Origin of the sequence: Pseudomonas umsongensis (assembly GCF_002236105.1) — a bacterium.
Taxonomy (GTDB): domain Bacteria; phylum Pseudomonadota; class Gammaproteobacteria; order Pseudomonadales; family Pseudomonadaceae; genus Aquipseudomonas; species Aquipseudomonas umsongensis.
In genome coordinates this window covers 512141-569811 of sequence record NZ_NIWU01000003.1, presented here as the reverse complement: position 1 = coordinate 569811, position 57671 = coordinate 512141, and the positions used below count along the sequence as shown (strand labels likewise).

The 57671-nt window shown below is 59.7% G+C and carries 51 protein-coding genes (2 of these 51 running past the window's edge); 26 read left to right on the top strand and 25 right to left on the bottom strand.

Annotation, left to right across the window (positions count from 1 at the left end):
* The 3 genes from PSUM_RS19275 to PSUM_RS19265 form a co-directional block, all read right to left on the bottom strand.
* Nucleotides 1–80, bottom strand: the start of a protein-coding gene (locus tag PSUM_RS19275) for a sarcosine oxidase subunit beta (RefSeq protein WP_007980419.1). The gene continues 1171 nt to the left of window position 1, outside the view; the window shows 80 of its 1251 coding nt (coding positions 1–80); the start codon lies at nucleotides 78–80; the stop codon falls past the left edge of the window.
* A 23-nt stretch (nucleotides 81–103) separates the two neighbouring features.
* A complete protein-coding gene (glyA, locus tag PSUM_RS19270) occupies nucleotides 104–1357 on the bottom strand; it encodes a serine hydroxymethyltransferase (protein ID WP_020796061.1) in 1254 nt (417 codons plus the stop codon).
* Between the two features lie 293 nt (nucleotides 1358–1650).
* A complete protein-coding gene (locus PSUM_RS19265; RefSeq protein WP_083349839.1) occupies nucleotides 1651–2379 on the bottom strand; it encodes a TraX family protein in 729 nt (242 codons plus the stop codon).
* Nucleotides 2380–2510: 131 nt separating this feature from the next.
* On the opposite strand from PSUM_RS19265, the gene PSUM_RS19260 reads away from it, so the two are divergent.
* Both PSUM_RS19260 and PSUM_RS19255 read left to right on the top strand, forming a co-directional pair.
* Nucleotides 2511–3551 carry a threonine aldolase family protein gene (locus PSUM_RS19260; RefSeq protein WP_020796064.1) on the top strand — a complete coding sequence of 347 codons (1041 nt, stop codon included), beginning with the start codon at nucleotides 2511–2513 and terminating at the stop codon, nucleotides 3549–3551.
* Nucleotides 3552–3739: 188 nt separating this feature from the next.
* Nucleotides 3740–3931 (top strand): hypothetical protein, encoded by a 192-nt coding sequence (locus PSUM_RS19255; RefSeq protein ID WP_033042007.1) that lies wholly within the window; start codon nucleotides 3740–3742, stop codon nucleotides 3929–3931.
* A gap of 350 nt (nucleotides 3932–4281) precedes the next feature.
* Here the strand turns inward: PSUM_RS19255 and gbcB are convergent, their stop codons facing one another.
* Nucleotides 4282–5382, bottom strand: coding sequence for a glycine-betaine demethylase subunit GbcB (gene gbcB, locus PSUM_RS19245; RefSeq protein ID WP_020796065.1), 1101 nt, complete (start codon nucleotides 5380–5382; stop codon nucleotides 4282–4284).
* Nucleotides 5383–5676: 294 nt separating this feature from the next.
* Here gbcB and gbcA point away from each other — a divergent pair, with 294 nt between their 5' ends.
* The gene (gbcA, locus tag PSUM_RS19235; protein ID WP_020796067.1) at nucleotides 5677–6972 is read left to right on the top strand and encodes a glycine-betaine demethylase subunit GbcA; all 1296 of its coding nucleotides are present in this window, start codon (nucleotides 5677–5679) and stop codon (nucleotides 6970–6972) included.
* Between the two features lie 852 nt (nucleotides 6973–7824).
* Here the strand turns inward: gbcA and PSUM_RS19230 are convergent.
* From PSUM_RS19230 to PSUM_RS19200, 7 genes are all read right to left on the bottom strand, one after another.
* Nucleotides 7825–8391, bottom strand: a complete 567-nt coding sequence (locus PSUM_RS19230) for a GNAT family N-acetyltransferase (protein ID WP_020796068.1) — start codon at nucleotides 8389–8391, stop codon at nucleotides 7825–7827.
* Between the two features lie 22 nt (nucleotides 8392–8413).
* Nucleotides 8414–9184 (bottom strand): electron transfer flavoprotein subunit beta, encoded by a 771-nt coding sequence (etfB, locus tag PSUM_RS19225; RefSeq protein WP_020796069.1) that lies wholly within the window; start codon nucleotides 9182–9184, stop codon nucleotides 8414–8416.
* A gap of 15 nt (nucleotides 9185–9199) precedes the next feature.
* On the bottom strand, nucleotides 9200–10420 hold the full coding sequence (gene etfA / locus PSUM_RS19220) for an electron transfer flavoprotein subunit alpha (protein ID WP_033041262.1): 1221 nt from the start codon (nucleotides 10418–10420) through the stop codon (nucleotides 9200–9202).
* Nucleotides 10420–12366, bottom strand: coding sequence for a dimethylglycine demethylation protein DgcB (gene dgcB / locus PSUM_RS19215; RefSeq protein ID WP_083349840.1), 1947 nt, complete (start codon nucleotides 12364–12366; stop codon nucleotides 10420–10422). The genes etfA and dgcB overlap by 1 nt, the downstream gene beginning before the upstream one ends.
* 134 nt (nucleotides 12367–12500) lie before the next feature.
* Entirely contained in the window at nucleotides 12501–14561 is a 2061-nt protein-coding gene (gene dgcA, locus PSUM_RS19210) for a dimethylglycine demethylation protein DgcA (RefSeq protein ID WP_083349841.1), read from the bottom strand.
* A gap of 15 nt (nucleotides 14562–14576) precedes the next feature.
* On the bottom strand, nucleotides 14577–15107 hold the full coding sequence (locus tag PSUM_RS19205) for a DUF5943 domain-containing protein (RefSeq protein WP_020796073.1): 531 nt from the start codon (nucleotides 15105–15107) through the stop codon (nucleotides 14577–14579).
* A 78-nt stretch (nucleotides 15108–15185) separates the two neighbouring features.
* Complete coding sequence (locus tag PSUM_RS19200; RefSeq protein ID WP_008019494.1) at nucleotides 15186–16163, bottom strand: dipeptidase; 978 nt, start codon at nucleotides 16161–16163, stop codon at nucleotides 15186–15188.
* Between the two features lie 235 nt (nucleotides 16164–16398).
* Between PSUM_RS19200 and PSUM_RS19195 the strand changes: the two genes are divergently transcribed.
* Together PSUM_RS19195 and PSUM_RS19190 are read left to right on the top strand one after the other, a co-directional pair.
* Nucleotides 16399–16800 (top strand): lysozyme inhibitor LprI family protein, encoded by a 402-nt coding sequence (locus PSUM_RS19195; protein ID WP_083350196.1) that lies wholly within the window; start codon nucleotides 16399–16401, stop codon nucleotides 16798–16800.
* 59 nt (nucleotides 16801–16859) lie between these two features.
* Nucleotides 16860–17276: a DUF3010 family protein gene (locus PSUM_RS19190; protein WP_020796076.1), complete on the top strand. Its 417-nt coding sequence runs from the start codon at nucleotides 16860–16862 to the stop codon at nucleotides 17274–17276.
* 113 nt (nucleotides 17277–17389) lie between these two features.
* Here PSUM_RS19190 and PSUM_RS19180 read toward each other — a convergent pair whose 3' ends face one another.
* Entirely contained in the window at nucleotides 17390–18334 is a 945-nt protein-coding gene (locus PSUM_RS19180) for a GlxA family transcriptional regulator (RefSeq protein ID WP_020796077.1), read from the bottom strand.
* A 194-nt stretch (nucleotides 18335–18528) separates the two neighbouring features.
* On the opposite strand from PSUM_RS19180, the gene PSUM_RS19175 reads away from it, so the two are divergent.
* From PSUM_RS19175 to PSUM_RS19150, 6 genes are all read left to right on the top strand, one after another.
* Nucleotides 18529–19473 carry a choline ABC transporter substrate-binding protein gene (locus PSUM_RS19175; RefSeq protein ID WP_020796078.1) on the top strand — a complete coding sequence of 315 codons (945 nt, stop codon included), beginning with the start codon at nucleotides 18529–18531 and terminating at the stop codon, nucleotides 19471–19473.
* A 74-nt stretch (nucleotides 19474–19547) separates the two neighbouring features.
* Entirely contained in the window at nucleotides 19548–20435 is an 888-nt protein-coding gene (cdhC, locus tag PSUM_RS19170) for a 3-dehydrocarnitine:acetyl-CoA trimethylamine transferase CdhC (protein WP_020796079.1), read from the top strand.
* A 90-nt stretch (nucleotides 20436–20525) separates the two neighbouring features.
* Nucleotides 20526–21491, top strand: coding sequence for an L-carnitine dehydrogenase (locus tag PSUM_RS19165; protein WP_020796081.1), 966 nt, complete (start codon nucleotides 20526–20528; stop codon nucleotides 21489–21491).
* Between the two features lie 137 nt (nucleotides 21492–21628).
* Nucleotides 21629–22105: a thioesterase family protein gene (locus tag PSUM_RS19160; protein ID WP_020796082.1), complete on the top strand. Its 477-nt coding sequence runs from the start codon at nucleotides 21629–21631 to the stop codon at nucleotides 22103–22105.
* A 12-nt stretch (nucleotides 22106–22117) separates the two neighbouring features.
* Nucleotides 22118–23281, top strand: coding sequence for a gamma-butyrobetaine dioxygenase (locus PSUM_RS19155; RefSeq protein ID WP_020796083.1), 1164 nt, complete (start codon nucleotides 22118–22120; stop codon nucleotides 23279–23281).
* Nucleotides 23282–23652: 371 nt separating this feature from the next.
* On the top strand, nucleotides 23653–23919 hold the full coding sequence (locus PSUM_RS19150; RefSeq protein ID WP_020796085.1) for a hypothetical protein: 267 nt from the start codon (nucleotides 23653–23655) through the stop codon (nucleotides 23917–23919).
* A gap of 102 nt (nucleotides 23920–24021) precedes the next feature.
* Here the strand turns inward: PSUM_RS19150 and gbdR are convergent, their stop codons facing one another.
* Both gbdR and PSUM_RS19140 read right to left on the bottom strand, forming a co-directional pair.
* Nucleotides 24022–25125 (bottom strand): choline metabolism transcriptional regulator GbdR, encoded by a 1104-nt coding sequence (gbdR, locus tag PSUM_RS19145; protein ID WP_007975492.1) that lies wholly within the window; start codon nucleotides 25123–25125, stop codon nucleotides 24022–24024.
* 513 nt (nucleotides 25126–25638) lie between these two features.
* Nucleotides 25639–27015, bottom strand: a complete 1377-nt coding sequence (locus tag PSUM_RS19140; RefSeq protein WP_020796087.1) for an L-serine ammonia-lyase — start codon at nucleotides 27013–27015, stop codon at nucleotides 25639–25641.
* A 438-nt stretch (nucleotides 27016–27453) separates the two neighbouring features.
* Here PSUM_RS19140 and PSUM_RS19135 point away from each other — a divergent pair, with 438 nt between their 5' ends.
* From PSUM_RS19135 to choV, 3 genes are all read left to right on the top strand, one after another.
* Nucleotides 27454–28401 carry a choline ABC transporter substrate-binding protein gene (locus tag PSUM_RS19135; RefSeq protein WP_020796088.1) on the top strand — a complete coding sequence of 316 codons (948 nt, stop codon included), beginning with the start codon at nucleotides 27454–27456 and terminating at the stop codon, nucleotides 28399–28401.
* 77 nt (nucleotides 28402–28478) lie between these two features.
* A complete protein-coding gene (gene choW, locus PSUM_RS19130) occupies nucleotides 28479–29324 on the top strand; it encodes a choline ABC transporter permease subunit (RefSeq protein WP_020796089.1) in 846 nt (281 codons plus the stop codon).
* Entirely contained in the window at nucleotides 29321–30499 is a 1179-nt protein-coding gene (gene choV, locus PSUM_RS19125) for a choline ABC transporter ATP-binding protein (RefSeq protein WP_020796090.1), read from the top strand. Before choW ends, choV begins: the two co-directional genes overlap by 4 nt.
* Nucleotides 30500–30771: 272 nt before the next feature.
* Here choV and PSUM_RS19120 read toward each other — a convergent pair whose 3' ends face one another.
* Nucleotides 30772–32712 carry a BCCT family transporter gene (locus tag PSUM_RS19120; RefSeq protein ID WP_225441959.1) on the bottom strand — a complete coding sequence of 647 codons (1941 nt, stop codon included), beginning with the start codon at nucleotides 32710–32712 and terminating at the stop codon, nucleotides 30772–30774.
* A 381-nt stretch (nucleotides 32713–33093) separates the two neighbouring features.
* Between PSUM_RS19120 and betI the strand changes: the two genes are divergently transcribed.
* The 9 genes from betI to yccS all read left to right on the top strand — a co-directional run bounded on the left by betI (nucleotide 33094) and on the right by yccS (nucleotide 46860).
* On the top strand, nucleotides 33094–33687 hold the full coding sequence (gene betI, locus PSUM_RS19115; protein WP_020796092.1) for a transcriptional regulator BetI: 594 nt from the start codon (nucleotides 33094–33096) through the stop codon (nucleotides 33685–33687).
* A 62-nt stretch (nucleotides 33688–33749) separates the two neighbouring features.
* On the top strand, nucleotides 33750–35222 hold the full coding sequence (gene betB, locus PSUM_RS19110; protein WP_020796093.1) for a betaine-aldehyde dehydrogenase: 1473 nt from the start codon (nucleotides 33750–33752) through the stop codon (nucleotides 35220–35222).
* Between the two features lie 218 nt (nucleotides 35223–35440).
* The gene (gene betA / locus PSUM_RS19105) at nucleotides 35441–37144 is read left to right on the top strand and encodes a choline dehydrogenase (protein ID WP_020796094.1); all 1704 of its coding nucleotides are present in this window, start codon (nucleotides 35441–35443) and stop codon (nucleotides 37142–37144) included.
* 160 nt (nucleotides 37145–37304) lie between these two features.
* Nucleotides 37305–38747 (top strand): TldD/PmbA family protein, encoded by a 1443-nt coding sequence (locus PSUM_RS19100; RefSeq protein WP_020796095.1) that lies wholly within the window; start codon nucleotides 37305–37307, stop codon nucleotides 38745–38747.
* On the top strand, nucleotides 38747–40084 hold the full coding sequence (locus PSUM_RS19095) for a TldD/PmbA family protein (protein WP_033042931.1): 1338 nt from the start codon (nucleotides 38747–38749) through the stop codon (nucleotides 40082–40084). Before PSUM_RS19100 ends, PSUM_RS19095 begins: the two co-directional genes overlap by 1 nt.
* Before the next feature lie 172 nt (nucleotides 40085–40256).
* Nucleotides 40257–41684 (top strand): multidrug transporter subunit MdtD, encoded by a 1428-nt coding sequence (gene mdtD / locus PSUM_RS19090; protein ID WP_083349842.1) that lies wholly within the window; start codon nucleotides 40257–40259, stop codon nucleotides 41682–41684.
* A gap of 105 nt (nucleotides 41685–41789) precedes the next feature.
* Complete coding sequence (gene dbpA, locus PSUM_RS19085; RefSeq protein ID WP_231989930.1) at nucleotides 41790–43127, top strand: ATP-dependent RNA helicase DbpA; 1338 nt, start codon at nucleotides 41790–41792, stop codon at nucleotides 43125–43127.
* A 144-nt stretch (nucleotides 43128–43271) separates the two neighbouring features.
* Nucleotides 43272–44450 carry a BaiN/RdsA family NAD(P)/FAD-dependent oxidoreductase gene (locus tag PSUM_RS19080; protein WP_020800868.1) on the top strand — a complete coding sequence of 393 codons (1179 nt, stop codon included), beginning with the start codon at nucleotides 43272–43274 and terminating at the stop codon, nucleotides 44448–44450.
* Between the two features lie 226 nt (nucleotides 44451–44676).
* Nucleotides 44677–46860, top strand: coding sequence for a YccS family putative transporter (gene yccS / locus PSUM_RS19075; protein WP_083349843.1), 2184 nt, complete (start codon nucleotides 44677–44679; stop codon nucleotides 46858–46860).
* Between the two features lie 31 nt (nucleotides 46861–46891).
* Here yccS and PSUM_RS19070 read toward each other — a convergent pair whose 3' ends face one another.
* Nucleotides 46892–47629: a substrate-binding periplasmic protein gene (locus PSUM_RS19070; protein WP_083349844.1), complete on the bottom strand. Its 738-nt coding sequence runs from the start codon at nucleotides 47627–47629 to the stop codon at nucleotides 46892–46894.
* Nucleotides 47630–47883: 254 nt separating this feature from the next.
* Here PSUM_RS19070 and PSUM_RS19065 point away from each other — a divergent pair, with 254 nt between their 5' ends.
* The gene (locus PSUM_RS19065) at nucleotides 47884–48336 is read left to right on the top strand and encodes a GNAT family N-acetyltransferase (protein WP_020800872.1); all 453 of its coding nucleotides are present in this window, start codon (nucleotides 47884–47886) and stop codon (nucleotides 48334–48336) included.
* 101 nt (nucleotides 48337–48437) lie between these two features.
* On the opposite strand, the gene PSUM_RS19060 is transcribed toward PSUM_RS19065, so the two are convergent.
* Genes PSUM_RS19060 through PSUM_RS19050 form a run of 3 tightly spaced genes read right to left on the bottom strand, consistent with a single transcriptional unit; the run spans nucleotide 48438 to nucleotide 51471 of the window.
* Nucleotides 48438–48737, bottom strand: coding sequence for a winged helix-turn-helix domain-containing protein (locus PSUM_RS19060; protein WP_020800873.1), 300 nt, complete (start codon nucleotides 48735–48737; stop codon nucleotides 48438–48440).
* Nucleotides 48738–48795: 58 nt separating this feature from the next.
* Nucleotides 48796–49302: a M48 metallopeptidase family protein gene (locus PSUM_RS19055; protein WP_020800874.1), complete on the bottom strand. Its 507-nt coding sequence runs from the start codon at nucleotides 49300–49302 to the stop codon at nucleotides 48796–48798.
* 45 nt (nucleotides 49303–49347) lie between these two features.
* Nucleotides 49348–51471 carry a putative bifunctional diguanylate cyclase/phosphodiesterase gene (locus tag PSUM_RS19050; RefSeq protein ID WP_083349845.1) on the bottom strand — a complete coding sequence of 708 codons (2124 nt, stop codon included), beginning with the start codon at nucleotides 51469–51471 and terminating at the stop codon, nucleotides 49348–49350.
* 322 nt (nucleotides 51472–51793) lie between these two features.
* Between PSUM_RS19050 and PSUM_RS19045 the strand changes: the two genes are divergently transcribed.
* Together PSUM_RS19045 and PSUM_RS19040 are read left to right on the top strand one after the other, a co-directional pair.
* On the top strand, nucleotides 51794–52462 hold the full coding sequence (locus PSUM_RS19045) for a polysaccharide lyase family 7 protein (RefSeq protein ID WP_083349846.1): 669 nt from the start codon (nucleotides 51794–51796) through the stop codon (nucleotides 52460–52462).
* Between the two features lie 483 nt (nucleotides 52463–52945).
* On the top strand, nucleotides 52946–53326 hold the full coding sequence (locus PSUM_RS19040; RefSeq protein WP_083349847.1) for a hypothetical protein: 381 nt from the start codon (nucleotides 52946–52948) through the stop codon (nucleotides 53324–53326).
* A 245-nt stretch (nucleotides 53327–53571) separates the two neighbouring features.
* On the opposite strand, the gene PSUM_RS19035 is transcribed toward PSUM_RS19040, so the two are convergent.
* The 6 genes from PSUM_RS19035 to epd form a co-directional block, all read right to left on the bottom strand.
* Nucleotides 53572–54027 (bottom strand): DUF3757 domain-containing protein, encoded by a 456-nt coding sequence (locus PSUM_RS19035; RefSeq protein WP_116287605.1) that lies wholly within the window; start codon nucleotides 54025–54027, stop codon nucleotides 53572–53574.
* Between the two features lie 267 nt (nucleotides 54028–54294).
* Nucleotides 54295–55359, bottom strand: a complete 1065-nt coding sequence (fba, locus tag PSUM_RS19030; protein WP_007975467.1) for a class II fructose-bisphosphate aldolase — start codon at nucleotides 55357–55359, stop codon at nucleotides 54295–54297.
* 252 nt (nucleotides 55360–55611) lie between these two features.
* On the bottom strand, nucleotides 55612–55944 hold the full coding sequence (locus PSUM_RS19025) for an MliC family protein (protein ID WP_020800879.1): 333 nt from the start codon (nucleotides 55942–55944) through the stop codon (nucleotides 55612–55614).
* Nucleotides 55945–56000: 56 nt separating this feature from the next.
* On the bottom strand, nucleotides 56001–56222 hold the full coding sequence (locus PSUM_RS19020) for a putative periplasmic lipoprotein (RefSeq protein ID WP_020800880.1): 222 nt from the start codon (nucleotides 56220–56222) through the stop codon (nucleotides 56001–56003).
* A gap of 35 nt (nucleotides 56223–56257) precedes the next feature.
* The gene (locus tag PSUM_RS19015) at nucleotides 56258–57421 is read right to left on the bottom strand and encodes a phosphoglycerate kinase (protein WP_020800881.1); all 1164 of its coding nucleotides are present in this window, start codon (nucleotides 57419–57421) and stop codon (nucleotides 56258–56260) included.
* A gap of 26 nt (nucleotides 57422–57447) precedes the next feature.
* Nucleotides 57448–57671: the 3' end of an erythrose-4-phosphate dehydrogenase gene (gene epd, locus PSUM_RS19010; RefSeq protein ID WP_083349848.1), read on the bottom strand. 832 nt of this gene lie beyond the right edge of the window; 224 of the gene's 1056 nt are visible here — the last part of the coding sequence; the start codon falls outside the window, past its right edge; its stop codon occupies nucleotides 57448–57450.

The window sequence follows — 57671 nt, the reverse complement described above, 5'->3', positions numbered from 1 at the left end:
GGCGTGCGCCACATGCGCTGCCAGTTTTCATGGTGACTGAGAGAGTGTTTGAAGAGGCCGAAGCCCGAATAGCGTTGCATAGTCATTTACTCCAAAACCGCACTCAGCGATAAACCGGGAAGTCCGCGCACAGAGCCGACACTTGCTGCGCAACATTGGCCTCGACGTCGGCATCGCCGAGGTTGTCGAGGATGTCGCAGATCCAGCCGGCCAGCGTCACGCACTGGGTCACCTTGAAGCCGCGAGTGGTCACCGCCGGGGTGCCGATACGCAGGCCGGAGGTCACGAACGGCGACTGTGGATCGTTCGGGACAGCGTTCTTGTTCACGGTGATGTGGGCGCGACCGAGGGCTGCATCCGCCTCTTTGCCGGTGAGGCCCTGACGGATCAGGCTGACCAGGAACAGGTGGTTGTCGGTGCCGCCGGACACTACATCGTAGCCGCGTTTGATAAATACGCCGGCCATGGCCTGGGCGTTGTCGATCACTTGCTGCTGGTAGGCCTTGAAGCCTGGCTCCAGCGCTTCCTTGAAGCACACCGCCTTACCGGCGATCACGTGCATCAGCGGGCCGCCCTGGGCACCGGGGAACACTGCAGCGTTGAGTTTCTTCTCGATTTCTTCGTTGGACTTGGCCAGGATCAGCCCGCCACGTGGACCGCGCAGGGTCTTGTGGGTGGTGGTGGTGACCACGTCGGCGTAAGGCAGCGGGTTCGGGTACAGGCCGGCGGCGACCAGGCCGGCAACGTGGGCCATGTCGACGAACAGCAGCGCACCGACTTTGTCAGCGATCTGACGGAAACGTGGGAAGTCGAGGGTCTTGGAGTAGGCCGAGAAGCCGGCGACGATCATCTTCGGCTTGCACTCGACGGCCAGGCGCTCGACTTCGTCGTAGTCGATCAGGCCGGTCTTGGTGTCGATGCCGTACTGCACGGCGTTGTACAGCTTGCCCGAGGACGACACTTTCGCACCGTGGGTCAGGTGACCACCGTGGGCCAGGCTCATGCCGAGGATGGTGTCGCCGGCTTGCAGCAGCGCCAGGTACACGGCGCTGTTGGCCGAGGAACCGGAGTGCGGCTGGACGTTGGCGTAGTCGGCGCCGAACAGTTGCTTGGCGCGTTCGATGGCCAGGGCTTCAACCTTGTCCACGTGCTCGCAGCCACCGTAGTAGCGCTTGCCCGGATAGCCTTCGGCGTATTTGTTGGTCAGGCCGCTGCCTTGCGCTTCCATCACACGTTTGCTGGTGTAGTTCTCTGACGCGATCAGCTCGATGTGATCTTCCTGGCGTTGCTCCTCGGCATTCATCGCCGCCAGCAGTGCATCGTCGTAACCCTGGATCTGGTCTTGCTTGCTGAACATCGCGTCTCTCCCAGCGGCGGCACTGCGCCATTCGTCTCGGTGAGGCACTGGCTTTTCGGCAGTGCCCTTTGATAGCGATGGTATGACCGGCTTCGAGTCGTCAAATGCCTACGCGCGCCACGTAAAGGTGCGTTTACGACATGGCGGGAAATGGCAGGTCGGACACGACCCGCGAACCAACTGCAATCCCCTGTGGGAGCGAGCCTGCTCGCGAAGGCGATGAGTCAGAAACATTGATGTCGCCTGAGACTCCCTCTTCGCGAGCAGGCTCGCTCCCACAAGCTTTCCCGGGGTTATGCGAGGGCTTGGCGCAGTGCTAGCAACACCAAGAAATGCACGGGATACAGCGCATACGCCCAGCGCCGCATCGGCGGTGGTTTTACGTCACTGGCATGTCGCAATAGGAACAGCCCCAGCCATGGCGCAATCAGACAAGTGGCGATGGCCGCCATCGCCACCTCATTACCCTGTCGAACGGAGTAATAAAGCACCTGCCATTGATTGGCCGCCAGACAAACCACCCCCGGTAACAGCGCGAAATACCAGGGACGCCGGATCACCAGCAGCATCGCCAGCGGCAACATCACGCCGAAAAATCCGAACATCAGTTGTCGCGCAAACAGTGCCGCCAGCACGACGGCGCCGGCCGCGACCAGACGCGCCTGCAGGGTCCGGTCCTGCCAGCCGAGCACCACCAGCAGACCGAGTGCCAGCGTGGGCATCACATTCAACGTGTCGGGGCTGGGAATGAACATTCGGTAGGGAATTTCACTCACCGCGCTAAACATCAGTAACCAACCCAGATAGCGCCACTGCCTACTGGTCGCCACCGCTGGCTTGCGCGCCAGATTGATCGCCATCGCCAGGCAAAACCACGGGAACGCCAAGCGCCCCGGCACATACAGCCAATCGGCGGAGTAACCGACATATCGCAGGTGATCGAGCACCATGCTCAAAAGCGCCAGCCACTTGAGCAAATCCAGTGCACGGTCGCGCTGCTTTAAGTGTGTAGCCGTGTGCATAATTGCCCGACATCCTTGTAATGTTCTGACAGTGACATCCCGTGCGCTCCCCGGATGATCTTCGGTACAGTGCGCACCATCATTGACCACGAGACGCTTCACCATAAGCGTCCCGACCACGGAAGCAGGCCATGACCGATAAGAGCCAACAATTCGCCAGCGACAACTACTCCGGCATTTGCCCTGAAGCCTGGGCTGCCATGGAGCAGGCCAACCATGGCCACCAGCGCGCTTACGGCGACGACGAATGGACCGCCCGCGCGTCCGACGATTTCCGCAAATTGTTCGAAACCGACTGCGAAGTGTTCTTCGCCTTCAACGGCACTGCCGCCAACTCGCTGGCCTTGTCGTCGTTGTGCCAGAGTTACCACAGTGTGATCTGCTCGGAAACCGCCCACGTCGAAACCGACGAATGCGGCGCCCCGGAATTCTTCTCCAACGGCTCCAAGCTGCTGATCGCCCGTACCGAAAACGGCAAACTGACGCCGGAATCGATCCGCGAAGTGGCCCTCAAGCGCCAAGACATTCACTACCCCAAACCCCGCGTCGTGACCCTCACCCAGGCCACCGAAGTCGGCAGTGTCTACACCCCGGACGAAATCCGCGCCATCAGTGCCACCTGCAAGGAGCTGGGCTTGAACCTGCACATGGACGGCGCGCGGTTCTCCAACGCCTGTGCGTTCCTCGGGTGTACGCCAGCAGATCTGACCTGGAAGGCCGGTGTTGATGTGCTGTGTTTCGGCGGTACTAAAAACGGCATGGCCGTGGGCGAAGCGATTCTGTTCTTCAACCATAAGCTGGCTGAAGACTTTGATTACCGCTGCAAACAGGCTGGGCAACTGGCGTCGAAAATGCGCTTCCTCTCGGCGCCGTGGGTCGGCATCCTGGAAAACGATGCCTGGCTCAAATACGCGCGCCACGCCAACAGCTGCGCGCAATTGCTGGCTGAACTGGTGAGCGACATTCCAGGTGTGGAACTGATGTTCCCGGTGCAGGCCAATGGCGTATTCCTGCAACTGTCGGAACCGGCCATCGCTGCACTGACCGCCAAGGGCTGGCGTTTCTACACCTTCATCGGCAACGGCGGCGCACGCTTCATGTGTTCGTGGGATACCGAAGAAGAGCGTGTGCGGGAATTGGCGCGGGATATTCGCGAAGTGATGTCGCACTGATAACTGACGAGGCCGGGCGCGCTGGAATGCGCGCCTGACCGCTCGTCTGTACTGATATTTCTGACAGTACCGCCACCTGACTGTGCAAGGTTACTTTCTGACGACCTGAAAAGAGGTCTATGCAGTCTTTCGGGCCAACTTCCTGCCGACGTCTCGGCTGGAGAATAATCCAACAGGAGATTGCAGAAATGGAAACCAAAAGCGACTCAACCAGAAACATTGATCGAGACGAATTCTTCAAACTTGTACAAGTGGGCGACCACGACGTCACAGAACATTTTGGCGATCGTATCATTACGAAAAAGGCCTACGTGACGCTCCCCGACAAGTCGATTCAGATCCAGATCTGGTCTACCCCCGCCCCTACCTCCGCCCAATAATCATTCGCTCTGCGTACGGAGGCTAATGACTGTGCGCGGAACATCAATATCTCGACGTGAAACTATTGCTAAAGGGGATATCCCAGATATGGAAACCAAACATTCCAACGAAATATCTGACATTCAAAAATTCTATGAACTCGTTCAGGTGGGGGATCACTTCAAATAGAAAGGCAAGACGCACCGCATCGTCAAAAAGACCTTTGATATCCTTCCGGGTGGACACAGTTCGGAATTGAAATTGAATGGGAAGACATCCCTGCCGCCAAGTAACCCGCGCAACTTCCGCACACAGGCTGTTAACCCGTGTGCGGAATTTCATGCCTTACACGCCAATATTGGCGGCGCGATCAAAACTCAATCCGCACATCCCCCTTCGGCACGCTGCAGCACGACAGGATGTACCCTTCGGCTTCGTCTTCCTCGGTGATCCCGCCGTTGTGCTCCATCTCCACTTCACCTCCCAGCTTCAGCACCTTGCATGTGCCACAGATGCCCATGCCGCAGGCTTTGGGAATCAGCAAACCGACCTTGGCCGCTGCCGCATGCACGGTTTCGCCAGGCGCCACGCGAATGCTCTTGCCGGACGAGATGAACTCCACCTGATGCAGATCCGCCACGTCGACTTCCGGTGCTTCGGCCGCTTGTTCGGCGTGTTCCACAGCGTCGGCACGCGCCTCTGGCGGCGTCGCGCCGAAGGATTCCTCGTGATAACGCTTCATGTCGAATCCGGCGGCTTCCAGCAGGCGCTTCACCGCATTCATATACGGTGTCGGGCCGCAGCAAAACACTTCCCGTTCCAGGAAGTCCGGCGCCATCAATTCAAGCATTCTATGGTTGAGGTAACCGCGATAGCCGGCCCAAGGCTCACCCATACCGTGCTTCTCGCAGATCAGGTGCAGGCTGAAGTTGTCGATCCGCGACGCCATGTGTTCCAGCTCGCGGTGGTAAATGATGTCCTTGGGCGAACGGGCGCTGTGGATAAACACCATGTCGACATTGCCGTTGGTGTCGTAGAACCAGCGCGCCATGGACATGACTGGCGTGATACCAACGCCGCCGCTGAGGTAAAGCACCTTTGGCGCAGTGAAATCCATGGCGTTGAACAGCCCGACCGGCCCGTGTACCGCCAGCTCCTGGCCTTCGTGCAAGGTGTCGTGCAGCCAGTTGGAAACCTTGCCGCCCGGCACTCGCTTGATGGTCACCGAAAAGCTGTACGGCACCGACGGCGAGCTGGAAATGGTGTACGAACGCATGATCTGCTGGCCTTCGATTTCCAGCTCCAGGGTGACAAACTGCCCCGGCTTGAAGAAGAACATGATCGGCTGGTCGGCCATAAAGCAGAAGGTGCGCACATCCCAGGTTTCCTGGATGACTTTGACACAACGGACGATGTGCCGACCATTGGCCCAGGTCTGGGTGGTTACCGGGTTCAGGAAGCTGTTGGACATGCTGATCTCCACGGCCGACTGTCGGCCTTCATGTTGGCGATTCTGCGTATAGCGCGAAACAGCCATTTACCTATCTGCGACATTCACATGCTTATCGCGACCAGCCCCCAACGACCGGGGCTTGCGCGTCGGGAACAGATTGCACCATGTCGCCCATGGATAAGGTTCTGGCCAGCGCCGGCCCCACACTCGCCCCATACCAAGACACAATCTTTACACCTTGCGTAGCACCCTTAGCAGTACACCTGATTAGCCACTTTCGCCGGCCACGCAGATGGCCTTGAGGATTAAACGATGGACGTCACTACTACCCTGAGCCTGGGCGATCCGCTGGAACCCGCACGCAAGGCCACCGCGCAGATGCTGCAAGAGCGCGAACGCACGTTCTCGCTGCCGCAGCCTTTCTACTCTGACGAGCGCCTGTTTGATATCGACATGCAGGAAATCTTTCAGAAAGAGTGGTTGATCGCCGGCATGACCTGCGAAATCCCAGCCAAGGGCAACTACCTGACCCTGCAAGTGGGCAAGAACCCGATCATCGTGATTCGTGGTGCCGAAGGCGTGGTGCATGCCTTCCATAACGTCTGCCGCCACCGTGGTTCGCGCCTGTGCACCAGCGAAAAAGGCAAGGTCGCCAAACTGGTCTGCCACTACCACCAGTGGACGTATGAACTGGACGGTCGCCTGCTGTTTGCCGGCACCGAAATGGGCGCCGACTTCGACATGAAGCAGTACGGCCTCAAGCCGGTGAACGTAAAGACCGCCGGTGGCTACATCTTCATCAGCCTGTCGGAGAATCCGCCAGCCATTGATGACTTCCTGTCGACGCTCAGCCATTACATGGAACCGTACGACATGGAAAACACCAAGGTGGCAATCACCACCACCTTGATGGAGAAAGCCAACTGGAAGCTGGTGCTGGAAAACAACCGCGAGTGCTACCACTGCAATGCGTCGCACCCGGAACTGCTGAAAACCCTGCTGGAATGGGACGACGTCACCGACCCGCGCGCCGACCAGGCGTTCAAGGACCACGTGGCCGCCTCTGCCGCTGCCTGGGAAGCCGAAAAGATCCCTTACGCCCACGCCAGCTTCGGCCTGCGTAACCGCATCGTGCGCATGCCTTTGCTCAAGGGCACCGTGTCGATGACCCTGGACGGCAAACAAGGCTGTGCCAAACTCATGGGCCGCATCAAGAACCCGGATCTGGGCTCGATGCGCATCCTGCACCTGCCACACTCGTGGAACCACTGCATGGGCGACCACATCATCGTGTTCACCGTGTGGCCGATCAGCGCGCAGGAAACCATGGTCACCACCAAGTGGATCGTGCACAAGGACGCCGTTGAAGGTGTGGATTACGACGTTGACCGCATGCGCCAGGTCTGGGACGCCACCAACGACCAGGACCGTCGCCTGGCCGAAGAGAACCAGCGTGGCATCAACTCCACGGCATACCAGCCAGGTCCGTACTCCAAGACTTACGAATTCGGCGTGGTGAACTTCGTGGATTGGTACAGCGAGCGCCTGCTGAGCAACCTGGGCGCCGAGCCTGCGCCGTACCTCAAAGGCGTCCCTGTCCAGGGCTAACGCCCACGCCCCCCTGTAGGAGCGAGCATGCTCGCTCCTACAGGGACGGGTTCTCTTCCGAATTCATATCTCATATCACCTCTTTAGCACTGTACGAAATATGATCTATTGCGTTCAGAGCTATACCCTGTGTGCCTCCCAGCCTTCCGCAAACAAGTTATCCACATATCCACCCACAGCAAATGGGGACAACTGTGGAAATGCCGATAACTTTCTCCACAGAACTCAAAGAAAATCCGTGACTTATCCAGAATCAAGGTTTTTCACAGAGCCTGATCATTTATTGATCAAACCTCTATAAAGCACGAAATACGTGGCCTGCAGAGGATGGCGAACACCTTATCCACAGAAGCGCCAACAGACTTTGGGGGCAACTATTGTTCATCTGTGGAAAAGCGCTGAAAGCCGCGATTTTTGAGGGTTTACGCAGGGGATAACCGTTAAAAAGCCATCTTTGATCAATTTTTAACCAGAATCCTGAAAGCCGCTGTTTATAAGGCCCTCAGCGGTAAGCGAACATCTTATCCACAGAAGCGCCAACAGACTTTGGGGGCAACTAGGGGCCTGCTTTGGATAAAAAAGTGTGAAAAAACCGTATCTTATGCTGGTTATAATTTGACCTAAGGCTTGCAGCCCACGGTTTTAAAGAGGTATAGCGAGGGGCGAACATGTTATCCACAGAAGAGCTAACAGGGATTGTGGGTAAACCAGGCAAAATCTTGTTAAAACGACTCACTGTGTTTTAACGGCACTGCCGAAGATGGTGGGTACAAACTGTTAACTACCCTAACAAAGCGCCACTAAAGCCAACACTATCAGATCTGATAGGGCCGCCCGCCACCGGGCAGCCCGTTAAGGCCGATACATCAAATAGGCTTCTCCCGTGACTCGAATCATCGGATGCGGCGCAATCTGGCAGGTATCGACAACACGGAAACCATGGCGCTCATAGAACCGCCGGGCACCGGTGTTTGCGGCGTAGTCGATCAGGCTCAAGCCATTGAGCCCAAGCCGGTTGGCGCGGTCGTAGGCGTAGGCAAGGAACTGCTTGCCCAGCCCCTGGTTGCGCCAGCCTTCGTGCAGCGCCAGGCTGGAAATATAAAGGGTGTCGGGGATTTCCATCTTGGCGTACGGCGCCAGCACCGGGTCGGTCACCGGTGCCGCGAACGGATCGTGACGCATCACGTAGCTGTGCAGCATGCCAATGACCTTACCTTCAGCTTCGGCGATCAGGCAGTTCTGCCAGGAAAAATCCACATCGTCGCGGGCGTAACGCAGGGCTCCGACGTCCAACAGATCCTGCCCCGGTTCTGCTATCTGGCTCCAGATGTAATCCGCAGCGCCCTCCGATGAAATCTGGAACAAACGCGCAATCTCACGCGCATCCGCGCGAACTGCCGGACGAAATTCGACTGCCATTGACCTGCCCCCAAACGGTCCGCTAGCGGACCACACCTTCTTCGATCAGTAACTTGAGAATCGCTTCAGCCCCAGCTTGCGCCGTAACGCCCTTGAGCACTTGTCCTCCACCGCCACTGGCTTTTGCCGTTGCGGCTTTCATGCGGTCAGCGCCGCTTTTGGCCTTGATCACCTTCAAGCGTTTAGGCCGTGGCTTGGCCGGTTGCAGGGTGGCGACCGCGAGCAATTCATCGTCGACGATTTCCACCTCATTGGCCTGCAAAACTCCGCGCCGGGCCGGGCCGTAGGCGCTTTGCCGAGGCTTTGGCGCAGCGTTATCCACAGTGGCGAGAAACGGCAAGCGAACCTTCAAGCGACGCCGCTGACCGCGCGGCAGAGCCTGCAGTACCAGCGCCGAACCCCCATCAATCGACTCGACCTGCGCCAATCCCACCACCAGCGGCCAGCCAAGGCCTTCGGCCAGCAGGAACGGCAGCATGCCCGAGCCCTCGCCGGTTTCCGCCTGGCTACCGGTCAGGACCACCTGTGCCCCGGCATCGCGCAAATAAGCGGTCAACGCCGGAAGCGCATCGGCGCCCTGCGGTTGTTCAAGCACATGCAATTGTTCCAGCCCCATGCCCAGATAAGCGCGCAAGGCCGGTTCGCCAACGTCGCCGGCGTGCAGCACCTGCAAGTTATCCCCAGCCAGCTGCAAGCCCAACTCCACCGCCCGTGCATCCTGTTCCGCGCGACGTGGTCGACCGGAAGTCGGGTGGGCGCCGATGGACACCAGGCTGATGATTTTCGTGCTCATAACCCTTTCCTTCCCTTAAGCCGCATCGCGCTTGGCGTCGTTGCGGTAGGCTTCTACCGCCGCGATCAAGGCCCGAAGAATCTCCGCACTTTCGCCGATTACCGACAGGTCGGCCCGTTTGATCATGTCGCAACCCGGGTCGAGGTTGATCGCCACCACCTTGTCGCAGGCACCGATGCCCTGCAGGTGCTGGATTGCCCCGGAAATCCCCACCGCCACATAGACCCTCGCGGTGACCCAGGTGCCGGACGCGCCGACCTGACGGTCGCGCGCCATGAAACCATCGTCCACCGCCACCCGCGACGCGCCTTCGGTGGCGCCAAGGGCTGCGGCGGTCTGGTGGAACAAGTCCCAATCCTTGACCCCGTTGCCGCCGGAGAAGATGAATTCGGCTTCGGCCATGGGAATCGCCGCCGGGTCCACCGCCACCGCCCCCAGATCCTCGATGCGCGAGAGACTGCGGGCGACGGCTGTGGATAACTCCACCGGCAAAACTTCGTGACGGGTTTCGCTGACCGGCTCGGCGCATTCGACGGCGGCCAGGATCAACCGTGCAACCGGACGCGCCAGATCTTGCAAACCGGCACCGGCGCGACCAATGCACTCCTGATCCTTGACCTGCCAAACCCGCGTGGCCGGGCGTTCGCCCAAGGCAGCGGCAAAGCGCCGACCCAATTCGCCACCGCCGCTGCGACTGTCCGGCAGCAGCCAGTGACGTGGGTTGAACTGGTTATCCACAGCCCGCAGGCCCTGGACGCGTTGTTCCGGTGCATAACCGCTGAACTCTTCGCCTTCCAGCACCAGCAGGCGATCGACGCCGGCTGTGGAAAACGCGTTTTCCTTGTGTTCGCCAAAGACCACGGCCAACACCGCGCCGTCGCTGCCGGCCAGTTGATGGGCCAGCCCCAGCAGATCTCGGTCGTGACTGCTCAAGCGGCCGCCGACCATGTCCGGCACCACGCAGATGAAGAATGCCGGCGCAGGGACTTGATGCAGCGGTAATTGCACTTCAACGGCGGCCGAACGTTTCGTCGTCCCGCCCTGCTGAGCGCCGCTACGGTCGATTCGCTTGATGCCGTTAGGGCCGATGAAACCGATGCCGTGCGGGTTCTTGCGAATGACGCCGTTAGGCCCCATCCAACTGTGCTGCGCCGGTTGCATGGCGGCGTGCAGAGGGTGCAAACGGTTACGGGCGATCCATTCGGCACGGGGGTCGCGGCGGATAATGTCGCTCATCAGTGCACCTCCGCGGGTTCACGTTTGGCCGGCGTAGCCGACTTTGGGGCCTGATCCTCCAGGAGCGCGTCGGCCACCAGTTCGGCAATGTCCTTGATCAACGGTCGTGGTTCGACCACACCTTCAAGCATCGCGGTGCACTGCGGGCAGCCCACGGCCACCAGTTCGGCGCCCGTCTCGCGGATGTCTTCCATGCGCATGTCGGGGATACGCTGCTTGCCCGGAATGTCGGTGATCGGCGCACCGCCGCCACCGCCGCAGCAGCGCGAGCGGAAACCGGAGCGTTGCATTTCCTTGACCTCGATGCCGAGCGCGCGCAGAACCTGGCGCGGCGCTTCGTACTCGCCGTTGTAGCGGCCGAGGTAGCACGGATCGTGATAGGTCACGCTGTCGCCCTTGTGCTGGCCAAGGTTCAGCGCGCCGGCGTCGATGATTTCCGCCATGTAGGTGCTGTGGTGCTGCACCAGGTAGTTTCCATCGAAAGCGCCGTATTCGTTTTTCAGCACGTGGAAGCTGTGCGGATCGCAGGTGACGATGCGGTTGAAGCTATACTTGGCCAAGGTCTGGATGTTGCGCTTGGCCAGCAACTGGAAGGTTGCCTCGTCGCCCAGGCGGCGAGCCACGTCACCGCTGTCGCGCTCTTCGAGGCCAAGCACGGCGAAGTCGATTTTTGCCGCTTTCAGCACTTTGACGAACGCACGCAAGGTGCGCTGGTTGCGCATGTCAAAGGCGCCATCGCCCACCCAGAACAGCACGTCGGTAGATTTCTTTTCGCTGAGCAGATTGAGGTTCAAGTCCGCCGCCCAGTTCATCCGCCCGCCTGGCGCAAAACCGCCCGGGTTATCGGTGGCGATCAGGTTTTCCAGGACTTCGGCACCCTTGTTCGGGGTAGCGCCTTTTTCCAGGGTCAGATGGCGACGCATGTCGACGATGGCATCGACGTGCTCGATCATCATCGGGCATTCCTCGACACAGGCGCGGCAGGTGGTGCACGACCACAGGGTTTCGGCGTTCACCAGACCGTTGACGATCGGTTGATGCGGATTACCGGCGTGTTCACCGATGGGCTTGCCCGGATACGGACTGCCGGCAAATTTGGCATCGGTGCCGCCAGCCAGGCCGACGACCATGTCCTGGATCAATTTTTTCGGGTTCAACGGCTGGCCGGCGGCGAAGGCCGGGCACGCGGCTTCGCATTTACCGCACTGCACGCAGGCGTCGAAGCCGAGCAACTGGTTCCAGGTGAAATCCTTGGGTTTTTCCACGCCCAGTGGCGCGCTTGGGTCGTTCAGATCCAAGGGTTTCAGACCGGTGGAACGACCGCCGCCAAAGCGCTCGGCACGACGGTGCCAGGCCAGGTGCAGGGCACCGGCGAAGGCATGCTTCATCGGCCCGCCCCAGGTCATGCCAAAGAACAGCTCGGACACGCCCCACAGCACGCCAATCCCGAGGATCACCGCCAACAGCCAGCCGCCGAAGTTTTCCGGCAGGATACCGGCCACCGGCAGGGTCACGAGGAAGAACGACACCGAAAATGCCATCAGGCTTTTCGGCAGGCGCATCCACGGACCTTTCGACAGGCGCGCAGGTGGATTGCGCCGACGCAGGTAAACAAAGACCGCACCGACGAACATCACCGCCGACATCAACAACAATGCATAACCGAGGAAGCGGTTATGCAATCCGAAACCATGCACCAGAATTGCCAGCACGATGGACGCCACTGCGCCGCCGGCCGTCGCGACGTGGGTGTTGGCAATGTATTTGTCCCGCGCCACTACATGGTGCAGATCGACCATGTAGCGCTTGGGCATGGCGAACAGGCCGCCGATCAGATCGACCTTCGAGGCCCGGCCTCGGCGCCACATGTTTACCCGTCGCAATGCACCGAGAGCCGCGAGGCCCAGGGCAGCAAAGATCAGGATGGGAAGAAGGGTGTTGAGCATGGTGAAGCTCCCAAAGACCGCGGGGTCTCATGTGGGAGCGGGCTTGCTCGCGAATCCGGCGACGCGGTGTATCAGGTGTACCGCGTTATCGTTCTTCGCGAGCAAGCCCGCTCCCACATTGGTTCGGTGTGATTTTAGAAGTCCTTGCACAGCCGCAGCGCGTCATAGATCGCCGCATGCACGTTACGCTGGGCCACACAGTCGCCGATGCGGAACAACAGGTAGCCGTCGCCTTTCTGCTCCAGGCATTGCTGCGGCTTGATCGCGAACAAGGCTTCGACGTCGATCTGGCCTTTGTTGCGCGAGCCTTCCTTCATCGCGTAGTAGATCTCCTCGTCCGGACGCACGCCGTTCTCGATGACCACCTGGTCCACCACCCGCTCCTCTTTGGCGCCGGTGTATTCGTTTTCCAGCACCGCTATCAGCTTGTCGCCTTCGCGGTAGACCTTCTCCAGCATCATGTCGCCAGTCATGATCACTTCTTTCGGATACATGCTGCGGTAGTAGGTCGGGAACGACGTACCGCCAATGGCCACGCCTGGCTTGATGTCATCGGTGACAATCTCGACCTGGCTGCCCTTGTCGGCGAGGAAGTCGGCAGTCGACATGCCGGTAAACTCGCAAATGGTGTCGTAGACCAGCACGTTCTTGGCGGGTGCAACCTTGCCGTCGAGAATGTCCCAGCTGCTGACCACCAGGCCTTCAGCCGCGCCCCAGTGCTCGTTCTGCTCGATGAACGGATGACCGCCGACGGCCAGCACCACCACATCCGGACGCAGGTCCATGATGGTCGGCGCATCCGCCGCGGTGCCCAGGCGCAGGTCGACTTTCAACCGCGCCAGCTCCAGCTGATACCAGCGGGTGATACCGGCGATCTGGTCACGCTGCGGCGCTTTCGACGCCGTGGTGATCTGGCCACCGATAAAGTCCTTTTTCTCGAACAGGGTTACGTCGTGGCCGCGCTCGGCAGCCACACGAGCGGCTTCCATCCCGGCAGGACCGGCACCGACCACCACCACTTTGCGTTTAACGCCGGTGGTTTTTTCGATGATGTGCGGCAGACCCATGTATTCACGGGAAGTCGCGGCGTTCTGGATGCACAGCACGTCCAGGCCCTGGTACTGGCGGTCGATGCAGTAGTTGGCACCGACACACTGCTTGATCTGGTCGATCTGGCCCATCTTGATCTTGGCGATCAGGTGCGGGTCGGCAATGTGCGCGCGGGTCATGCCGACCATGTCGACGTAACCGCCTTCCAGGATACGGGTGGCCTGGTTCGGGTCCTTGATGTTCTGCGCATGCAGCACCGGAACCTTGACCACTTCCTTGATACCGGCGGCCAAATGCAGGAACGGCTCCGGTGGATAACTCATGTTCGGAATCACGTTGGCCAGGGTGTTGTGGGTGTCGCAACCCGAGCCCACGACGCCGATGAAATCGAGCATGCCGGTGTCGTCGTAATACTTGGCGATCTGCTTCATGTCTTCATGGGACAGGCCATCCGGGTGGAACTCGTCACCGCAGATACGCATGCCCACGCAGAAATCGTCACCGACCTCCGCGCGCACCGCTTTCAACACTTCCAGGCCGAATTTCATGCGGCCTTCGAAGGTGCCACCCCATTCGTCGGTACGCTTGTTGACCCGCGGGCTCCAGAACTGGTCGATCATGTGCTGGTGCACCGCCGACAATTCCACGCCGTCCAGGCCACCGGCCTTGGCGCGACGCGCAGCTTGCGCGTAGTTGCCGATCACCCGCCAGATTTCTTCCGGCTCGATGGTCTTGCAGGTGGCGCGGTGCACCGGCTCGCGTACGCCGGACGGCGACATCAGCGTCGGCCAGTTGAAGCCGTCCCAACGCGAGCGACGGCCCATGTGGGTAATCTGGATCATGATCTTGGCGCCGTGCTTGTGCATGGCGTCCGCAAGATTCTGGAAGTGCGGGATGATGCGGTCGGTGGACAGGTTCACCGAGCTCCACCACTCCTGCGGGCTGTCGATGGCGACGACGGACGAACCGCCACAGATCGCCAGGCCGATCCCGCCCTTGGCCTTCTCTTCGTAATACTTGACGTACCGGTCGGTGGTCATGCCGCCGTCGGTCGCATAGACCTCGGCGTGTGCAGTGCTGAGCACGCGGTTACGGATGGTCAGTTTGCCGATCTGGATCGGCTGGAACATTGCTTCGAAAGCCATGGCGGGTTCCTCGACTTACAACGGCTTGACGGTGAACAAGCCGTCTTCGTGGCCCTCTTCGGAGCCACCGTAGACTTGTTCGGCCACGGTGCGGATCTTGCTGCCACGAGCGGCGAGGATCTGGTCCATCGCGCCGGCAAACCAACCGGTGAACATGTAGTCGACCTTGCGCCCGACCTTGCCGTACACGTAGACGAATGCCGAGTGTTCAAGCTTGACGCTGCAGGTGCCTTTGTCGAGGTCGATGTCCTGGATCTTGAACAGGCCCCAGCCGCGCTGCGACAGGCGCTTCATGTAGTGCTCGAACACCGCAACGCCTTCCAGGCCATGGCATTCGGCTTCTTTTTCACACCAGTGCCAGGCGGACTTGTAGCCGGCCTTGTAGAGAATCTCGGCGTAAGCTTCGGCGCCCAGCACTTCCTCGATGCCCATGTGGTTGTTGACGAAGAAATGACGGGGCACATACAGCATCGGCAGGGCGTCGGACGTCCAGACACCGGTTTCGCTGTCGACTTCGATAGGCAATTGCGGGGCGATCTTGGCCATGGAAACTTAACTCCAGAAAAATTTTGTTGTTGCCTGCGGCGCGGACGGCCGCAGGAAAGGATTCAGAAGAGCGGTGGCTTATTCGCCCCAGACATCTTTCAAGACGTTCACCCAGTTCTCGCCCATGATCTTGCGCACCACGCGCTCGGAATGGCCGCGCTTTAGCAGGGTTTCGGTGAGGTTCGGGAACTCGCCGACGGTGCGGATGCCCAGCGGGTTGATGATCTTGCCGAAGCTGGTCAGGCGGCGGGCATAGCCCTTGTCGTGGGTCAGGTACTCGAAGAAGTCCTGGCCGTGACCCTGGGTGAAGTCGGTGCCGATACCGATCGAATCTTCACCGACGATGTTCAGGGTGTATTCGATGGCTTCGGCGTAGTCGTCGATGGTCGAATCGATGCCCTTGGCCAGGAATGGCGCGAACATGGTCACACCGACGAAACCGCCGTGGTCGGCAATGAACTTCAGTTCTTCATCGGACTTGTTGCGCGGGTGCTCCTTGAGGCCCGACGGCAGGCAGTGGGAGTAGCACACCGGCTTTTTCGATTCGAGGATGACTTCTTCGGACGTCTTGGAACCGACGTGGGACAGGTCGCACATGACGCCTACGCGGTTCATCTCGGCTACGATTTCACGACCGAAGCCCGACAGGCCGCCGTCACGCTCGTAGCAACCGGTGCCGACCAGGTTCTGGGTGTTGTAGCACATCTGCACAATACCGACGCCCAGCTGCTTGAACACTTCGACATAGCCGATCTGGTCTTCAAACGCATGGGCATTCTGGAAACCGAAGAGGATGCCGGTCTTGCCCTGCTCCTTGGCCTTGCGGATGTCGGCGGTGGTGCGCACCGGAATCACCAGGTCGCTGTTCTCGCGGATCAGCTTCTGGCTGGCGGCGATGTTGTTGACGGTGGCCTGGAAGCCCTCCCATACCGACACGGTGCAGTTGGCTGCGGTCAAACCGCCCTTGCGCATGTCTTCGAACAGTTCACGGTTCCACTTGGCAATAATCAGCCCGTCGATAACGATGCTGTCGGCGTGCAATTCGGCTGGGCTCATCAGGCTGTCCCCTTGTTAGCGATTCATGCGCCGAATCGTCTGTCGGCGCTTTGGGGCCAGCATATGCCTCGGTGCATTGGTAGCCGGGTGCAAAAACGACAGGGGAATTGCCGAAAGCGTCAATCCGCGACAAAGGGTCGTCGCAAGGCACAATTGCCGACCTGTTCAAGGCAATCCGCTTGGGCCAGAATTCGCCACATCTCTTGATGCTTCACTGGATGGGAGCGGCAACCACATGAAATTCATCGTCCTGGCCTTGGCACTGATGGCGACCGGCGTACACGCCGCCGAGGAGTCTGAAGACACCCCCTGCGACAAAGTCGAAAACGACGTACAGACCCTGGAATGCTCCGCCTTCAGCAAAACCACCGCCGAAGACTTGCTGAGCGAAAACTACAAAAGCCTGAACGAACGCATGCAGTCGCTCTACGGCAAGAACCCGTCGCAATTGGCCGAGATCACCGCCAAGATCAAGGCCGCCCAGCAACAATGGCTGAAAACCCGCGACGCTGACTGCGCCATCGAAGCCTTCCCGGCCACCGCCGGCAGCAAGGCATTCACTATTGCGCAGAATGATTGCGTGGCGCGGATGAGTGACGAGCGGTCGGAGTTTTTGGAGACGATTGGGCAGGAGTAACGCCTGCTATTCAACTGGAGCTGTAAGCTTCACGCCTTCAGCCAGAAAAGGGATTCACCATGAAAGTCTGCGGCATCGAAATCAAAGGCAGCGAAGCGATCATCGCCGTGGCAGCTCTCGACGGTTCCACGCTGAGCCATGTCGCGCTTGCGACCAAGAAAATCGCCTTGGAGGATGACGACGAAGCCGCCAATGTCAAAGTGTTTGCCGCTCAGGTCGCATCCTTTGTTCGCGAGAACTCGATAGATCGAATCGTGATCAAGAAGCGCAGCAAGAAAGGTGAGTTCGCCGGTGGGCCGACCACGTTCAAGATCGAGGGCGTTTTCCAGTTGCTGGAGAATTGCGAGGTGACGCTGCTGTCGCCGCAGACGATCAATGCACAGGCCAAGAAGCATGGTTTTGAGCCGCCGGAGACGCTGAACAAGTATCAGCATGAGGCGTACAAGGCAGCCTGCTCGGCACTTCTGAAGAAATAAGTTGCCCATTGTGGGAGCGAGCCTGCTCGCGAAGGCGGCGGTTCAGTCAACATCCATGTTGAATGTGCCGGACTCTTCGCGAGCAGGCTCGCTCCCACAGGTTTTCGGGGTGGTTATGCTTTGGCGGTACGCCGATCCTCCCGCGGGCACCGCTCGAACTTCGCCCGATAACTGCGGGTGAAATACGACGGCGATTCAAACCCGCAGGCAATACTCACCTCCAACACACTCATATCGGTCTGGCGCAGCAGTTGCCGGGCTTTCTCCAGCCTCAGGCGCAGGTAGAAATTGCTCGGTGTGTCGTTCAGGTGCAGGCGAAACAAGCGCTCCAGCTGACGCCGGGTGACCTTGATCGATTCCGCCAATTCCAACGTACTCAGCGGCGGCTCGCTGTGCTGCTCCATCTCGCCAATCACGTGAACAAGCTTCTTGTTGCTGATGCCATAACGCGTCGCGACTTCCATGCGCTGGTGGTCTTTACGCGGACGGATGCGCCCGAGCACGAATTGCTCGCTGACCTGGATTGCCAGTTCCGGGCCATGGGACTGGGCGATCAGATCCAGCATTAAATCGATCGACGCGGTCCCGCCAGCGCTGGTGATGCGTCGACGGTCGATCTCGAATAACTCTTGGGTGACGCTGAGCTGCGGATAGGACTCCTTGAAGGCGTCGATGGCCTCCCAGTGCAGGGTCAGGCGATGACCGTCGAGCAAACCTGCCTCAGCGAGGATGAAGCTGCCGGTGTCAATGGCGCCGAGCGTCACGCCTTCGTTGTCGAGGCGACGCAGCCAGTGCTCCAGCGCCGGAGTGGCGAATTTCAGCGGTTCGAAGCCGGCGACCACCCATAACGTCGCGCCTTTTTTCAACGGCTCCAGCGCCGCGTCGGCGTTGACCGACATGCCGTTACTGGCCAGCACCGCCCCACCATCGGCGCTCAATACATGCCAGCGATAGAGCTCGCCGCGAAAGCGATTGGCAACCCGCAATGGCTCGATTGCCGAGATAAATCCAATCGCCGAGAAACCCGGCATCAACAAGAAATAGAAATCCTGGGACATGGAGCGCACTCGTTCGACGGGTAGCGTGAAGACGTTGATACGCCACTTGCAGAAGGCATTCAAGAGCACAGGTCGCTGCAGTGCAAGAGTCGGTCGCCGCAGTGCGCTTTCGTGGCAGATTAGCTGCGTAACGTGACATCACCGGCGCACAGACGACCGGACCCACAATAATGAAACTGCCGAGGAACCTGAGAATGAAACGACTGATCAGCAGCTGTGTTCTTGCACTCAGTGGTACCGCTTTGCTGAGCGCCAGTGTCATGGCAGCCGAACCGGCGTCGTGCCAGAACGTGCGCATGGGCGTGGTGAACTGGACCGACGTGATCGCCACCAGTGCGATGACCCAGGTATTGCTCGACGGCCTCGGCTACAGCACCAAACAAACCAGCGCCTCCCAGCAAATCATCTTCGCCGGTATTCGCGATCAGCGCCTGGACCTGTTCCTGGGTTACTGGAACCCGCTGATGACCCAGACCATCACCCCGTTCGTCGACGCCAATCAGGTCAAGGTGCTTGAAGCGCCCAACTTGAAAGACGCACGTGCCACCCTCGCCGTTCCGACCTATCTCGCCGACAAGGGCCTGAAGACCTTCGCCGACATCGCCAAGTTCGAAAAAGAGCTGGGCGGCAAGATCTACGGCATCGAGCCAGGCTCAGGCGCCAACACCCAGATCAAGGCGATGATTGCCAAGAATCAGTTCGGCCTCGGCAAATTCCAACTGGTCGAATCCAGCGAGGCGGGCATGCTCGCGGCGGTGGATCGCGCCGTGCGCCGCAAGGAAGCCGTGGTGTTCTTCGGCTGGGCACCGCACCCCATGAACGTCAACGTACAGATGACCTATCTCACCGGCAGTGAAGACGCCCTCGGCCCTAACGAAGGCATGGCCACGGTTTGGACCGTGACCTCGCCGACCTATGCCGAGCAGTGCCCGAACATCGGTCGCCTGCTGAGCAACCTGACGTTCACCGCCGAAGATGAAAGCCGGATGATGCAGCCGCTGCTGGATCACAAGGACGCCTTCGAGTCCGCCAAACAGTGGCTGAAGGATCACCCGCAAGACAAGCAGCGCTGGCTGGAAGGCGTGACCACCTTCGACGGCAAGCCTGCGGCTGAAAATCTCAAGCTGACCAGCAAGTAACCCTCAATTGAACCACCGATTCGCGGCCCGAACGGGCTGCGAACGGGACCACCACGCCTGAAGGAAACCGCCAAATGAACCACGACGTCATCATCACCTGCGCACTCACCGGTGCTGGCGACACGACCGCCAAGAGCCCTCATGTGCCGGTCACCCCGAAACAGATTGCGGCCGCTGCCGTGGAGGCCGCCAAGGCCGGCGCTACCGTGGTTCACTGCCACGTTCGCGACCCCGAAACCGGCAAGTTCAGCCGTGACGTGGCGCTGTACCGCGAAGTGATGGAGCGCATCCGCGAAGCCGACGTGGACATCATCGTCAACCTCACTGCCGGCATGGGCGGCGACCTGGAAATCGGCGCGGGCGAGAACCCGATGGAGTTCGGCCCGAACACTGACCTGGTCGGCCCGTTGACTCGTCTGGCCCATGTCGAGGAACTGCTGCCGGAAATCTGCACCCTCGATTGCGGCACCCTGAACTTCGGCGATGGCGACACCATTTACGTCTCTACTCCGGCACAGCTGCGTGCGGGCGCCAAACGCATCCAGGAACTGGGCGTGAAGGCCGAGCTGGAGATCTTCGACACCGGTCACCTGTGGTTCGCCAAGCAGATGATCAAGGAAGGCCTGCTCGACAACCCGCTGTTCCAACTGTGCCTGGGCATCCCGTGGGGCGCGCCGGCTGACACCACTACCATGAAAGCCATGGTCGACAACCTGCCGGCCGACGCCGTGTGGGCCGGTTTCGGCATCGGCCGCATGCAAATGCCGATGGCCGCGCAAGCCGTGCTGCTGGGTGGCAACGTGCGAGTTGGGCTGGAAGACAACTTGTGGCTGGACAAGGGCGTACTGGCGACCAATGGCCAACTGGTCGAACGCGCCAGCGAAATCCTCAGCCGCCTCGGTGCCCGTGTGCTCACGCCTGCTGAGGGCCGCAAGAAAATGGGCCTGAAACAGCGCGGTTAATCCTCCCCCCCCTTTTCCCCTTGTGGGTGTGGGCTTTTGTGGCAAGGGTCTGCCCCACAAGGGAATCATCGAATTCTTCAGGAAATTGCCATGACCTTCATTACCGAAATCAAAACCTTCGCCGCACTGGGCAGCGGTGTCATCGGCAGCGGCTGGGTGTCCCGCGCCCTCGCCCACGGCCTCGACGTGGTGGCCTGGGACCCGGCCCCCGGTGCCGAAGCCGCCCTGCGCAAACGCGTCGCCAATGCCTGGGGCGCCCTTGAGAAACAAGGCCTGGCGCCCGGAGCCTCGCAGGATCGCCTGCGCTTTGTCGCAACCATCGAAGAATGCGTGCGCGACGCCGATTTCATCCAGGAAAGCGCTCCTGAGCGCCTGGAACTGAAACTGGAGTTGCACAGCAAGATCAGCGCCGCGGCCAAGCCCAATGCATTGATCGGCTCCAGCACCTCCGGCCTGTTGCCAAGCGAGTTCTACGAGAGTTCGACCCACCCGGAGCGCTGTGTGGTCGGCCACCCGTTCAACCCGGTTTACCTGTTGCCATTGGTGGAAGTGGTCGGTGGCAAGAATACCGCCCCCGAAGCCGTGCAGGCGGCAATGAAAGTCTACGAATCGCTTGGCATGCGCCCGCTGCACGTGCGCAAGGAAGTGCCGGGATTCATCGCCGACCGCTTGCTCGAAGCGCTGTGGCGCGAGGCGCTGCACCTGGTTAACGACGGTGTGGCGACGACCGGCGAAATCGACGACGCGATTCGTTTTGGCGCCGGTCTGCGCTGGTCGTTCATGGGCACATTCCTGACCTATACCCTGGCCGGTGGCGACGCCGGGATGCGCCACTTCATGGCACAGTTCGGCCCCGCCCTGCAGTTGCCGTGGACCTACCTGCCGGCACCGGAACTGACGGAAAAACTGATCGACGATGTGGTGGATGGCACCAGCGATCAGTTGGGCACACACAGCATTTCGGCGCTGGAGCGCTATCGTGATGATTGCCTGCTGGCGGTACTGGAAGCCGTGAAGACCACCAAAGAGAAGCATGGGATGAGTTTCAGCGAGTAACCCGTACCACTGATCGTTCCCACGCTCTGCGTGGGAATGCAGCCCGGGACGCTCGGCGTCCCAAAAGATCGTGACGCAGAGCGTCACAGGAGGCGTTACCACGCAGAGCGTGGGAACGATCATCTCTGGAGAGCAAGATGCCCGCACTAACCACCTATCAAACCCGCATCATCCCCGATTGGGTCGACTACAACGGCCACCTGCGCGACGCGTTCTACCTACTGATCTTCAGCTACGCCACAGACGCCCTGATGGACCGCCTCGGCATGGACAGCAGCAACCGCGAAGCCAGCGGCAACTCGCTGTTCACCCTGGAACTGCACCTCAACTACCTGCACGAAGTGAAGCTCGACGCCGAGGTCGAGGTGCACACACAAATCATCGGCCACGACAATAAACGCCTGCACCTCTACCACAGCCTGCACTTGGTGGGCGACGCCAAGGAGCTGGCGGGCAACGAGCAAATGCTGTTGCACGTCGACCTCGCCGGACCACGCTCCACGCCATTCAGCGAGCAGACCCTGGGCCGGCTGCAAGCCATGGTCGCCGAACAGAGCGACCTGCCCGCCCCCGCCTGCATCGGCCGAGTGATCGCATTGCCGCCAAAAAAATAACAAGGAGATCCCATGAACACTGCCGCCGCTTTTGCCGACTTCCGTACTTATCCGCTGATCAGCGCGCTGACAGGCGTGCAGGCCATGGCCGATCGTATCCTGGTGACGTGGGCCGACAACCGCGTCAGTCCCTTCCACCACCCATGGCTGCGGGACAATTGCCCGTGTCCGCAATGCGTCTACACGGTGACGCGCGAACAGGTGCTGGAAATCGTCGATGTGCCGGAGAACCTTAAGCCTGTCCAAACCAGTGTCGACCCTGATGGTTGCCTGAGCGTGCAGTGGCAGGATGGCCACCTCAGCCGCTTCGACCCTGGCTGGCTGCGGGCCCACGCCTATGACGACGAGTCCCGGGCCGAGCGTCTGGCAAGCAAGCCCAAGGCCAGGCTTTGGCACAGTGATTTGCAGTTGCCGGTGTTCGAGTATCAAGCACTGATGAACGACAACCAGGCGCTATTGCAATGGCTGCTGGCCGTGCGTGACACCGGCCTGACCCAGGTCCGTGGCGTACCCACCGAGCCTGGCTCGCTGAAGCTGGTCGCCCAGCGCATTTCCTTCATCCGCGAGAGCAATTTCGGCGTGCTGTTCAATGTGCAATCGAAGGCCGACGCCGACAGCAACGCCTACACCGCTTTCAACTTGCCGCTGCACAGCGACCTGCCGACGCGCGAGTTGCAACCGGGGCTGCAGTTCCTGCATTGCCTGGTCAACGATGCCGAGGGTGGCGAGAGTATTTTCGTCGACGGTTTTGCCATCGCCGAGGCGTTACGCCAGGAGGACCCCGAGTCGTTCCGAAGCCTGTGCGAAATCCCCGTGGAATTTCGCAATAAAGACCGCCTCAGTGACTATCGTTGCCTGGCGCCGATCATCGCGCTGGATACCTTGGGGCGGGTCTCGGAAATCCGCATGGCGAACTTTCTGCGAGGGCCGTTCGATGCATCGGTGGAGCAGATGCCCAGGCTCTATCACGCCTATCGCCGTTTCATCGCGATGACTCGCGAGCCTCGATTCAGGCTGATGCAAAGGCTCAACCCCGGCGAACTCTGGTGCTTCGACAATCGCCGTACCCTGCACGCGCGCAACGCCTTCGACCCTGCCACGGGTGCCCGCCATTTCCAGGGGTGTTATGTGGATCGGGATGAGTTGTTGTCGCGCATCCTCGTGCTACAGCGTTAAACCGCGTCATCGTTCTTCGCGAGCAAGCCCGCTCCCACAGGGATTTGCGCATGACGCAGATCAAATGTGGGAGCGAGCCTGCTCGCGAAGGCGACTGTACAGACCACACAGAAACCACAGGCAAAAAAAAGCCCCGATCAAGCCGTGACAGGATCGAGGCAGAGGGTACTGTTGAGGAGCTGCCGCGGGAAGGTGACCAAACCCTCGTGAAGCAAGCTGGGTCCAGTGTGCCGACTCTCAGCGCAGGTAAATAGCCCGAAAACGACCTGTTCATAGTCAATGCTGCCATAACGACAAATCGCCCTTGCCGCCACTGCGTGCCACTACCAGAATCGACCCACGACATCATTCCCAGAAGAAGGATTTGCGTCATGATGCACGCCGATTTGATAGACCAGGAAGACCTGTTGGGCCAGCTCAAGTCATTGGGTTTTCAAGTGCCGAGCGGCGCGACGGCCGAACAGGCTTGCGAATGCGCGGTAAGGGGCCTGGACGATGCTCGGGCCTATGAACTTCGCAAGATGGTCAAGGAGATGTACACCAGCAGCGCGACGATCCTGCCGGCTGTGCGCCAGGCCATCGACAAGCAATTGCTGCCAGCGTTGGCGCAATACCAACAGAGCCACACCACCCGCTAAAACGCCTTCGCGAGCAGGCTCGCTCCCACATTCGACCGCATCCCAATGTTGGAACTCGGTCAATGTGGGAGCGAGCCTGCTCGCGAATGAAGCGACTCCCTATTAGAGCCTTACGCTGGCGAACGTCGACTCATTACGCGCCTGACTCAGCGCCGACAACGGCCCGGACAACGGTGAAAGCACCAATGCCTGTGGCAGCGGCATCATCGCCACTTGCTGCGTGGTGTTGGAACCTACGCGCTCGTCGCGTGGCGGAATGCCGAAGTACTCGCGGTAGCACTTGGAGAAGTGCGGCGTGGACACGAAGCCACAAACCGATGCCACTTCGATGATCGACATTGGCGTTTGCTTGAGCAGTTGCCGAGCGCGGATCAAGCGCAGCTTCAGGTAGTACCGCGAAGGCGAGCAATGCAGGTACTTCTGGAACAGCCGCTCCAGCTGACGACGGGACACGGCGACGTACACCGCCAGTTCGTCGAGGTCGATCGGCTCTTCGAGGTTGGCTTCCATCAGCGCGACGATTTCCTGCAGTTTCGGCTGGTTGGTGCCGAGCATGTGCTTGAGCGGGACGCGCTGGTGATCCTGTTCGTTGCGGATGCGCTCGTAGACGAACATCTCCGAGATCGCAGCCGACAGTTCACGACCGTGATCGCGGCTGATCAGGTGCAGCATCATGTCCAGCGGCGCGGTGCCGCCGGAGCTGGTGAAACGGTTACGGTCGAGGGTGAACAGGCGAGTACTCATGGCCACCCGCGGAAACGCTTCCTGCATCGCCGCCAGGCATTCCCAGTGCACGCTGCAATCGAAACCGTCGAGCAGGCCGGCGCACGCCAGGGCCCAGCTGCCGGTGCACACCGCACCCAGGCGACGGGACTGCCGCGCCTGGCTCTGCAGCCAAGACACGTGTTCGCGGGTAACCGTGCGTTGAATTCCGATACCGCCGCAGACAATCACGGTGTCCATTGGCGGGGCTTTGTGCATGGAGGCATCGGGGGTGATTTGCAGACCGTCACTGGCCCAGACTTGCCCGCCATCGACGGTGAGAGTGGTCCAACGATACAGCTCGCGACCGGACAGCTGGTTGGCCATACGCAGTGGTTCGACTGCGGATGCCAGGGAAATCAGCGTGAAATTGTCCAGCAACAGAAAGCCGATGGATTGTGGCGCACGGTTCTGGGGTTGGGCCCCGGAGTTGAACGTCGTCATCGCAGTATCTCCTCACACAAAGCGGGTGATGGCCTCAGGCGGAGGCTCTTGTTATTGCCATCGTTCTCGCATGGGAGACGGGCTTTGTAATGACAGAGCAAATGCCATGCCTAAATTTGAATACGCGTTCAATAACTCCTAAAAACGACGTCGGAATGTGTCTATATATGACGCGCAGGGAGTAAGGGTTATAAGTGCCATCAATGGCTGCAAGCGCTCTGCCCCGTTGCGTTTGAGCAAAACGGTAGCACTTGTGGGAACAGGGCTACAGGGAGCTCTGTAAGAGTGTCACCGCAGGCACGGGGTGACGGGTGGTCCGGGATGGGGAGGACCTGATTTTGAGGTCAGGTACTTATCTGTTAGCGACGCGCCAAAAGGAGGCGCATCAGGTATTACGTGTTCACTTAACGCGCAGTTTTGACTGGTCTGCCGCCTTCGCGAGCAGGCTCGCTCCCACAGTGGATTGCATTTCAATGTGGGAGCGAGCCTGCTCGCGAATGGGCCGACTGGATTTCAGCACTCAACCGCGCTGACAGCCAACCCACCCCGCGACGTCTCTTTATACTTGTCATGCATATCGGCCCCGGTATCGCGCATCGTGCGGATCACCCGGTCCAGGGAGATAAAGTGCTGGCCATCGCCGCGCAATGCCATCTGCGCCGCATTGATCGCCTTCACCGCGGCAATCGCGTTGCGCTCGATGCACGGCACCTGCACCAGGCCGCCCACCGGGTCACACGTGAGCCCCAGGTTGTGCTCCAGGCCGATTTCCGCCGCGTTGCACAGTTGTTCCGGTGTGGCGCCCAAAATTTCTGCCAAGCCCGCGGCCGCCATGGCGCAGGCCGAGCCGACTTCGCCCTGGCAACCGACTTCGGCACCGGAGATCGAGGCGTTCTTCTTGCACAGGATCCCGACCGAAGCCGCGCCGAGCATGTAGTCGACGACATTGGCGTCGGTCACGTCCTCGCTGAACTTCATGAAGTAGTGCAGCACCGCCGGGATGATCCCGGCCGCGCCATTGGTCGGTGCCGTGACCATGCGCCCACCAGCGGCGTTCTCTTCGTTGACCGCCAGGGCGAACAGGTTGACCCACTCCATGGCGCTCAGCGTCGAGCCGATCACGTTGGGCTTGTTCAGCTCCTGCAAGCTGCGATGCAATTTCGCCGCGCGACGGCGCACGTTCAGCCCGCCGGGCAGGATGCCCTCGTGCTTGAGGCCTTGTTCGACGCAATCCTGCATGGCGCGCCACAGGTGCATCAGGCCACTGCGGATTTCCTCTTCGCTGCGCCACACCTTCTCGTTGGCCATCATCAATTCGGCCACGCGCAGGTTGTGCTTTTTACACAACTCCAGCAGCTCGGCAGCGCTGGAAAAATCGTACGGCAGTTCGGTGTGATCCATGTCGACCACCCCGCTGCTGGCTTGTGCCTCATCGACGACAAAACCGCCACCCACCGAATAGTAGGTGTCGCGATGCAACTCGCCGTCATCGCCCTCGACAATCAGGGTCATGGCATTGGGATGGAATGGCAGGTTTTCGTCGATCAGGCGCATATCCCGAGCCCAGATGAACGGCACCGGCTGGCGGCCATCGAGTAACAGCGTGTCGGTTTCGCGCAGGGTGGCGATGCGGATGCCGATTTGCGACGGATCGATCGCGTCCGGCCACTCCCCCATCAAGCCCATGATCACCGCGTTGTCGCTGCCGTGGCCGATGCCGGTAGCCGACAGCGAACCAAAAAGCTGCACTTCGACGCGCCGAACCTGCTCAAGCTGCCCGCGTTCGCGCAAGCCCTGCACGAACAGCGCCGCGGCCCGCATAGGCCCCACGGTGTGTGAACTGGAAGGGCCGATGCCGATTTTGAACAGGTCGAAAACACTGATAGCCATTACTGCCGGACTCCTGGATGTGCCAACTCCAGGCGCAGAAGCGCCCGGTGACGGAGCTGCTACGCTCAAGCTGCAATCCGTCGTGATGGCCGCATCATCAGGCTTTTATCCTGTCGTTCGACGTCTCACACCGACGCACTCATGTCCACGAACGCCGCGTGTCTTTCACGTCGTGTTTTCGCCGTTTTTTTGCGGCTCAGACGGACAAAAGAGGCTGAAAAAATCTGTAAACGACGTCACCGACACTGGATGCGACCATCCCTGTACTGGTTACGACGCACCCTGTAGGCGTCAGATTTTCACTGGTACATGATCGTAACGACTCGATTGCAAGGCGCCGTGGTAGAGATGTCTCCAGAACGCCATCCAACCGCAACCTATAAGTGCGGTGGTTCCAGTCGGAAACTACTGCCAAAAAAAACACCAAGGAGTCCATCCATGAAAGGTTCCCCGTCGTTGTTGTTGGCCGCCCTGCTTAGTCTGCCGGTTATGGCGCAAGCCGCCGAACCGGCTCAATGCAGCACCGTAAACTTCTCCGATGTCGGCTGGACCGACATCACCGCAACGACCGCCACCACCAGCGTCGTGCTCAACGCCCTCGGCTACAAGACCAAGACCACCATGATTTCCGTGCCCGTGACCTACAAGTCCCTGGCCGACGGGAAGAACATGGACGTGTTCCTCGGTAACTGGATGCCGACCATGGAAAACGACATCAAGGCCTACCGCGACGCCGGCACCGTGGAAACCGTGCGCACCAACCTCAAGGGCGCCAAATACACCCTCGCCGTGCCACAAGCCCTGTACGACAAAGGGCTGCATGATTTTGCCGACATCGCCAAGTTCAAGAAGGAACTGGACGGCAAGATCTACGGCATCGAGCCCGGCAACGACGGCAACCGCCTGATCCAGAGCATGATCGACAAGAACGCCTTCGGCCTCAAGGACGCAGGCTTCAAGGTCGTCGAATCCAGCGAAGCGGGGATGCTCTCCCAGGTCGACCGCGCACAGAAACGCGACACCGCCGTGGTCTTCCTCGGCTGGGCGCCGCACCCGATGAACAAGCGCTTCAAGATTCAATACCTGACCGGCGGCGACGATTTCTTTGGCCCGGATTTCGGTGCTGCCACCGTGGCGACCAACACCCGCAAGGGTTACGCCGAGGAGTGCAGCAACGTGGGCCAACTGCTGAAAAACCTGGAGTTCACTGTCGACATGGAGAGCGAACTGATGGGCAACATCCTGGACGACAAGATGAAGCCTGACGCGGCCGCCAAGGCCTGGCTGAAAAAGAATCCACAGGTGCTCGATACCTGGCTCGCTGGCGTGACCACCATTGACGGTAAACCAGGCCTGGAGGCCGTGAAAGCCAAACTCGCGCCTTGAATCGGGGAGCATCGCTTATGCCGGGCGGCTCACGCCGTCCGGGCTGTTAATTTCCTTGCATGCGGACGTTCACTACCATGCTGATTGATCAGAAAATCCCTTTAGGCCAGCACATCGCGAGCTTTGTCGAATGGTTGACGCAACACGGCGCCAACACCTTCGACGCCATTGCCGTGACGCTGGAAACGATGATCCACGGCGTGACTTTCGCGCTGACCTGGTTCAACCCGCTGGCACTGATCGGCCTCATCGCCCTCCTGGCCCACTTCATCCAGCGCAAATGGGGGCTGACCGCTTTCGTCATCGCCTCCTTTCTGCTGATCCTCAACCTGGGGTACTGGCAGGAAACCATGGAGACCCTGGCCCAGGTGCTGTTTGCCACCCTGGTCTGCGTGGTCATCGGCGTGCCACTGGGCATCGTCGCGGCGCACAAGCCAATGTTCTACACTTTTATGCGTCCGGTACTCGATCTGATGCAGACCGTACCGACCTTCGTTTACCTCATTCCTACCCTGACCCTCTTCGGGCTGGGTGTGGTGCCAGGCCTGATCTCCACGGTGGTATTCGCCATCGCCGCGCCGATCCGCCTGACCTACCTGGGCATCCGCGATGTCCCGCAAGAACTGATGGACGCCGGCAAGGCCTTTGGCTGCTCGCGTCGCCAGCTACTAACACGGATAGAACTGCCCCACGCCATGCCGAGCATCGCGGCCGGCATCACCCAGTGCATCATGCTGTCGCTGTCGATGGTGGTGATTGCGGCACTGGTGGGCGCCGACGGACTGGGTAAACCGGTGGTCAACGCACTGAACACTGCTGATATCGCCCTGGGCTTCGAAGCGGGCCTGGCGATCGTACTGCTGGCGATCATGCTCGACCGTATCTGCAAACAACCCGACGCGAAAGTAGGGGGTGACGCATGAGCATAATTCGCTTCGAAGACGTCGACGTGATCTTCACCAAGGATCCACGCGAAGCACTGAAACTTCTCGATCAAGGCTTGACCCGCAGCGAGATCCTGAAAAAGACCGGGCAAATCGTTGGCGTCGAAAAGGCCAGCCTGGATATCGAAAAAGGTGAAATCTGCGTGCTGATGGGCCTGTCCGGCTCCGGCAAGTCCAGCCTGCTGCGTTGCATCAACGGTCTCAACACCGTCAGCCGTGGCAAGCTGTTCGTCGAGCACGAAGGCAAGCAGATCAACATCGCGTCCTGCTCCGCCGCCGAGCTGAAAATGATGCGCACCAAGCGCATTGCGATGGTGTTCCAGAAGTTCGCCCTGATGCCTTGGCTGACGGTGCGCGAGAACATCAGCTTCGGCCTGGAAATGCAGGGCCGTCCGGAGAAGGAACGCCGGAAACTGGTCGATGAAAAACTTGAGCTGGTGGGCCTGACCCAATGGCGCAACAAGAAACCCGATGAGCTGTCCGGTGGCATGCAGCAACGTGTGGGCCTGGCCCGTGCGCTGGCGATGGACGCCGACATCCTGCTGATGGACGAACCGTTCTCGGCACTCGACCCGCTGATCCGCCAGGGCCTGCAGGACGAACTGCTGGAGCTGCAACGCAAGCTGAGCAAGACCATCGTGTTCGTGAGCCACGACCTCGATGAAGCCCTGAAGCTCGGCAGCCGTATCGCGATCATGAAAGACGGCCGGATCATCCAGTACAGCAAGCCCGAAGAAATCGTCCTCAACCCTGCGGACGACTACGTGCGGACCTTCGTCGCCCACACCAACCCGCTGAACGTACTGTGCGGGCGCAGCCTGATGCGCACCCTGGACAACTGCAAGCGCATCAACGGCTCGGTGTGCCTCGATCCGGGCGGCGATTCGTGGCTTGACCTCGCCGAAGGCAACACCATCAAGGGCGCACGCCAGAACGGTGCGAGCCTGGACCTGCAGAACTGGATTCCAGGTCAGGCGGTCGAAGGCCTGGGCCGCCGGCCGACGCTGGTGGATTCCAACATCGGCATGCGCGACGCACTGCAGATTCGTTATCAGACCGGCAACAAACTGGTGTTGCACGACAACAACAAAGTGGTCGGGATTCTCGGCGACAGCGAGCTGTACCACGCGCTGCTCGGCAAGAACCTGGGCTAAGGCAGCAGACACAAAAACGCCGCGAGAGATCGCGGCGTTTTTGTTGGTACATCTTTTGGACTTGGGACACTGACAACTGTGGAAAGGGGATTCCTGTGGCGAGGGGATTTATCCCCGTTGGGTCGCGAAGCGGCCCCAAAAACCAGACAACTCGGTGTGTCAGATAGATCACAGTGAAAGGTTTTAGGACTGCTTCGCAGCCCAACGGGGATAAATCCCCTCGCCACAATGAGAGCTGCGGTGCAGCAACTTGCACCGCATCACTTCACAACTCAGCTATACACCCGGCCAAGCAGCTGGCGATGGCTTTCAAACTGATCGAGCACGTCACGGGTGATCTGATCCTGGGTGAAACCCATCAGGTCGTAGTCCTGGCTACCGTTGTGCAGGTACACCTCGGCGCGGTAGTAACGCTGACGCGCCTCATCGGACTGGGCTGACTCGGTTGGAGTGGCCAGATACCCATCCAGGCTGACTTCGTAGACAAAAGGGTTGCCCTCTTCCATCTCGACCCGCACTCCCATGCAGCGCTTGGATTTGCCCAGCAGCGTCTGCACTTCGAGGCCTTGGGCACGCATTTGCGTCGTCGCATCCTGCAATGCCGGGCTCACATGCTTATCCATGAAGCGTTGTACCACCGACTGGCTCGGCTGCAGGTCCAGCTGCGTCAAACGCTCGCTGAAGCCACGACGACCGCGCGCTGCCAACTCCGCCTGCTCCTGTTCGATCTGCACGTCCTGGCGCATGGCCTTGTGCAAGCCGAACATGAAGAACACCAACACCACCGAGAACGGCAAGCCGGCCAGAACCACCATGGTTTGCATGGCTTCGAAGTTACCGGCGAACAGCAGGCCAATGGTCACCAGGGTGATCACCACCGACCAGAAGATCCGCAGCCAGTGCGGCGCATCTTCGTCGACGTTACCGCCCTTGCACGACAGGTTGGCCATCATCACCGCACCCGAATCCGCCGGCGTCAGGAACAACACGAAGCCCACGAAAATCGATACACCGATCACCACCTTCGATGCCGGGTAATGCTCCAGCAACTGGTAGATCGCCATGGACGGCTGTTCCAGCGCCGTCTTACCGAGCTCCACCGCGCCGTGATTCATCACCAGGTCCAGCGCCGAGTTACCGAAAATCGACAGCCACGCCAGGGTGAAACCCAGCGGAATCAGGAGCACGCCAGCAACCATTTCACGCACCGTGCGACCACGGGAAATACGCGCGATGAACATGCCTACGAACGGGGCCCAGGAAATCCACCAGGCCCAGTAGAACAGGGTCCACAGGCCCAGCCAGCGGTCAGACTTCTCACTGTCGCCTTCGTACACATAAAGATCGAAAGTCTTCAGCACCACGCCGTTCAGGTAATCACCGACGTTCTGCACGAAGCCGTTGAGCAGGTGCAGGGTCGGGCCGAACAGCAGCACGAAAATCAGCAGGCCGCTGAACAGCACGATGTTGAGGTTGGACAGGCGGCGGATGCCGTTTTCCACACCCGACACGGCAGCGATGGTCGCCACGGTGCTCATCACGATGATCACGATCAGCAGGTTGGTGTTGCTGTGCTCCATGCCGAACAGGTTTTCCAGGCCCGACGACACTTGCAGCGAACCGATCCCCAGGTTGGTCACCAGGCCCAGCAGGGTCACGAACATGCCAAAGCCGTCCACCGCATGACCGGCCGCGCCTTTGACCCAACGCTCACCCACCAGCGGGTACAGCGCCGAACGCAGCGCCAGCGGCTGGTTATGCCGGTAGGCAAAGTACGCCACCGCCAGGCCGACCAAGGCGTAGATCGCCCAGCCATGCAGGCCCCAGTGCAGGAACGTCAGCTGCACGGCCTGACGTGCCGCCAGGTTGCTTCCGGCCACGCCTTCCGGCGGGTTGAAATAATGATCCAGCGGCTCGGACGCACCGAAGTACAGCAGCGAGATGCCGATACCCGAGGAGAACAGCATCCCCGCCCAGGCGCCGTAGCTGAAGTCCGGGGTGTCGTCCTTGCTGCCCAGCTTGAGCTTGCCGTAGGACGAGAACGCCAGGCCGACCACGAAGATCAGGTAGGCGGCAATCACCACCATGTAGTACCAGCCGAAGCTGCGGGACAACCAGGCTTGCGCCGTACCGAGCAGTCTGCCGGCCTCTTGCGGGGCAATTATCAGAATGGCGGTCAACAACAGAATCAACGCGGTAGAGGTGTAGAACACCCAACCGTTGACCGTCACCTTCTCGGGTGGGGTCTTTATTAGCGAGGCAGAACTCATGGCACAGATGCTCCGGGCAGTGCGAGAGAAGAACGCAAGACAAACGAGGTACCCGACCAATCGCTTAGTGGGCAGCCGACCAGCGGGTGATATAAAGACAACCCGATAAAGCTCGAACCCCCTTTAACGCCGTGGCGCGTGGGTTTCGAGCAATTGCGGAAGTCGTTTTTTTTCGCCGCTACGCGTCGGAAAAATCTGTAGGCAGCGACGATTTGTCGCAGATCTTATTCTTTGTTGATTGAACGTTCAATCAAAACAAAATAGACTGGCCCTCAAACCGATAGACGTCTTGCGTCTGCCGGAAGGCCTAAGGAGATGTGCAAGATGCCCAAGGTCGGTATGCAACCCATCCGTCGCCAACAGTTGATCGAAGCCACCTTGCTGGCGGTCGACCAGGTCGGAATGGGGGACGCCAGCATTGCGCTGATCGCCCGTTTGGCCGGTGTCTCGAACGGCATCATCAGTCATTACTTTCAGGACAAGAACGGCCTGATCGCCGCCACCATGGGGTACCTGATGACCGTCCTGAGCGAGAACGTCACCGCGCGCCGATTGGCGCTGACAGATGACAGCCCGCGGGCGCATCTGCAGGTGATCATCGAAGGCAACTTCGACGCCAGCCAGGTCAACGGCCCGGCAATGAAAACCTGGTTGGCCTTCTGGGCTACCAGCATGCACCAGCCGTCTTTGCACAGGTTGCAGCGGATCAACGATCACCGTCTGTATTCCAACCTGTGCTGCCAGTTCCGCCGCGTGTTGCCGCTTGTCGAAGCGCGCAGTGCGGCCCGTGGCCTGGCAGCGTTGATTGACGGCTTGTGGTTGCGCGGCGCGCTGTCGGGAGATGCTTTCGACACCGAGCAGGCACAACGGATCGCTTACGAATACATGGATATCCAACTGGCCAAGCAGGTGAGTTAGAGCACACATAGAACGCTCGACACCTGCACCGTGCCAATAACCAATGCACTTGCGAGGACTTTATGGCCCGTTTCGAACTGCAAAAACTCTACATCGATGGCGGCTACAGTGACGCTGGCAGCGATGCCACGTTTGAAGCCATCAACCCGGCTAACGGTGAAGTCCTCGCAAAAGTACAACGTGCGACCAAGGAAGACGTCGAGCGCGCCGTAGTCAGCGCCGAAAAGGGCCAGAAAATCTGGGCTGCGATGACCGCCATGGAGCGTTCGCGCATCCTGCGTCGTGCCGTGGACATCCTGCGCGAACGCAACGATGAACTGGCCGCACTGGAAACCCTGGACACCGGCAAGTCGTACTCCGAAACCCGCTACGTCGACATCGTCACCGGCGCTGACGTGCTGGAGTACTACGCAGGCCTGGTACCCGCCATCGAAGGCGAGCAGATCCCTTTGCGCACCACTTCGTTCGTCTACACGCGTCGCGAGCCACTGGGCGTCGTGGCCGGTATCGGCGCGTGGAACTACCCGATCCAGATCGCCCTGTGGAAATCCGCACCGGCCCTGGCCGCCGGTAACGCGATGATCTTCAAGCCAAGCGAAGTCACTTCGCTGACCACCCTGAAACTGGCCGAGATCTACACCGAAGCCGGCCTGCCAGCGGGTGTGTTCAACGTCCTGACCGGCAGCGGCCGTGAAGTCGGCACCTGGCTGACCGAACACCCGCGCATCGAGAAAGTCTCGTTCACCGGCGGCACCGACACCGGCAAGAAAGTCATGGCCAGCGCTTCGAGCTCTTCGCTCAAGGACGTGACCATGGAACTGGGTGGCAAGTCGCCGCTGATCATCTGCGACGACGCCGACCTCGACCGTGCTGCCGATACCGCGATGATGGCCAACTTCTACAGCTCCGGCCAGGTTTGCACCAACGGCACTCGCGTGTTCGTACCGGCGCACCTGAAAGCCGCTTTTGAAGCCAAGATCGTTGAACGTGTTGCGCGCATCCGCGTCGGCAATCCGGAAGATGAAAACACCAACTTCGGCCCGCTGGTCAGCTTCGCCCACATGGAAAGCGTGCTGGGCTATATCGCCAAGGGCAAGGAAGAAGGTGCGCGCCTGCTGTGCGGCGGCGAGCGCCTGACCGAAGGTGAATTCGCCAAGGGCGCGTTCGTCGCACCGACCGTGTTCACCGACTGCACCGATGACATGACCATCGTGCGCGAAGAAATCTTTGGCCCGGTGATGGCGATCCTCACCTACGAGACCGAAGAAGAAGTGATCCGCCGCGCCAACGACACCGACTTCGGCCTCGCCGCCGGTATCGTCACCAAGGATCTGAACCGCGCTCACCGCGTGATTCATCAACTGGAAGCCGGTATCTGCTGGATCAACGCCTGGGGCGAATCCGACGCGAAGATGCCGGTTGGCGGCTACAAGCAGTCGGGTGTTGGCCGTGAGAACGGCATTAGCTCGCTGAACAACTTCACCCGCATCAAATCGGTACAGGTCGAGCTGGGCGATTACGTCTCGGTGTTCTGATCTGCGAGCGACCTGGAGTGAATGTCGATGTGGCGAGGGGATTTATCCCCGCTGGGCTGCGAAGCAGCCCCCCATCCCGACACCACGATCTCCAGATAGATCTCAGTCGCTGAGTTTACGACTGCTGCGCAGCCGGACGGGGATAAATCCCCTCGCCACGGGTTGCGCGGCGTCGAGGCGACCCGCGACCTGAACCAACTTCCAAGAGGGTGCATTCAATGTCCCAAGAATTCGATTACATCATCATCGGTGCCGGCTCGGCCGGTAACACCCTGGCGACCCGTCTGACTGAAGATGAAGGCGTCACCGTCCTGCTGCTCGAAGCCGGCGGCCCGGACTACCGCATGGATTTCCGTACGCAGATGCCGGCCGCCCTGGCGTTCCCGCTGCAAGGCCGTCGCTACAACTGGGCCTACGAAACCGATCCAGAACCACACATGGACGGTCGCCGGATGGAATGCGGCCGCGGCAAGGGCCTCGGCGGCTCCTCGCTGATCAACGGCATGTGCTACATCCGTGGCAACGCCATGGATTACGACGGCTGGGCAAAACTGCCAGGCCTCGAGGACTGGTCGTACCTGGACTGCCTGCCGTATTTCCGCAAGGCGGAAACCCGCGACATCGGCCCGAACGACTACCACGGTGGCGACGGCCCGGTCAGCGTGACCACACCGAAAGCCGGCAACAACCCGCTGTTCCACGCTATGGTCGAAGCGGGCGTACAGGCCGGTTATCCACGCACCGAAGACTTGAACGGCTACCAGCAAGAAGGCTTCGGTCCGATGGACCGCACCGTGACGCCCAAAGGCCGTCGTGCCTCCACCGCCCGCGGTTACCTGGACATCGCCAAGAAGCGTTCGACCCTGACCATCGTCACCCACGCCCTGACCGACAAGATCCTGTTCGAAGGCAAGCGTGCGGTCGGCGTGCGCTACCTGGTTGGCTCCGCCGAAGAGCGCGTTGAAGCCAAGGCGCGCAAGGAAGTGCTGCTGTGCTCCGGCGCCATCGCTTCGCCGCAAATCCTGCAACGCTCCGGCGTCGGCCCGGCCGAACTGCTGAAAAAGCTCGACATTCCGGTGGTTCACGACCTGCCGGGCGTCGGTGAAAACCTGCAGGACCACCTTGAGTTGTACCTGCAATACGCGTGCACCCAACCCGTCTCGCTGTACCCGTCGCTGCTCTGGTACAACCAGCCGGCGATCGGTGCCGAATGGCTGTTCAACGGCACCGGCATCGGTGCCAGCAACCAGTTCGAAGCCGGCGGTTTCATCCGTACCCGTCCGGAATTCGAATGGCCGAACATCCAGTACCACTTCCTGCCGGTAGCGATTAATTACAACGGCAGCAACGGTGTGAAAGAGCACGGTTTCCAGGCACACATGGGCTCCATGCGTTCGCCAAGCCGCGGGCGCATCCAGGCCAAGTCCAAGGATCCACGCCAGCACCCGAGCATCCTGTTCAACTACATGGCCACCGAGCAGGACTGGCAGGAATTCCGCGACGGCATCCGCCTGACCCGTGAAATCATGCAGCAACCGGCACTGGACGCCTTCCGTGGCCGCGAAATCAGCCCGGGCATCGAAGTGCAAACCGATGAGCAGTTGGACAAGTTCATCCGCGAGCACGCCGAAACCGCGTTCCACCCGTCCTGCTCGTGCAAGATGGGCACCGACGAAATGGCCGTGGTCGATGGCGAGGGTCGCGTGCATGGCATGCAAGGCCTGCGCGTGGTCGATGCCTCGATCATGCCGATCATCACCACCGGCAACCTGAACGCGCCGACGATCATGATGGCCGAGAAAATCGCCGACAAGATCCGTGGTCGCAAGCCATTGCCGCGCAGCAAGGCCAAGTACTACGTAGCAGGCGATGCGCCGGTGAAGGGCAAGCCTGTGCGGGAAGTCAGCGCCACCGCACAGTAAGCCTCCCCCTGATCGTTCCCACGCTCTGCGTGGGAACGATCAATCCCCGCTGACACCGCTCCATCCTTGATCCATCCCCCTCGCAGGCCTACTCTAGCGCCACGCAAATGCTTCACCCTCCCCGCGCAACATCGATGCTCCACACCAAGGAGGTTCCCGAATGTTCGATTTCCACCCCCAGCTCAAGCAGCGCTTTGCTGCCTTGCGCACGGGCGCCGAATTCTTTTCCCTGCGTTATGTGCGCGAGTCCGGCCAGTACCTGTCGGTGCGCAAGAACGTCGCCGAACCGCCGAGCCTGAGCCGCGACGAAGGCGCGATGCTGACCGTGCGAGTCAATGGCGTCGAAGCCTATGCGGCAACCAACGACCTGTCGCAACAGGGCCTGCAAGCCGCCCTCGAACGCGCCGAACAGCAGGCGCGCCGACTCAAGCCCCATGCCCTGCTGGACCTGCGCGAACACGCCGTTTCCAGCGACCGTGCCGACTATTTCTCGCCGACCCTCGACCAGCCTTTCCCCTCCCTGAGCGACTGCTATCAGCTGCTGGGGGCCGAATCCGCCGCCGTGCCCAAGGACGAGCGCCTGGTGAGCTGGCAGGTCAGCCTCGGCATCACCCACGTCGAGCAGATCTACCTCAACAGCGCCGGCGCCGAACTGCGCCAGGCCCAACGCTTCGTCTACCCGGGCCTCGATGTCACCGCCTACGACGGTAACGACAGCCAGACCCGCAGCCTGGGTCGCGAGAATTTCGGCCAGCAGGGTGGCGCGGATGTGATCAGCCGCTGCGGCCTGGTCGGTGCCGGCCCGCTGGTCGCCGATCAGGCGCTGCAACTGCTGCTGGCACCGAACACGCCGCAAGGTCCACGCGATCTGCTGCTGATGCCCGACCAGATGATGCTGCAAATCCACGAATCCATCGGTCATCCGTTGGAACTGGACCGCATCCTCGGCGATGAACGCAATTACGCTGGCACCAGTTTCGTCAAGGCAGAAGACTTTGGCCGCCTGCAATACGGCTCTAAACTTCTCAATGTGACCTTCGACCCCGATATACCCGAACAGCTCGCCAGCTATGGCCATGACGACGACGGCACGGCTGCCAGCAAACAATTCCTGATTCGCGAAGGCCTGTTGCTGCGCCCCTTGGGCGGTGCACTCTCGCAATTTCGCGCGGGCCTGGACGGTGTCGCCAACAGCCGTGCCTGTGGTTGGAACCGCCCGCCGATCGACCGCATGGCCAATCTCAACATCGAACCTGGCGATCAGCCGCTTGCGCAACTGATCGGCAACATCGAGCACGGCATCCTGATGAGCACCAACCGCTCGTGGTCCATTGATGATGCGCGCAACAAATTCCAGTTCGGTTGCGAATGGGGTCAGTTGATTGAAAACGGCGAATTAAAGGGCGTGGTGAAGAACCCGAATTACCGGGCGATTTCCGCGCAGTTCTGGAAAAGCCTCAGCGCGGTCGGCGATGCCAGCACCTTCAAGGTCCTGGGTACGCCCAATTGTGGCAAGGGCGAACCGAATCAAGTGATTCGCGTCGGCCATGCCTCGCCAGCCTGCGTATTCAGCAACGTTGATGTTTTTGGGGGAGACAGCTGATGACTACGTCGAAAGCCCAGGCCGATTCGTTCAAGGCTTTGATCGCCCGATTGCGCGAAGCGTTACGCGAACCGGAACAGTTCACCCTGAGCTACGCCGCCGAATCATCGGCCTTCGTGCGTTTCAACCACGCCAAGGTGCGTCAGGCCGGACAGGTGCAACAGGCCAGCATCGGTTTGAAATTGATCAACGATGGCCGCCACGCCGACCTGCAAATCACCTTGGCAGGCGACCCTGCAGTCGACCATCAGCGTCTGGCCGAAGGTCTGCAACAACTGCGCGAAACCTTGCCTTTGTTGCCCCAGGACCCCTACCTGCTGCTCAATCACAACGGCTGGCAAAGCCAGAACGTGCAGGAGCACCCGCTACCGGACACCGAGCAAGTGGTCGGCGAAATCACCCAGGCCGCCGAAGGACTTGACCTGGTCGGGTTCTATGCGGCCGGGCCGATCAGCCGCGGTTTCGCCAGTTCCGCTGGCGCCTTCGGCTGGCATCAGGCCAACAGTTTCAACTTCGATTTCAGCCTGTTCCATGAAAACGGCCAAGCGGTCAAGGCCAGCTATGCCGGGCACGACTGGAACACCGAAGGCTTTGCCAGACGCTTCCAGCAGGCACGTGAACAGCTGGAATACCTGGGACGGCCGCTGCGCACTTTACCGCCGGGTCAGTACCGCGCCTACCTGGCGCCCGCCGCGCTGGAGGAAATCATGGGCATGCTGTGCTGGGGCGGTTTTTCGGCGCAGTCGATTGCCAGCAAAAGCAGTCCGCTGCAAAAGCTCTACGGGGGTGATCAAGCATTCAGCCCGTTGGTCTCGCTGGAGGAAAAAGTCAGCGGTTCGCTGAGCCCGGCGTTCTCCGACGAAGGTTATCCGCGCAGCGACCTGGGGTTGATCGTCGAGGGCAAGGCCGGCGCGCAACTCGTGGGCTCACGCAGCGCCGCAGAGTACGGCTTGACCGCCAACGGCGCCAGTGGTGGAGAGTCGCCAACAGCCCTGAACATGCGCGCCGGGGATTTGCCTGAGGCAGAGATACTCGAGCAACTCGGTACCGGCTTGTACATCAGCAACCTGTGGTACCTGAACTTTTCGGATCAACCGGCGGCACGCCTGACCGGCATGACGCGGTTTGCGACCTTCTGGGTCGAAAATGGCAAGATCCAGGCTCCAGTCAGCACCATGCGCTTCGATGACAGCGCCTACAGTTTGCTGGGCTCACAGCTGGAAGCGCTGACCGCGGAACGCGAACTGCTGTTGTCGGCGAGCACCTACAGCCAGCGGGCGACGGCATCGGCGCTGTTGCCGGGGGCGCTTATTAGCCGGTTGACCTTGACCCTGTAAACACAAATCCCCAGCACACAGGGCACCCTGTGGGAGCGGGCTTGCTCGCGAAGGCGGTGGGTCAGTCAACATTGATGTTGAACGTGATGACCTCTTCGCGAGCAAGCCCGCTCCCACAGGGACTGCGACCGACGATGGCCTTGCATTAACAACTTCAACTACAAGAGGTCCCATGCCCAACCGCCCGCCTCTCGATCCTGTCACCGCCCGCTGGGTGCCCTGGGTCGTCGCCATTGCCTTCTTCATGCAGTCCCTGGACGGGACGATCCTCAACACCGCCCTGCCCGCCATGGCCCGCGACCTGGCGGAAGATCCCCTGCGCATGCAGGGCGTAATCATTGCCTACATGCTCACGGTCGCCTTGCTGATCCCCGCCTCGGGCTGGATCGCCGACCGCTTCGGCACCCGCAAAATCTTCTTCGGCGCCATCTTGCTGTTCAGCCTCGGCTCGTTGCTCTGTGCAATGTCGAACACGCTGAGCATGCTGATCGGCGCCCGGGTTATCCAGGGGTTGGGCGGCGCACTGATGTTGCCGGTCGGGCGATTGGTGGTGCTGCGCGCCTACCCGCGCTCGGAACTGGTGCGGATCATGGGCTTCATCACCATCCCCGGCCTGCTCGGGCCGTTGCTCGGCCCGACCATGGGCGGCTGGATGGTGGAATACCTGACCTGGCACTGGATCTTCCTGATCAACCTGCCGGTGGGACTCGTGGGCTGCTACGCCGTGTGGAAATTCATCCCGGACCTGCGCGGCTCCGAGCGTACCCGCTTCGATAGCCTGGGTTTCCTGCTGTTCGGCGCGGCGATGATCCTGATCACCATCGCCATGGAAGGCCTGGGCGAACTGCACCTGCCGCACCTGCGGGTGATGCTGCTGCTGTTCGGCGGCATGGCTTGCCTGGCAGCCTACTGGCTGCGCGCCGGCCACGTTGATAATCCGTTGTTTGCGCCGTCGCTGTTCAAGACCCGGACTTTTGCCGTTGGCATTCTCGGCAACCTCTTCGCCCGGCTCGGCAGTGGCGCCCTGCCGTTCCTCGTGCCGCTGCTGCTGCAAGTGGCGCTGGGTTATTCACCGTCCCAGGCCGGGATGAGCATGCTGCCACTGGCGGCCGCCGCGATGATCGCCAAGTGGGTGGCGCGACCGCTGATCGAACGCCTGGGCTACCGCATCGTGCTGACCGGAAATACCCTGGCGCTGGGGATCATGCTGGCGAGCATGGGCCTGGTCAGCGAGCAGACACCTTACTGGCTGCTGTTGTGCCTGCTGGCAGTTTTGGGGGCGATCAACTCCTTGCAGTTCACCGCGATGAACACCGTGACCCTGATCGACCTCGACGACGCCAGTGCCAGCAGCGGCAATAGCCTGCTGTCGGTGGTGGCGCAATTGTCCCTGAGCCTGGGTGTGGCCTGCGCCGGCGCATTGCTAGGCGGTTTCACGGCAGGGATCGGCAATGACGGCGTGGAGACGGTGTTGGGCGCGTTCCAACTGACGTTTGTGACCGTCGGAATCATGGCCATGCTGGCGGCAGCGATCTTTTCCCAACTCTCAAAGGAAGACGGACGGCGCGTCAAGCGTCCGGAAGAGCACATCGAACCTTAGGGCGAATGGCCATCGGGCTGGTACACTGCGCGACATTTTGTTTTGCAGGCCAGTCCCGTGACCACCATCGCCACCGAATTTAATACTTTGCCGCTGTCCGCCGCCATGCTGGCTAACCTCGACTCCCTCGGTTATGCCCAGATGACGCCGATCCAGGCGCAGAGCTTGCCGGTGATCCTCAAGGGGATGGACCTGATCGCCCAGGCCAAGACCGGTAGCGGCAAGACCGCGGCCTTCGGCATCGGCCTGCTGAACCCGATCAATCCGCGCTACTTCGGTTGCCAGGCGCTGATCCTGTGCCCTACCCGTGAATTGGCTGACCAGGTCGCCAAGGAAATCCGTCGCCTGGCCCGTGCCGAAGACAACATCAAGGTCCTGACCCTGTGCGGCGGCGTATCCCTCGGCCCGCAGATCGCTTCGCTGGAACACGGCGCGCACATCATCGTCGGCACCCCGGGACGCATCCAGCAACACCTGCGCAAGGGCTCGCTGGTCCTGCATGGCCTTAACACCCTGATCCTCGACGAAGCCGACCGCATGCTCGACATGGGTTTCTACGACTCCATCGAAGAAATCATCATGCAGGCCCCGGAGCGTCGCCAGACCCTGCTGTTCTCCGCCACCTACCCGGTGGGCATCAAGCAGTTGGCGTCGAAATTCATGCGTAACCCGCAGCAAGTGAAGGCCGAGGCGTTCCACGACGACACCCAGATCGAACAGCGCTTCTACGAAATTTCCCCGGACGATCGCATGAGCGCCGTGACCAAGGTGCTGGGCCACTTCCGCCCGGCGTCCTGCGTGGCGTTCTGCTTCACCAAGCAGCAGGTCCAGGAAACCGTCGATCACCTGACGGCCAAAGGCATCTCCGCCGTCGGCTTGCACGGCGATCTTGAACAGCGTGATCGCGACCAGGTGCTGGCGATGTTCGCCAACCGCAGCACTTCCGTACTGGTTGCCACTGACGTCGCCGCCCGTGGCCTCGACATCGACTCGCTGGACATGGTGATCAACGTCGAACTGGCCCGTGATTCGGAAATCCACATCCACCGCGTTGGCCGTACTGGCCGCGCCGGTGAAAAAGGCCTCGCCATCAGCCTGGTCGCACCGTCTGAAGCCCAGCGCGCCCAAGCCATCGAACAGCTACAGAAATCCCCATTGACCTGGGACCAGGTGGACAACCTCACCTCCCAGGGTGGCGGTCCGCTGCTGCCGCAGATGAGCACCCTGTGCATTGCTGCCGGCCGCAAGGACAAGGTTCGTCCGGGCGACATCCTTGGCGCACTGACCGGTGAAGCTGGCATCCCCGGCGCCCAAGTCGGCAAGATCGCGATCTTCGACTTCCAGGCCTATGTGGCAGTGGAGCGCGGTGTCGCCAAGCAGGCCTTGCAGCGCCTGAACGACGGCAAGATCAAGGGCCGCTCGTTGCGCGTGCGCATCCTGTAACAACAACGCATCTACCCCCTGTGGGAGCGAGCCTGCTCGCGAAGACTGAGTGTCAGATAACATTAAGGTGCCTGACACACCGCTTTCGCGAGCAGGCCCGCTCCCACAGTTTGCTTTGTGGTGACACATTTAGAGGACACCGTTTTGCGCTCTACCGAAGTCGTGATCATTGGCGCTGGCGCCGCAGGTTTGATGTGCGCACTGACCGCCGCCGGGCGCGGGCGCAAGGTACTGTTGCTCGACCACGCCAACAAGGCTGGCAAGAAAATCCTGATGTCGGGCGGTGGCCGCTGCAATTTCACCAACATGTACACCGAACCTGGCAACTTTCTCTCGCAGAACGCCCACTTCTGCAAATCCGCACTGGCGCGCTACACCCAGTGGGACTTCATCGGCATGGTGGCCAAGCACGGTGTGCCGTACCACGAGAAAAAGCTCGGCCAACTGTTCTGCGATAACAAGTCCAGCGACATCCTCGAAATGTTGCTCGATGAGTGCAATCAGGTCGGCGTCAGCCTGCATCTGGACACCTCGATCCAGACCATCGAGAAGCTTGAAAAGGGCTATTTGCTGGACACCACTTTGGGGCAGGTTACCTGCGAATCCCTGGTGATCGCCACGGGTGGCTTGTCGATCCCGACCCTGGGCGCCACCGGTTTCGGCTATCAAGTGGCCAAACAGTTCGGTCATGAGTTGCTGCCCACCCGCGCCGGCCTGGTGCCATTCACCATCACCGATCAGCTTAAGGAATTATGCACCGAGCTGTCCGGCACCTCGGTCGATTGCCTGGTCAGCTGCAATGACCAGAGCTTTCGCGAGAACATCCTGTTCACCCACCGCGGTCTCAGTGGACCGGCGATTTTGCAGATTTCTTCGTTTTGGGAATCCGGCGACACCGTCGAAATCAACCTGCTACCCGACCACGACGTACCAAGCTGGCTGCAACAGCAACAAGCCGAACGCCCGAACAGTGAACTGAAAACCCTGCTCGGTGAAATTTTCACCAAGAAGATGGCCAACCTGCTGGCGGACAACTGGTTCGTTTCCAAACCGATGAAGCAGTACACCCACGCCGAACTGGCGAACATTGCCGAAAAGCTGGCGAGCTGGAAAGTCGTGCCGGCAGGCACCGAAGGCTATCGCACTGCCGAGGTGACGTTGGGCGGCGTCGATACCAACGAGGTGTCGTCCAAGACCATGGAATCGCTCAAAAGCCCTGGCCTGTATTTCATCGGTGAAGTGCTGGACGTCACCGGGCACCTGGGCGGCTTCAACTTCCAGTGGGCCTGGGCCTCGGGTTACGCGGCTGCGCAGTACGTCTGACAAACACGAATCAAAACTGTGGGAGCGAGCCTGCTCGCGAATGCAATCTGTCAGCCTCCATTGATGTTGGCTGACCCACCGCTTTCGCGAGCAGGCTCGCTCCCACACTGACTGTGTACTGATCGATAAAGGAACAGATTTTGCTGTCAGATGTGATCGCCGCCATTGCGTCGGCGTCATTACTGGCTCAATTTAGCGTCATTGCCTCGGAAGGCCTTCGCACTTCATGTCATCGACCTCACTCCGTCAGTCTATGCGCCGTCTTTGGGCACTGGATAAATTCAGCTACAGCGTGCGGGTATTCATCGCCCTGACCGGCACCATGGCCTTGTGCTGGTATCAGGATGAAATGGGGCTGCTGATCCCGTTGTTCCTGGGGATTATCGCCAGCGCCCTGGCCGAAACCGATGACAGCTGGCAGGGGCGTCTCAACGCACTGGCAGTGACGCTGGTGTGTTTTGCCGTCGCCGCGCTGTCGGTCGAACTGCTGTTCCCCTACCCCATACTCTTTATCATCGCCTTCGCCCTGGCCGCCTTCTGCCTGACCATGCTCGGCGCCCTTGGCGAGCGTTACGGGGCGATTGCCTCGGCGACGCTGATTCTTTCGGTCTACACCATGATCGGTGTCGATCAGCGCGGCGGCGCGGTTACCGATTTCTGGCATGAGCCGGTGCTGCTGGTGGCGGGTGCCGCCTGGTACGGATTGCTCTCGGTGTTGTGGCAGGCACTGTTTTCCAATCAGCCCGTGCAGCAGAGCCTGGCGAAACTGTTCCGGGAGCTGGGTTATTACCTGAAGCTGAAGTCGTCGCTTTTCGAGCCGATCCGGCAGATGGACGTGGAGGCTCGGCGATTGGAGCTGGCCCAGCAGAACGGCCGCGTGGTTGCGGCACTCAACGCCGCCAAGGAAATCATCCTGCACCGGGTGGGCAACGGTCGACCGGGCTCGAAAGTCAGCCGTTACCTGAAGCTGTACTTCCTGGCCCAGGACATCCACGAACGCGCCAGTTCCTCGCACTACCCTTACAACGCCCTGGCCGATGCATTCTTCCACAGCGACGTGCTGTTCCGCTGCCAGCGCTTGTTGCGCCAGCAAGGCAAGGCTTGCCGGGCGCTGGCCGAATCGATCCAGATGCGCCAGCCGTTCACCTATGACGCGAGTTTCGCCGAAGCCCTGGGCGACCTGCACGCCTCCCTCGAACACCTGCGCATTCAGAGCAATCCTGCCTGGCGCGGGCTGTTGCGCTCACTGCGGGCACTGGCTGCGAACCTGGCCACACTTGACCGCCTGCTCAGCGATGCCAGCAACCCCGACACCCTTGCCGACGCCACCGACAGCAGCCTGCTCGACCGCTCGCCGCGCAATCTAAAGGATGTCTGGGTACGCTTGCGCACACAGCTGACGCCGACCTCGCTGCTGTTCCGCCATGCCCTGCGCCTGCCCCTGGCCTTGAGCATCGGCTACGCCATGGTGCACTTGATCCACCCGTCCCAGGGTTACTGGATCATCCTCACGACGCTGTTTGTTTGCCAACCGAACTACGGTGCAACCCGGCGCAAGCTCGGCCAGCGGATCATCGGCACCGCGATCGGCCTGACCCTGGCCTGGGCCCTGTTCGACCTGTTCCCGAACCCGCTGATCCAGTCGAGTTTCGCGATTGCCGCCGGGGTAGTGTTCTTTACCAACCGCACCACGCGCTACACCTTGGCGACGGCGGCGATCACCCTGATGGTGCTGTTCTGCTTCAACCAGGTGGGCGACGGCTACGGGCTGCTCCTGCCACGCCTGTTCGATACCCTGCTCGGCAGCCTGATCGCCGGGTTGGCGGTGTTCCTGTTCCTCCCGGACTGGCAGGGTCGTCGCCTGAACAAAGTGCTGGCCAACACCCTGACCTGCAACAGCATCTACCTGCGCCAGATCATGCAGCAATACGCCGCCGGCAAAAGCGACGACCTGGCGTATCGCCTGGCGCGGCGCAACGCTCACAACGCCGATGCGGCGCTGTCGACCACCCTGGCCAACATGCTGATGGAGCCGGGACATTTCCGTAAGGAAGCGGATGTCGGGTTCCGCTTCCTGGTGTTGTCGCACACCTTGCTCAGTTATTTGTCCGGGCTGGGCGCGCATCGGGAAACCCAATTACCGCAGGATGTACGCGAACACCTGATCGAAGGCGCGGGAGTGAAACTGGCCGCCAGCATCGATGAAATTGCCCAAGGCCTGGCGAGTAAATCCGCCATTGCCATTCAGAGCGATGAGGAGGAAGCGTTGGCCAATACGCTCGAGCAGATGCCCGATGAAATCGACGAGGGCCAGCGATTGGTGCAGACGCAACTGGCGTTGATCTGCCGGCAGTTGGGGCCATTGCGTACGCTGGCGGCGCATTTGATCAAGGACACCAGCGAAGATTGAGAGCGGTGGTGCCCGGACCAACAGCCACCGCCTACATGCCGTGTCGCTTCATCAGCCGCGCATAACTGCCGTCGGCCTTCATTGCCGCAATCGCGCGGTCAAAACCGGCGACAATCTGCTCATGCTGCGGATTCTTCAGGCTGACCAAAATGTGCAGGCCGTTCTCGCTCAGCGGTTTTGGCAAGAACTCCACGGCGTTACGGACTTTGGGAGATTCGCGGGCCAGGTAGTAACGAGCGACGTATTCGTCTTCCAGGGTCAACTTGACCCTGTCGGCAGCAACCATGCGTACGGCCATGGCGAAGTTATGTACCGGAATTTTCTGCAATGAAACATCTTGATCGAAGGCTTGAGAATAGGCGTAGCCACGCACCACCGAAATCGGATAGGTGTATAGCTGCTGCAAATTGCTGAATTCGATGGGTACATCCTTACGCTTGAGAAAACGCACGCGATTGATCAGGTACTCGCCCGAAAACTGGCCGAGCCGTGTGCGTTCCTCATCGAACCAGGCATTGACCAGAACGTCATAGCGACCCTCGCCCACCCCCAGCAGCGCCCGCGCCCAAGGCACCTGCTCGAAATCACTGGCATAGCCGGCTCGGGCCAAGGCGGTACTGACAATATCCGTGGCCAACCCACCGTTGTACAACGTGGCGTCGGTGAAAGGAGGCCAGGCGTCCGCCACCAGCCGCAACTTTTCTGCTGCCACCGCGTCAGTCAGCAACAGCAATCCAAACAAGGCAAAGGCTCGATGCAATCGCGGCATGCCAGAAAATCCTTAGCGGGCGGCTGCCCGACATGTTTTCAGCGAAAACGCCAAGACTCCGTACCGGCACCCCCAGGCACTCGATGTCAGCTCGTTGCAGCACTGCACATCGCTCCGTTTCAGATTACACAAAGAAGACAGCACCGCGATAAATGAATGATGGCATTTTGGTCTTTGTCACAGATTACTACGCCATGGAGACATCTATCGTCCAGGCGCCTAGTATCACAAGGACGTTTTCAGGGAATCGGCACATGACAATCAACTGGGTCTGCAAACACCACAGCGATCTGGGCAAAGAGCAGCTGTATGCCATTTTGCAACTGCGCGCCGAGGTGTTCGTCGTGGAGCAGAAATGCATTTATCAGGACATCGATGGCCAGGACCTGGAGGGCGACACCTGTCATTTGATGGCCTGGGACGAAGATCGGCTGGTGGCCTACCTGCGCCTGCTCGATCCCGAGCTACAGGGCGGCGATGTCGTAATCGGCCGCGTGATCATTGCGCCACAGGCGCGAGGCACCGGGCTGGGTCATGAAATGATGGCCCAGGCGCTGAAGCAGATTGAGAAGCGTTGGCCTGAGATGCCGGTCTATCTCTCGGCCCAGGTGCATTTGCAGGGGTATTACGGGCGGTACGGGTTTGAAGTCGCGGGCGAGGTGTATGTCGAGGACGGGATTCCACATATCGGTATGCGTCGTTCGTAAGGGCTCCTTTCGCGAGCAGGCCCACAGATCTTTGTCATGCCGAAGATCTACTGTGGGAGCGGGCTTGCTCGCGAAGGCGTCAGATCAAACACCGTAGAAACTCAGGGATACTCCAGCACCGCCTTGATCTGCCGAAGGTTACGCTCGATCCAGCCGCGATCGATTGCTCCCCACCCGCGAATCCGATAGCGCCCGGCGTGGTTGCGCGCGCCTTCTTCCTGTTCGAACTCGCAAACGATATCCAGATCCGCCAGGGCGGCGATGGTGTCCTGGGCTGTCCGCCGGGGCATCCCGGTGACTTCGGTCAATGCCGGAACGCTGCTGGCCAGGCCGCTGTCGATCAGGTATGCCACGTACAGGCGGCGGTAGAAGCTGCTCTTGGTCTTGCTTACGTCTGTCACGTTTGCTCCTGTTAAGATCAAAAGATCGTCCGATCGCGGCCCGAACCTGCGGCAGATCCTACACGCCTGTAGCCACCGGCATATCCCGCCAGGTCAGGTACACCCGAACATCGAATTCCACCTGGTGATACCCGGGCAACATGTGCTCGCACAACTTGTAGAATGCCTTGTTGTGGTCGGACTCCTTGAAGTGCGCCAGTTCATGCACCACGATCATTTTAAGAAATTCCGACGGCGCCTCCTTGAACAATGAGGCAATGCGGATTTCTTTCTTGGCCTTGAGCTTGCCACCTTGCACCCGGGAGATCGTGGTGTGCAGGCCAAGTGCACGATGGGTCAGGTCCAGACGGTTGTCGAAGAGCACTTTGTCGATGGAGGGGGCGTTACGCAGGTATTCCTGCTTGAGGTCCAGCGCGTAGGCATACAGCGCTTTGTCGCTCTGCACCGCATGCTTTTGCGGATAGCGTTGGTTCAGGTAATCGCCCAGCCGGCCTTCGGCGATCAACTGGCGCACTTGGTCCTGCAAAGTAGCCGGATAGGCCTGGAGGTACTTCAACGCAGTCATCGGAGCAGCAACGCAAATCAGCAAAAGGTAGCCAGTGTAGCGAATTCAGCGAGTCAGCGCGCCCCAGTCGAAGGGCTGCATAAAGCTTTCGGTGTCTTCGGCCATCATCGGCCGGGCTACCAGGAAACCTTGCACATATTCACAACCATTGGCCTGCAGCCACTGGTATTGCGCCATGGTTTCGACCCCCTCGGCAATCACCAGCATCCCGTACTCTTTGCACAGGTCGATCACATTACGCACCAGGGCCGCATCCCTTGAAGACTCAGGAATACGGCTGATCAGATGGCGGTCAAGCTTCAGCGTATCCATCTCCAGATCGCGCAAGTGGGATAAAGAACACGGGCCTGAACCGAAATCATCCAGCGCCACCCGCACCCCCAGATTGCGCAGCAAACGCAGCTGTTTGCGGGTTTCGTCAGGGTTGTGCATCAGGGCCGCTTCCGTCACTTCGACTTCCAGATGACGCGGCTTCAAGCCATGGCGCTCCACGACCTGGCGCAATTCGGTGACCAGATTGGGCATGGCAAACTGAGTGCTGCTCAAACTGACGCTCACCACCAGATCCTCGCCAAACAGAGCCTCCCAGGCTTTGCGCTGCCCGGCACTGTTCTGGTAAATCCAGCTGCCCAGGCGACTGATCAATCGCGCTTCTTCCAGCAGCGGCAAAAACAATCCTGGCGGAACGTCGCCGACGCTCGGGTGCTGCCAACGCAGCAACGCTTCGAACCCGCGAGTTCGCCCATCGGCAACAGCCACCTGCGGTTGATACACGAGATTGAAATCACGGTTTTCGATGGCCGTGCGTACGCTTTCTTCGAGCATCAGGCGCGATCGTGCCCGACCGTTCATTTCGTGATCGTAAAACCGATACTGTTGACGACCGGCGCGCTTGGCCTCGTACATGGCAATATCGGACGCACGCATCAAACCGTCGAGATTGGCACCACAATCGGGAAAGGTGGCAATACCAATACTGGCACCAAGGACGATATCCATACCGTCGATTTGCTGGCAGATCGATACCCGTTCGATGAGTTTTTCCGCAACTTTTGCCGCCTGTTCAGGAAATTCCAGGTCCAGCAGCGCCGTGAACTCATCGCCCCCCATGCGTGCCAGGATATCGAACGGGCGCAGACAGGCCTTCAACTGTTCTGACACCCAACGAAGAACCCGGTCGCCTGCATCGTGACCGAGAGAATCGTTAACCCGTTTAAAGCCATCGAGGTCCAGGTACAGCAGGACCCATGCGCTGTCCGAGCGCTCGCCGCGCAACAGCAGATTTTCCACGGTCTGGTAGAAGCCGCGACGGTTGAGCAGCCCGGTCAGCGGATCGGTGACCGCCTGGAATTCGAGTTGCTGGTGCAGGTGGCGCACCACCGACATGTCCAACACTGTCACGACCATCGCGTGCTGGTCAGAGGGCAGTGGCGCGCAAGACAGTGCCACCGGCACCTGTTGCCCGGGGGCGGTACGCAGCAAAGCGTCGTGCAGGCGCAAGGTCTCGCCGCGCTTGTAACCGCTCAACACGTCAGAATCGGCCCACACCGGTATGTGTGGTTTTTGCAGGAAATCCAGGAACTCCCTGCCCTCCAGCTCCTGCACCGTAGCACTGAGCAACCGCGACATCGCCGGGTTGGCAAAACGAATCAGGCCGTCCTCGCCAACGACCAGAATGCCTTCGGCGGCGTTGTCCAGCACCGAGGCGTTAAACGCGCGAGCGGCCTCCAGGTCATGACTCAGTCGCTGCAAGGCCCGGCGATTACGCTGATGTTCGAGCAGCGCCTGGACCTTGGGTTTGAGAATCTGCGGGTCGAAGGGTTTAAACAGGTAATCCACTGCGCCACTGGCGTAACCCTTGATCACGGCGTCCTGGGACTGTTCATTGGCGGTCAGGAAAATGATCGGCGTCAGGCGCGTCCGTTGGCTGCCGCGCATCAGGCGCGCCACTTCGAAACCGTCCATGCCCGGCATTTGAACGTCCAGCAACACCAGGTCGATATCGTGCTCAAGCAACAGCCCGAGCGCCTCGAAACCCGAGGCAGCGGTGATGACCTGCCAATCCTGGCGCTGCAGCAATGCCCGCATGCTGACCAGATTTTCAGGGTAGTCATCGACGATCAACAGGGTTGAATGGCCTTCAGCTGGCATTGGGTGCGCGCATTCCATGCTGCTTCTCTAGGTCTGGAAGTCAGGCCGACTTCTCGTGAAAACCGGACAGATACTGTGCCTTCACTCTAGACGGTGATCAGTGAAAGCAGTAGGTGTCAGTGCGCCATCACTCGGCCGATGCAGATTTAGCCGACTAACGGTCGGCGCTACAGCCCGCCAAAACCGGGAGGGATGGCATTTCGACAGGATGTTGGCGCCAAAAACCTGCCCAATGGGCGTTAACAAAATAGTTCACTGCGCTTATAAAGGCCGCCCAAAAAAGTGCGTGCCAGAGCGTTTGGCACGCCCGTGCAGTATGAATTCGTGGAAGCTTTTGACTATGATCGATCTCGCAACCTGGAACCTCAGCGTTCCCGTCGGCAGCCCGCCCTACACCGTTGAAACATCCAAACTGGTAGATGGCTTCAAGGATCAATACTTCCATTCCGACACCGGCACACTGATTTTCTGGACCCCGGTGACTGGCACGCGCACCGAAAATGCCAAATACCCACGTACCGAACTACGGGAAACCTACAGCAACGGCACCCTGAAAAACTGGTACTACCCCAATGCCGACAACTTCCTGCGTGCCACCCTGGCGGTGAACCAGGTGCCGAGCTCTGGAAAGATCGTCATTGGTCAGATCCACGCCTACCAAAGCCAGAAGCCTCTGGTCAAGGTCGAGTACCAATATACGACCAGCACTAAGAGCGGCAACATCGTCGCCAAAGTACGCATGCACCCCGATGACGACGAAGGTCGGGTAATCACTGTCGCCTCCGGCGTGAAACTGGACCAGGAGTTTTCCTACCTCATTCACCTCAGTCCTGGCGGCGCGCTGGGGGTCAGCGCCGCGGGTTACCAATGGGACACCAACATCAGCCAGACCTGGCGAGTCAAACCGCTGTACTTCAAGGCCGGGGTGTATGTGCAGGACAACACGGGATACACCACAGAGGGCGGTAAGGTGGCATTCAGCAAACTCGATATCGATCACGATAAGTAAAAGCACTTCCCATTGTTTCATTTCCGCTCACGCGGGAATGAACCTCGGGATAAAATACGCTCTTAAACATAAATCTCCACCATGACTGTCTTGATTATATTTTATTCAAAAAGCTGCTCGAGTTTAATCCGCATATCCACCTCTCATTTCGATTCGTGCAGATTAAGTTTTTCACCCAAACGAGAGTAGGGCTACCCCATTCCAAAATCACCTGTGCAAAATGACAGTCTAATAGACGATTTCGCAATAACAGCAAATACAGATTGAATTAACATTTACAGTCGCCACTGGCGTGAAACTCGAAGGGGAATCGACGCATTCTGCACAAACGGGAGTTCTTATTGCTAAAAATTCACATAACACAATAAATTCGAATAAGTAACTGTCATTTATAACAGGTGAAAATTCGCCATCTGCAAATTATTCTTGGCTGGCAACCCATTACCGTTTTCCTTCTGCAGATTACCCCAAGGAACAGACTCCATGAGTGCCAAGGAAGACATCAGCATGCTGGGCCGCATCACTGCCGTTTATAACGCTACGGATAAAGCGGGAACAACCTACGAACTGAACATCACTTCCAGCACGGACAGAAGCGGCGCCATGACAGGTACTCTACGCATTGGCGTGATCGAATACGGTCTGGTCGGGGACTATCGCTTCAGAAATGCGAACGGCATTCAAACCGACATTTACTTTGCCGGGTCAAACACTCGTGACCACAACGCGCGCTCTGGATACTTCATCCTCGAAGCCATCAATCGGCGTTATGAATCCCTCAAGGGAAAACGCGTATATAGCGACCCTCATACCCAGTCGCTCTACATACTTGACATAGAATTTTTCAGAAAACCCGCTCTTTGAGAAAGAACCCCGTACAGCATCCTGAATTATTGACCACGATAAGTGAACACGACTTGCAAAGGCATCGTCCTGATCGACGGCCAGCGCCTGCCGGTAGCTGGCCGAGGTATACACGATGTGGGGCGCCGCCAACCCGAAATTCCTGGTCGATCGATAATCGGTAGCCCCAAGACTCGAGCTTCAGCTTAAACAACTAAAAGCCTGAACAATCAAGGCTTTTAGCTGACTTTGAGTTATTCTTTCATTCAATCAAACTTGAAAGCACACTGGCTTACACCAGCAGAACAGAAGTTATCTTTCCAGTCATTACCGACTGGCTTGGCTGGCGCAGGAAAGCGCTGCGACATCCTCACACCTGCCTTACCTTCGCCCTCGTAATCACAGGCAACAAAATACACCGGGTTACCGTTATCAGTAGTTTGTCGAATGGCTGCCGAGGTGAACTTCACTTTATCAAGATATGACTCAGTCGCGGCCGGATTCTCACCTTTCCAGCCCCCTCTGATGGCATTGGCTGCATAGGTAAAACCGCGCTCCGGAGTAATTGACTGCGCCATGATTTGACTAACCTGTGGGCACATTTCATCAGCCGCATTTACATTACCAGCAAAGGCAATAACACCCAGAAGGCCCAGTGAAACCACTCCACGGCTCCAAAAGTGTTTCTTACTATTACTAGTATCAAAATTTAAGTAGTTCAATTTTTAAACTCCACACATTGAATTGAACCCAGATACTGAACACTAAATAAAAACTTGCCCACCCTCAGTTTTGACAGGTTATTTCAAAATTCAACAACATTAATAATTACTAAAATATACAACCGACAAACTACGAAATATAAGATTACGAAATCTCAAGAAACTTTTAACGAACATAAAAAAATGCCCTTGTCTTTGCGACAAGGGCATTTTTTGTCAACCGCCAGTCATTCACGGAAGCTCGCGAGGCGCTCCCAAACTGAAGACTTAGTTAACCTTGGCGTTCAACTCACCTTTCAGATAACGCTGATACATCCCTTCCAGGGAGATCGGCTTGATCTTCGAAGCGTTGCCTGCGGTACCGAAGGCTTCGTAACGGGCGATGCACACGTCGCGCATGGCAGTCACAGTGGCGCCGAAGAATTTACGCGGGTCGAATTCGCTCGGGTTGGTGGCCATCAGGCGACGCATCGCACCGGTGGACGCCAGGCGCAGGTCGGTGTCGATATTGACCTTGCGCACGCCGTGCTTGATGCCTTCGACGATTTCCTCAACCGGTACGCCGTAGGTCTCTTTAATGTCGCCGCCGTACTGGTTGATGATCGCCAGCCACTCTTGCGGAACCGAAGACGAGCCGTGCATCACCAAGTGAGTGTTCGGAATGCGCTTGTGGATCTCTTTGATGCGGTCGATCGCCAATACATCGCCGGTAGGCGGTTTGGTGAACTTGTAGGCGCCGTGGCTGGTGCCGATGGCGATGGCCAGGGCATCGACCTGGGTGCGCTTGACGAAGTCAGCGGCTTCTTCCGGGTCGGTCAGCATCTGGCTGTGGTCCAGAACGCCTTCGGCGCCAATACCGTCTTCTTCACCGGCCATGCCGGTTTCCAGCGAACCCAGGCAGCCCAGCTCGCCTTCTACCGAGACGCCGCAGGCGTGAGCCATGGCCACGGTTTGTTGAGTAACGCGTACGTTGTAGTCGTAGTCGGTCGGGGTCTTGCCGTCTTCGCCAAGGGAGCCATCCATCATCACCGAGCTGAAGCCCAGTTGGATGGAACGCTGGCAGACGTCAGGGCTGGTGCCGTGATCCTGGTGCATGCACACCGGGATGTGCGGGAATTCTTCGATGGCCGCCAGGATCAGGTGACGCAGGAACGGTGCGCCGGCGTATTTGCGAGCACCGGCCGAAGCCTGGACGATCACCGGGGAGTCAGTCTTGTCAGCGGCTTCCATGATGGCGCGCATCTGCTCAAGGTTGTTGACGTTGAAGGCTGGAACGCCGTAGCCGAACTCGGCTGCGTGGTCCAGCATCTGGCGCATGCTGATAAGTGCCATTGTGTGTGTCTCTCCCGGTTTGGGTCGTTAATCGTGCCAGCCTGCCGTAGCGGCGGCGGCTATTCAAGTTATTGCAGATCGGGGGTTGGTCCCGGGCTGCGAATTCGGTGTTACATCAATCTCAACGCCGGCCCCTGTAGGAGCGAGCATGCTCGCGATGAACGAAGGAGCACCGCTGGGTATCAGACAGCCAGCGTTATCGTTAACGACCATCGCGAGCATGCTCGCTCCTACAGGTACAGCACAGTCCGTTTATTGCGCCTTACAACCGCGGCCAATCAAATCATTGGTGGCGACCCAGTAAACCAGGCCTTCCTCACCTTTCATGTGAAACGCCAGCATGTTGTCGCTGTACAGCGAACCCGACGCGCCTGGCTCCTGCTTGAGGCGATGAACCTGATCGGCTCCGCCCAGGCGCACGTCGACTTCCTGGCGGCTGTCGTCGGTGTAGCGCCAAACCACCTTGGCCTGGCTGTCGCAGGTCCAGGTAGTCCAGTCATCGGCAGGGGTGGACGACTGGAACGGGTTCCAGTTCGCGCACCCGCCCAGCAATACCAACGCCGTAATGGCGATAAAGCCTTTCATCCATGTCCCTCGACTGACGGCAGACACCGCCAGCGCTGAGTAAAGAGTCAGACCCGTCAAGGACAACCATGTTCCTTGGCGGGAGCCTGTGTCTCGTATTTGTCCAGGCCATCAGGCCCGGAACGCTTGTTGAGCACCGGATTGGTTTCTGCCTGCCAGTCGGCTTGATAGCAACCGTTCTGGGGCGCCGACGGCGCGGGTTCCGACGTAGCCTTGGGATTACTCCCACAAGCCGCCAGCAATCCCGCTACGATCAACAGCGCTAAGGTCTTGACCATGTCAACACTCCCTTGCCTGGTCAAACGGGCGACCCTCAGGCCTTGGCCCGGCTTTCCAGGACTTCAACGGCTGGCAACACCTTGCCTTCGACGAACTCCAGGAACGCGCCGCCACCGGTAGAAATGTAGGAGATTTGCTCGGCAACGCCATATTTATCGATGGCCGCCAGGGTGTCGCCGCCGCCAGCAATGGAGAATGCGGCGCTGTCAGCGATGGCCTGGGCCAGCACTTTGGTGCCGTTACCGAACTGATCGAATTCAAACACGCCAACCGGACCGTTCCACAGGATAGTCTTGGATGACTTCAGCAGTTCGGCGAAGTTCGCCGCCGTCTGCGGGCCAATATCGAGAATCATGTCGTCATCGGCAACATCGGCGATCAACTTGACAGTAGCCGTCGCGCTTTCAGCGAATTCCTTGGCAACCACCACGTCCACCGGCAGCGGCACGCTGACTTTGGCGGCAATGGCGCGGGCGGTGTCCAGCAGGTCCGGCTCGTACAGCGATTTGCCGACCGGGTGACCAGCCGCCGCCAGGAAAGTGTTAGCGATACCGCCGCCGACAATCAGCTGGTCGCAGATCTGGCTCAGGCTGTTAAGAACGTCAAGCTTGGTCGATACCTTGGAACCGGCAACGATCGCGGCCATCGGCTGGGCCGGTGCGCCCAGGGCCTTGCCCAGCGCGTCCAGTTCGGCGGCGAGCAGTGGGCCCGCGGCGGCAACCTTGGCGAACTTGGCCACGCCGTGGGTCGAACCCTCGGCACGGTGCGCGGTGCCGAAGGCGTCCATCACGAACACATCGCACAGAGCCGCGTACTGCTTGGCCAGCTCGTCCGCGTTTTTCTTTTCGCCCTTGTTGAAGCGCACGTTTTCAAACAGCACGATGTCGCCGGCTTTCACGTCGACGCCGTCGAGGTAATCAGCCACCAGCGGCACTTCGCGGCCCAGAGCCTTGCTCAGGTAGTCTGCCACTGGCTTGAGGCTGTTCTCGGCGGAGAATTCGCCTTCGGTCGGACGGCCAAGGTGCGAGCAGACCATCACGGCCGCGCCTTTTTCCAGGGCCAGCTTGATGGTCGGCAGCGAAGCCAGGATTCGCGCATCGCTGGTGACTACACCGTCCTTGACTGGGACGTTGAGGTCTTCGCGAATCAGTACGCGCTTACCTTGCAGATCGAGGTCGGACATCTTCAACACGGTCATGGGTCGCATTTCCTGAGTAGCTGTTCTTAGAGAGCAGGTTTTTTTGAGGCTGTGTGCAGATAGTGTTCCGCAACATCCAGCATTCGGTTGGCAAAACCCCATTCGTTGTCGAACCAGGCCAGGATGTTCACCAGCCTTGGGCCGGAAACTCGAGTCTGACTGGCATCGACGATCGCCGAATGTGGGTCGTGGTTGAAATCACAACTTGCATGGGGCAACTCGGTGTAGGCCAGAAGGCCTTTGAGCGGGC

Coding starts and splice junctions, on each gene's coding strand:
- glyA (WP_020796061.1), bottom strand. CDS start 1,357: ATGTTCAGCAAGCAAGACCAGATCCAGGGTTACGACGATGCACTGCTG.
- PSUM_RS19265 (WP_083349839.1), bottom strand. CDS start 2,379: ATGCACACGGCTACACACTTAAAGCAGCGCGACCGTGCACTGGATTTG.
- PSUM_RS19260 (WP_020796064.1), top strand. CDS start 2,511: ATGACCGATAAGAGCCAACAATTCGCCAGCGACAACTACTCCGGCATT.
- PSUM_RS19255 (WP_033042007.1), top strand. CDS start 3,740: ATGGAAACCAAAAGCGACTCAACCAGAAACATTGATCGAGACGAATTC.
- gbcB (WP_020796065.1), bottom strand. CDS start 5,382: ATGTCCAACAGCTTCCTGAACCCGGTAACCACCCAGACCTGGGCCAAT.
- gbcA (WP_020796067.1), top strand. CDS start 5,677: ATGGACGTCACTACTACCCTGAGCCTGGGCGATCCGCTGGAACCCGCA.
- PSUM_RS19230 (WP_020796068.1), bottom strand. CDS start 8,391: ATGGCAGTCGAATTTCGTCCGGCAGTTCGCGCGGATGCGCGTGAGATT.
- etfB (WP_020796069.1), bottom strand. CDS start 9,184: ATGAGCACGAAAATCATCAGCCTGGTGTCCATCGGCGCCCACCCGACT.
- etfA (WP_033041262.1), bottom strand. CDS start 10,420: ATGAGCGACATTATCCGCCGCGACCCCCGTGCCGAATGGATCGCCCGT.
- dgcB (WP_083349840.1), bottom strand. CDS start 12,366: ATGCTCAACACCCTTCTTCCCATCCTGATCTTTGCTGCCCTGGGCCTC.
- dgcA (WP_083349841.1), bottom strand. CDS start 14,561: ATGGCTTTCGAAGCAATGTTCCAGCCGATCCAGATCGGCAAACTGACC.
- PSUM_RS19205 (WP_020796073.1), bottom strand. CDS start 15,107: ATGGCCAAGATCGCCCCGCAATTGCCTATCGAAGTCGACAGCGAAACC.
- PSUM_RS19200 (WP_008019494.1), bottom strand. CDS start 16,163: ATGAGCCCAGCCGAATTGCACGCCGACAGCATCGTTATCGACGGGCTG.
- PSUM_RS19195 (WP_083350196.1), top strand. CDS start 16,399: ATGAAATTCATCGTCCTGGCCTTGGCACTGATGGCGACCGGCGTACAC.
- PSUM_RS19190 (WP_020796076.1), top strand. CDS start 16,860: ATGAAAGTCTGCGGCATCGAAATCAAAGGCAGCGAAGCGATCATCGCC.
- PSUM_RS19180 (WP_020796077.1), bottom strand. CDS start 18,334: ATGTCCCAGGATTTCTATTTCTTGTTGATGCCGGGTTTCTCGGCGATT.
- PSUM_RS19175 (WP_020796078.1), top strand. CDS start 18,529: ATGAAACGACTGATCAGCAGCTGTGTTCTTGCACTCAGTGGTACCGCT.
- cdhC (WP_020796079.1), top strand. CDS start 19,548: ATGAACCACGACGTCATCATCACCTGCGCACTCACCGGTGCTGGCGAC.
- PSUM_RS19165 (WP_020796081.1), top strand. CDS start 20,526: ATGACCTTCATTACCGAAATCAAAACCTTCGCCGCACTGGGCAGCGGT.
- PSUM_RS19160 (WP_020796082.1), top strand. CDS start 21,629: ATGCCCGCACTAACCACCTATCAAACCCGCATCATCCCCGATTGGGTC.
- PSUM_RS19155 (WP_020796083.1), top strand. CDS start 22,118: ATGAACACTGCCGCCGCTTTTGCCGACTTCCGTACTTATCCGCTGATC.
- PSUM_RS19150 (WP_020796085.1), top strand. CDS start 23,653: ATGATGCACGCCGATTTGATAGACCAGGAAGACCTGTTGGGCCAGCTC.
- gbdR (WP_007975492.1), bottom strand. CDS start 25,125: ATGACGACGTTCAACTCCGGGGCCCAACCCCAGAACCGTGCGCCACAA.
- PSUM_RS19140 (WP_020796087.1), bottom strand. CDS start 27,015: ATGGCTATCAGTGTTTTCGACCTGTTCAAAATCGGCATCGGCCCTTCC.
- PSUM_RS19135 (WP_020796088.1), top strand. CDS start 27,454: ATGAAAGGTTCCCCGTCGTTGTTGTTGGCCGCCCTGCTTAGTCTGCCG.
- choW (WP_020796089.1), top strand. CDS start 28,479: ATGCTGATTGATCAGAAAATCCCTTTAGGCCAGCACATCGCGAGCTTT.
- choV (WP_020796090.1), top strand. CDS start 29,321: ATGAGCATAATTCGCTTCGAAGACGTCGACGTGATCTTCACCAAGGAT.
- betI (WP_020796092.1), top strand. CDS start 33,094: ATGCCCAAGGTCGGTATGCAACCCATCCGTCGCCAACAGTTGATCGAA.
- betB (WP_020796093.1), top strand. CDS start 33,750: ATGGCCCGTTTCGAACTGCAAAAACTCTACATCGATGGCGGCTACAGT.
- betA (WP_020796094.1), top strand. CDS start 35,441: ATGTCCCAAGAATTCGATTACATCATCATCGGTGCCGGCTCGGCCGGT.
- PSUM_RS19100 (WP_020796095.1), top strand. CDS start 37,305: ATGTTCGATTTCCACCCCCAGCTCAAGCAGCGCTTTGCTGCCTTGCGC.
- PSUM_RS19095 (WP_033042931.1), top strand. CDS start 38,747: ATGACTACGTCGAAAGCCCAGGCCGATTCGTTCAAGGCTTTGATCGCC.
- mdtD (WP_083349842.1), top strand. CDS start 40,257: ATGCCCAACCGCCCGCCTCTCGATCCTGTCACCGCCCGCTGGGTGCCC.
- dbpA (WP_231989930.1), top strand. CDS start 41,790: ATGCTGGCTAACCTCGACTCCCTCGGTTATGCCCAGATGACGCCGATC.
- yccS (WP_083349843.1), top strand. CDS start 44,677: ATGTCATCGACCTCACTCCGTCAGTCTATGCGCCGTCTTTGGGCACTG.
- PSUM_RS19070 (WP_083349844.1), bottom strand. CDS start 47,629: ATGCCGCGATTGCATCGAGCCTTTGCCTTGTTTGGATTGCTGTTGCTG.
- PSUM_RS19065 (WP_020800872.1), top strand. CDS start 47,884: ATGACAATCAACTGGGTCTGCAAACACCACAGCGATCTGGGCAAAGAG.
- PSUM_RS19055 (WP_020800874.1), bottom strand. CDS start 49,302: ATGACTGCGTTGAAGTACCTCCAGGCCTATCCGGCTACTTTGCAGGAC.
- PSUM_RS19050 (WP_083349845.1), bottom strand. CDS start 51,471: ATGGAATGCGCGCACCCAATGCCAGCTGAAGGCCATTCAACCCTGTTG.
- PSUM_RS19045 (WP_083349846.1), top strand. CDS start 51,794: ATGATCGATCTCGCAACCTGGAACCTCAGCGTTCCCGTCGGCAGCCCG.
- PSUM_RS19040 (WP_083349847.1), top strand. CDS start 52,946: ATGAGTGCCAAGGAAGACATCAGCATGCTGGGCCGCATCACTGCCGTT.
- fba (WP_007975467.1), bottom strand. CDS start 55,359: ATGGCACTTATCAGCATGCGCCAGATGCTGGACCACGCAGCCGAGTTC.
- PSUM_RS19025 (WP_020800879.1), bottom strand. CDS start 55,944: ATGAAAGGCTTTATCGCCATTACGGCGTTGGTATTGCTGGGCGGGTGC.
- PSUM_RS19020 (WP_020800880.1), bottom strand. CDS start 56,222: ATGGTCAAGACCTTAGCGCTGTTGATCGTAGCGGGATTGCTGGCGGCT.
- PSUM_RS19015 (WP_020800881.1), bottom strand. CDS start 57,421: ATGACCGTGTTGAAGATGTCCGACCTCGATCTGCAAGGTAAGCGCGTA.